This window comes from Sulfurisoma sediminicola, from assembly GCF_003865015.1.
Taxonomy (GTDB): domain Bacteria; phylum Pseudomonadota; class Gammaproteobacteria; order Burkholderiales; family Rhodocyclaceae; genus Sulfurisoma; species Sulfurisoma sediminicola.
In genome coordinates this window covers 339534-395472 of record NZ_BHVV01000003.1, presented here as the reverse complement: position 1 = coordinate 395472, position 55939 = coordinate 339534, and the positions used below count along the sequence as shown (strand labels likewise).

Below are 55939 nucleotides of genomic sequence, written 5' to 3'. Positions count from 1 at the left end.
AGAGCCTGTCGGGCCTGCAGGAAGGGGTGGTGAGGCTTGGCTAAGGCGATCGCGACGATGAAGGAGCGGCTCTTCGGCCTGACCGCACCGCGGGAGGATTTCTCGCCGGCCATCCTGCGCCTGCAGCGCGCGGCGCCTTCGCCGCTGCCGCGCCTGGTGCTGCGCGGGGTGCTGGGCTTGCTGACGGTGCTGCTGCTCTGGGCGGCCTTCGGCCGGCTCGACGTGGTGGCGGTGGCGCCGGGCAAGCTGGTGCCGGTGAGCTACCTGCAGGTGGTGCAACCGGCCGAGTCGGGCATCGTGCGGGAACTGCTGGTCCGCGAAGGCGACGCGGTGAAGGCCGGTCAGCCGCTGGTGCGCATGGACAGGCGGATGTCGGAAGCGGACAGCCGCAGCCTCGCCAACGAGCTGGCGGTCAAGGCGTTGCAGCTGCGCCGCATCGACGCCGAACTCGCCGGCAAGCCCTTGCAGCGGCAGGCGGACGACCCGTCGGCGCTCTTCGCCGAAGTGTCGTCGCAGTACGGCGCGCGGCGCCAGGCCTACCTCGACGCGGTGGCGGCCGAACAGGCCGCGTTGGCCAAGGCGGAGCAGGACTACCGCGCGGCGACCCAGCAGGAGACCAAGCTCGCGCGCACCCTGCCGCTGGTGCAACAGCAGGATGCCGGCTGGCAGCAGCTGGTGAAGGAAGGTTACGCCGGCAAGCTGCTGGCCCTGGACAAGGCGCGGGCGCACGTCGAGGTCGAGCAGGAACTCGCGGCGCAGCGGCATGCCGTGCAAAGCCTCAAGGCGACGATAGCCCAGTCGCAGAAGAAGCTCGCGCAGATCACCTCGACCTACCGCAGCCAGCTGATGAACGAGCGCGTCGAGGCTGCGGCGCAGCACCACAAGCTGAGCCAGGATGCCGACAAGCAGTCGCACCGCGAATCGCTGCTCGAGCTGAAGGCGCCGCAGGACGGAATCATCAAGGACCTGGCGACCCATACCCGCGGCACGGTGGTGCAACCCGGCACCATCCTGATGACGCTGGTGCCGCACGACGAGCCGATGCAGGCCGAGGTGGCGGTGGCGAACCTCGACGCCGGCTTCGTGCGCGCCGGACAGCCGGCGAAGATCAAGCTGGTGTCGTATCCGTTCCAGCAGTACGGCATGGTGGAGGGCAGCGTGGCCCAGATCAGTCCCGACGCGACCGAGGCGGCCCAACAGGAGAAGAACGGCGACCCGCTGGCCGGTGGTCCGAAGCCCGCCGGCTACCGCACGCTGGTGACGCTGAAGACGTCCTATCTGGAGAGCAATGACCAGCGCCACCGGCTCTCGCCGGGCATGCAGGTGGCGGCGGAAATCCACCTGGGCACGCGCACGGTGCTGGAGTACCTGCTGTCGCCGGTGCAGAAGGCCTGGCACGAGGCCGGACGGGAGCGCTGACCCGCCGCGCTATCCGCCGGTGTCGGCCGGCTGGATTTCGTTCGATCGGCGCGACGACAGGACGCGTTACGACTTGCCGCCTACCCCGTGCAGGGTACGAACGCGATGCTCCGCCTCGCTGGCTTCGTGATGGCGCTGCGGGTGTTCCTTCGGCAGCGCCGCCGCCAGCTCGAAATCGGTGACGAGCACGTGATGGTTGATGAAGTCCGTGAGGCAGGCCTGCAAGGCCTGGGCGGTGTGGACGGGATCGGACTCCATCTTCTTCTGCAGACGGCCGATTTCCGCGACGAACGCTTGATGCTCCTGCTGCAGCCGCTGCTGCAGGGCCGCATCGACGCGGTGGTGGGCGGCCAGCGTTTCCTCGGAAACCAGATGGTGGCAGATGTACCCCGCCAACTGCATGAACACCGATTGCAGGATATGGGGTTCCGGCTTTTCCAGCGAGGCGCTGAGCGAATTCGTCAGATCGACGAGATGGCGATGCTCGCGATCGATTTCGGTGATGCCGGTCTCGAACCTCTGGCCCCAATGGATTAGCACGATCAGACCTCTCGTCGGCGCAGTGCGCTGGCTGCGAACGCCAATTTTCCACTACGGCGCGCCTATGTCTATTGACATACGTCAACAGCGGGCGGCGCCCGCTGTTGCGTGGACGGCGGAACTCAGCGGCGGCTCTGGATTTCCTCGATGTAGCCGAGCATGCCGGTGCGGATGTTGGCGGCGTTGCCCTCGTCGGTATCGATGTGCATGGCGAGGCGGTAGTTGGGGTTGACCCGCACCACGACGTCGCCGTAGATCAGCTCGCGGTCGCCCTCGACGCGCACGCGCACGACGTACTTGTCGCGCAGCCGCAGCTTCATCGCGTCCTCGGGCGACATGTGGATGTGGCGTTGGGCGCAGATCACGCCGCGCTCGATGGCGGCCGTGCCATGGCTGCCCTTGAGGGTGATGCCCGGGGTGTTGGCGAGGTCGCCCGATTCGCGGATCGGCGGCTGGATGCCGAGCTTGAACTGCTCGGTCATGGCGATCTCGACCTGGGTTTCCTTGCGCGTCGGGCCGAGCACGCGCACGTTGGCGATGGTGCCCTTGGGGCCGACGAGATCGACCTTCTCCTTGCAGGCGAACTGGCCGGGCTGCGACAGCTCATGCTCCGGCGTGAGCTGGTGGCCGGGACCGAACAGCTTGTCGACATCACTCTGGGCAAGGTGAACGTGGTGGGCGGAGATCTCGATGGGGATCGGCGCCGCCTCCTCGTCCTGGATCGACAGCGTGATCTGGTTGCGCTCGACCGCGCGCAGCGCCTCCCAGGCCACCAGCCGCTCGTCGTCGTTGGCGATGACCATCACCTTGACCGGCGAATCGTCGGCGGAGATCATGCCGCAGCAGCCCTCGTGCTCGAGCTTGCGGTTCCTTTCCTCGTCGAGCTTGATGCCCATGTAGGCGAGGCCCTGGCAGGCGAGGCTGCGCACCGTCGGGCTGGTTTCGCCGATGTCGCCGGTGAAGGCGAGCACGTCCACCCCGCCCATCGCCGCGACGTAGGCGCCGATGTTCTTGCGCACCTGGTAGCAATACGCCTTGTGCGCGAGCAGAGCCCGGTGGTGGCCTTCGGCCGCGGCTTCCTCGATCTCGTGGATGTCGCCGGAAATCCCCGATATACCCTTGAGGCCACTCTCGGTGTTGATGAGCTTGCCCAGCGCCTCGGGCGACATGCCGAAGTGGTCCATCAGGTGGATCATCACCGCCGGGTCGATGCTGCCCGCGCGGCTGGCCATGATGAGGCCGTCGGAGGGTGTCATGCCCATGGTGGTGTCGACCGAGCGGCCGTGGTCGATGGCGCAGATCGAGGAGCCTATGCCGAGGTGGCAGGAGATGATCTCGAGCTCGCCCAGCGGGCGCTTCAAGACCTCGGCGGCCTTGAGCGAGATGTAGCGGTGCGAGGTGCCGTGGAAGCCGTAGCGGCGGATGCCCTCCTTCTTGTAGAGGTCGTAGGGCAGGCCGTAGAGGTAGGCGTAGGGCGCCAGCGTCTGGTGGAAGGCGGTGTCGAACACCGCGACGTGCGGCGCGGTGGGGAAGAACTTCATCGCCTGGCGGATGCCGACGAGGTTGTGCGGGTTGTGCAGCGGCGCGAAGCCCGACAGCGCCTCGATTTCGCCGATCACCTGCGGCGTGATCACCGCCGCGCTGGAGAACTTGGATCCACCGTGGACGACGCGGTGGCCGACGGCGACGACCTCGAAGGGGGTGAACAGGTAGGCATCCTCGAGCGACTGCATCGACTCGAAGACGATCTTGAGGAAGTCCTCGAGCGGGAAGGCCGGCCGCTCGCGCTTGGTGACCTTGCCGCCGGCGGTCAGCGTGATGCGGGCCGTCGTGGCGTCGCTGTTGTCGATGATGCCGTGGACGTCGTTGCGGTCGTCCTGGGTGTCGTAGACGCCGAAATGGATCTGGCTGACGCCGACGTTGAGCGAGAGGATCTTGCCCGGCACATCGGTCTGGAGGCTCAGCGCGTAGGGATCCGACGATTGCGCCAGGGCGCGGTCGTGCAGCTGGCGGCTGGTGATGTCGACGGCCTGGGCACGGGCGCGGTCGGCCAGCAGCTTGGCGAGGTAGGTGATGGCGCGGGGGTTGACGATGATGCGGCTGTTGAACACCGCCTGCGGGATCATCAGCACGAAGCAGCGGTTGCCGGCGATGACGTCGGCGACGGTGCGGTCGCCGGTCAGGAGAGACATCTCGCCGAAGACGTCGCCGTCTTCCAGCTTGGCTACCTGCACCCGCCCGCCATGGCTGTCGGTTACCGATATCTCGGCGTGGCCACTGACCAGCACGCCGAAGAAGCTGCCGGCCGCGCCGCATTCGAGGATGGCCTCGTTGCCTTCGAAGGTGCGCAACTCCGACAGGGCGGCGATCTCCTCGAGCCTGGCCGCGTCGAAGCCCTCGAACATCGGGACCTTCTCGGCGAGAAATTGTTTGAGTTCCTGTGGCGTCATATCGACCTCGCGACTTCGCACCCGCCTGCGCAGGCAGCGCGAACGGCTATTCCGCGGAAAGTATACTGCTGCACCGCACAATCCGGTGCATGAATCCCCGAAAATTTCCTGCGCGGTCGCCCTGCCGTATCGCGCCGGAGGGGGAAGCGAGGCGACGCTTAACCGGCGGAAATGCGCTCGTAATAGCGGGCGCGATAGAGCAGGCGGCGTTGCTCCGGCGTCTCGGTGAAGCCGCTGCGGTCGTGCAGCACGTTGTTGCAGACCAGCCCCATGCCCGGCTCGAGGCGGCCGTGAAGGGTCCATGGCGTCGGGGTGGCGAGGATGCGCTCGAGCGCGGCGACTGCCGCCCGGGTCGCGGCATCGCCCTGCCACAGGATGCTCTTGGTGCGCGCGGTGTAGCGCATGTGCAGAAATCCGTCGGCATCGACCGAGAACACCGGCCCGGGCTGATCGGGGCGGGCGATGCCGTCGTCGTCGGTGCGCGCCGGAATGGTCATGACGTCGGGCTGCGCCAGCGCCCGGATGTGCTCAGGGTTCTCGTCGCGCAGCAGCAGGTAGGCGAGCTCGTGATCGAGCAGCTGGTTGTCGCCGCCCGTGGCCGCGCTCTGCACGCAGTGCAGGATGAGGCCGCGGATGGTCCGCTCCGGCACGTTGTAGTAGCCGTCGGTGTGCCAGCGGATGGGCTTGTCGGTGTAGGGGATGAATTCCTTGCGCTCACCGCGCTCCTCGGCGCCCTTGACCGACAGCGGCGAGATGCCGTCGTTGTCGGTGAGCCAGTGGCCGTCGAGCGTCTTCATGCCGAGCTGCAGGCCCAGCTTGCGCGGGATTTCCTTGTCGGGATCGCCGCCGGTCTTGCCGACGTAGATCACCATGTTGGTGTTGGCGCAGACCTCGACGATGCGCTGCCGCTCGGCCGCGGAGAGCGCGCGCGGGTCGTCGATCTCGACGACGATGTCCTCGAGCCGCCGTGGCGCCAGCGCCGACTTTTTCTCGCGCCAGGCGGCGTAGCCGGCGGCGTTGTTCAGATCGAAAGGCGATGCGTTCATCATGTGCTCACTCGCCGCCCATGCCGCTGCTGGTCTGGGCCTTGGCCCGCTCGCCGGCACCGGGCTGCGCGGCTGCGGCGCCGCCGAAGAGGCCGGCCATGGTCTTTTCCAGCGCCTTGATGGCGTCGGGTGCCTCGATGTCCATGGCCTGGTCGATGACCCAGAGCTGATCCTTCTCGGGCAGGATCTCGCGCAGCGCGGAGGCGAACATGCGCTTGAAGCCGAAATCGGGACCGGCCGGGCCGTAGTCGTACTCGCCGTAGTCGGCACCGCGGCGGTTGAAGAGTGCTATGAAGTCGCGATGGCCGGCGCCCGGCTCGGCGTCGCCGAGCAGCTCGCTACGGCTTTCCTCCACCATCTCGGCCAGCCGGATCGCCAGCGCCGTGGTGAACTCGCTGCGCTTCTCGGCATCGAGCGAGCGATAGGCGATGCGGTCCGCCGCGTGGGCGAGGAAGACGAGGAATTCGCAGACGAAATCGAAATAGGGCTTGCCGGCATCGATGTCGTAATACGCCTTGCGCATGCGCTTGATCGATTCGATCGCCAGTTTCCAGGCGAGCATCGCCACCACCGAAGCGAGCATCTTCGGCGAGCGCGCGCCCGAAGTGTGGAACTTGTTGAAAACGCGAACTGCCATGATGGGGGGCTATTCTGTGCGAAAAGGTTGCAGCTTTGCCGAAGGGCCGCCCCGAGGCAAAGCGGCACGCGCCGAAGGCGCAAACCGCTCCGCCACTTGCATCGTCGATCCGCAATTTACGAGCGCGGCGAGCAAGCAGGCTCCCCCTTTCGTGAAAGGGGGCCGGGGGAACTTAATCAGTAGCCACCCTTGCCGAAAGGCTTGGGCAGGCCGGCGATCTTGACGCCCTGCTTGGCGGCACCGCCGTCCGGGAACAGGTCGAACAGCTTGGCACTGGAGACTTCGGTCAGCACGCCGTCTTCCTCGAGGCCCTTCATCAGGTTGCGCAGGTTGGGGGTGTGGCCGTCTTCCGTGTACTTCTGGCGCAGATAGTTGATGACGGCGCGGTGCTCGTCGGTCAGCGTCACGCCCTGGGCGGCGGCGATGTCGTTGATCGCCTCCTCGCTCAGGTCGGCTTCGACCAGGAAGCCATCGGCATCGGTCTCTTTTTCGACTCCGTTGATCACTAAGGACATAAGTGTTCTCCTTTGATGGGTTGTTGATGGATGAAAAACTGTTCTACATCGGTTTGCGGCGCCGGCGGCACTCGTCGTCGCCCCCTGCATTGAACTGGCTCTAACCGTCGCCGACGGCCGCGATCGACTTGTGCGGCACGAAAATGCCGCAGCCGCGCTGGCGCTCCACGCCCAGCCCGCCCGCCTGCAGTCGCAGCGACTCTTCGGCCGACAGGCTATGCACCATGAGGCTGAAGCCGAACACCTCGGTGGCGCCGCCGCCCGCGCGCCGCGCCTTGCCACAGATGAGGTACGCATTCCTGAAAGCCAAGCCCCCGACTTCACGGTGGCACTCGGCCATGAAGGCGGCCTCTTCCGCCGGCCCGTAGGCGACGAACGAAGAATACAACACCGCGGCGGGCATGAGTTCGCGCGGGGTGGCGCGCCCGACCTCGGCCGACCCGCCGAGGTCGAGACGCTGGCCGGACAGCGCCTGCGCCTGCTCGACCCGGCCCCGCGGCACGCGCAGGGTCAAGCGCGACCGCCCGGAAAGGTAATGCTCACCCTCGCCGTCCGACAAGCCACCGAGAGGGTGCACCCCCACCTGCGCTTCGTCGCCGAGCCAGGGCAGGCAGCGCAACAGCTCGTCGCGCAGGCGCTCGGCATAGTCGGCCATGATGGCGCGACCGCGCAGGGCGAAGACCAGGTCGACCGCGTCGGCCTTCGGTTCGTCGGTGGGATTGGACATTGCCTTGCCCCCGCCCGGCTAGCGCGGCTGGGCCGCAGCCCATTCCGCCATGCGCTTCGCCCAATGATCGGCAGTCACCGCATCGATGTCGAAAATCGTGAAGCGGGTGCGCTCGCGGATACGGATGCGCAGCATCGGCATGCCGCCGGCCGCGTACTCCATCTGCTGCAGCTCGATTTCCTGGTTGCCGATCGGCACGCGGAACTTGTCAAGGCTGGTAACTTTGTCCACAATCGCGGTCTCTCGTTGGGGGGTATTGTCGGGGGCGCACTATCGCATTGCTCGCATCCGGCAGGCCATCACCGGTTAGGCGTGGAAGGATATACTCCTTTCGGGTAGGTAAGACTACTCCCACGAGGACGTATGATTTACCTTCGTGGGGTATGGCCCGCTATCCGACCCCTCCGTAATATCGCGGCACCCAGCAACGCCGAATCTGACCGAACCTGAGTAGCGACGCGGAATGATGTATTCTTCGCCGCTACCTTAATAGTCCAAACAGAGGAGACAACTCGAATGGCCAAGAAACTGCATCCCACCCCCAACCTGGACGAACTCGAAAAAGGCCCGTGGCCGAGCTTCGTTACCGGTCTCAAGCGCCTTGCCAAGGATAAGGATTACATGGTCGACGTGCTCGGCCACCTCGAGCATTCCTACAAGACCCGCAAGGGCTACTGGAAGGGCGGCACGGTCGGCGTCATCGGCTACGGCGGCGGCGTGATTCCCCGCTTCACCGAGATCAAGGACGACAAAGGCGAAGCCGTCTTCAAGGACGCCGCCGAATTCCACACGCTGCGCATCATGCCCCCGCCCGGCATGCACTACGATACCGGCACCCTGCGCAAGTTCTGCGACATCTGGGACCAGTACGGATCCGGCCTCATCGCGCTGCACGGCCAGTCCGGCGACATCATGCTGCAAGGCTGCACCAGCGAAAACGTGCAACCGGCCTTCGATGCGATCAACGAAATGGGCTTCGACATGGGTGGCGCCGGCCCGGCCGTGCGCACCTCGATGTCCTGCGTCGGCGCGGCCCGCTGCGAACAGTCCTGCTACGACGAAGCCAAGGCGCAGAAGATGGTGGTCAACACCTTCCTCGACGACATCCATCGTCCGGCCCTGCCCTACAAGTTCAAGTTCAAGTTCTCCGGTTGCGGCAACGACTGCATGAACGCCATTCACCGCGCCGACATGGCCGTGATCGGCACCTGGCGCGACAACATGCGCACCGACAACGAGCTCGGCAAGAAGTGGTTCGCCAAGCACGGCATGAACGAGCTGGTCAACGACGTCGTCTCGCGCTGCCCGACCAAGGCCCTGCAGATCAAGGATGCCAAGGACGTCAACAAGGCCGCCCACATCTCCTCCGTCGCGCTCAACGATGCCCAGTGCCTCGAGATCGACAACAAGGACTGCGTGCGCTGCATGCACTGCGTCAACGTCATGACCGGCGCCCTGGCTCCGGGCAAGGACAAGGGCGCCTCGATCCTCGTCGGAGGCAAGAGCCACCTGAAGATCGGCAGCCTGATGGGCACCATGATCATCCCCTTCATGAAACTCGAGAAGGACGAGGATTACGAAGGCCTGGTCGAATTGGCCCAGTCCATCATCGACTTCTTCGCCGAGAACGCGCTGGAGCACGAGCGCACCGGCGAGATGATCGAGCGCATCGGCCTGGTGAACTTCCTGGAAGGCATCGGTCTCGACATCGACGCCAACATGGTCTCGCAGCCGCGCATGAATCCCTACGTCAACACGGGCGGCTGGGACGAGGAAGTGGCCAAGATCAAGGCCAAGAAGGCTGCCGCGTAAGCTAGTGTAAGCCGCACCTGGCGGGGTCAAACCCGCCGGGCGCAGTGGCGCATAAATACCCCTAATAGCAATACCGACATTTTCGGAGACAAATATGGCTCAAGCTCAGCGTCGAGCAGTCGAGAGTGGTGTACCCGATGCCACCCCGTTCATGCACCCCACCCTGGTCAAGAACAAGGGTAACTGGAAGTATCACGACCGTCCGCGTCCCGGCGTCCTGCACCACGTATCCCACTCCGGTGACCAGGTTTGGTCCGTGCGCGCCGGCACCCAGCGCCAGATGGATACCTACACCATCCGCACCCTGTGCGACATCGCCGACAAGTTCGGCGAAGGCTTCGTCCGCTTCACCATCCGCTCCAACATCGAGTACATCCTGGCCGACCAGAAGAAGGTCGATCCGCTGATCGCCGAACTCGAGAAGAACGGCTTCCCCGTCGGCGGTACCGGCAACTCCATGTCGATGGTCGCCCACACCCAGGGCTGGCTGCACTGCGACATCCCCGGCACCGATGCCTCCGGCGTGGTCAAGTCGATGATGGACGAGCTCTACCACGAGTTCAAGAACGAAGAGATGCCGAACCGCCTGCACCTCTCGACCTCCTGCTGCGAGATCAACTGCGGCGGCCAGGCCGACATCGCCGTGATCATCCAGCACACCAAGCCGCCGAAGATCAACCACGATCTCGTCGCCAACGTCTGCGAACGTCCGGCCGTCGTGGCCCGCTGCCCGGTCGCGGCCATCCGCCCCGCCCTGGTCAACGGCAAGCCCTCGCTGGAAGTCGACGAGAAGAAGTGCATCTGCTGCGGCGCCTGCTACCCGCCCTGCCCGCCCATGCAGATCAACGACCCCGAGCACTCCAAGCTGGCGATCTGGGTCGGCGGCAAGAACGCCAACGCCCGCGGCAAGCCGCAGATCATGAAAATGGTCGCCTCCGGCCTGCCCAACAACGCCCCGCGCTGGCCCGAGGTCAACAAGGTCGTCGGCGACATCATCAAGGCCTACAAGGCCGATGCCCGCCCGTGGGAGCGCCTGTCGGACTGGATCGACCGCATCGGCTGGCCGCGCTTCTTCGAGAAGACCGGCCTGACCTTCACCAAGTACCTGATCGACGACTGGCGCGGTTCGCGTGCGAACCTCAACGCGTCGGCTCACGTCCGCTTCTGAGGATAAGAGAGGGTATTGCACGATGAAATTTTCGATTGTGGTCAACGAGGGGCCTTACACGCATCAGGCCTCCGACAGCGCCTATCATTTCACCAAGGCGGTACTGGCGAAGGGGCACGAGGTTTTTCGCGTGTTCTTCTATCACGATGGCGTCAACAACGCGACCCGTCTGACGACGCCGCCGCAGGACGACCGCAACATCGTCAGTCGCTGGTCGAAACTGGCCCAGGGTAGCGAGCTTGACATGGTGGTCTGCGTCGCCGCCGCACAGCGTCGCGGCATCGTCGACGAGGGCGAAGCCAAGCGCAACGGCAAGGACGCCACCAACCTGGCGCCCGGCTTCCGCATCTCCGGCCTCGGTCAGTTGATCGAAGCCGGCATCCAGGCCGACCGCATCGTCGTGTTCGGCGACTAAGGGGCGAACCATGAGCGATATCAAGAAATTCATGTTCGTCAACCGCAAAGCGCCCTACGGCACCATCTACGCCCTGGAGTCGCTTGAAGTGGTGCTGATTGCCGCCGCCTTCGACCAGAACTGCTCGATGGCATTCCTCGACGACGGCGTCTATCAGCTCAAGAAGGGCCACCAGACCAAGGGCATCGAGGTCAAGGGTTTCGAGAAGACCTACGGCGCACTCGAGGACTACGACATCGAGAAGCTCTACGTCGATCAGGAATCCCTGGCCGCCCGTGGCCTCACCGCCGAGGACCTGTGCGTACCGGTGGAAGTCGTGAGTCGCGCCGAACTTGGCAAGCTGATGGAGGAGCAGGACGTCCTCCTGTCGTTCTGAGGGAAATAGCATGCTGCACATCATCAACAAGTCCCCGCTCGATCGCAATTCCCTGGACACCGTGCTTACCACGGCCGTCGGCGACGGCGCCATCCTCCTGATCGAGGACGGCGTCTACGCCGCCACCAAGGGCAACGCCTACGAGCCCAAACTCAAGGCCGCCATGGCCAAGTTCAAGGTCTACGCGCTGCAGGCCGATCTCGAAGCCCGCGGCATCGCCGATCGCGTCACCGACGGCGTCACCACCGTCGATTACGCCGGTTTCGTCGATCTCGTCGCGAACAACAAGACCAACCAGTCCTGGCTGTAATCCCCGCCCATCAAGTTACATAAATCAATCAAGGAGACACTGTAATGGCTATGATCGAAGTGAATGGCAAGTCCTACGAAGTTGACGAAGAAGGCTACCTGGTCAACCTGAACGACTGGAACGAGGACGTCGCCGTCTATCTGGCCCAGACCGAGAACGTCACGCTGACCGACCAGCACTGGGAAGTCCTCAACTTCCTGCGCGATTATTACAACGAGTTCCAGATCGCCCCGGCCGTTCGTGTGCTGACCAAGGCCATCGGCAAGAAACTCGGCGCAGAGAAGGGCAACAGCCAGTATCTGTACGAGCTGTTCCCCTACGGCCCGGCCAAGCAGGCGTGCAAGATCGCCGGCCTGGCGAAGCCCACCGGCTGCGTCTGAGCACTGCCAGTTGTCCGCCTTCGGCGGACCGCCAGCCGAAACAGCCTCCGCGCGCATTGGCGCCGGAATTTGATTTCGGGTGACGGCTCGCTGCGCACCTCGGAATGCCGCAAGGCATTCCGAGGAGCAAGCCGAAGTCGAAAAGTTGAGCGTCTTTTGCCGACGTAAATTGCCAAGCCAGGGCCGACCATGACTGCCGCGACCTACTTTTTCGCGATACTCTTTTACGCCGCGACCGCATTGCTCGTCGTCGGTCTGATCTACAAGATTGCCGATTTCGCGCGTACGCCGGCGCCGTTGCTGATTCCCACGACGCCCGCTCCGACGACGACTGGCGGCATGGTTTTTCGCATGTTTCGTGAAGTGGCCCTGTTCGAAAGCCTCTTCAAAGCCAACCTGTGGATTTGGATTTTTGGCTGGATGTTCCACATGGGCCTGTTTCTCGTGCTCGCCCGCCATCTGCGCTATTTCACCGAACCGGTGTGGTTCTGGGTCGCGTTGATCCAACCCTTCGGCCTCTATGCCGGTTTCGCCATGGCTGCCGGCCTCGGCGGCCTGTGGGCGCGCCGTTTCCTGGTCGAGCGCATCCGCTATATCTCGACCCCCTCCGATCACCTGATGCTGGCCCTGCTGCTCGGCATCGCCGTCACCGGCCTGATGATGAAGTTCGTCATGCATACCGACATCGTCGCCGTGAAGGCATTCTTCCTCGGCCTGATGCGCCTGGAAATCCAGCCGCTGCCCGAGCATCCCGGCCTCTACATTCACTTGGCGCTGGTGGCGTTGCTGATGATCGTTTTCCCGATCAGCAAGCTGCTGCACGCGCCGGGCATCTTCTTCAGCCCGACCCGCAACCAGGTGGACAACCCGCGCGAAGCACGTCACATCGCGGCCTGGGCGTCTGAGTTCGACGGCAAATAAGAAGGCCCAACAGGAGGAGACAAGAACGTGGCCGGCCCAGAAATCAAAGCACCTGCATTCCGCGAGTTCCCGACCATCCCGGCGCTGCAACCGGGGTCCATGGCCGGTTCCCAGGCATACGTCGCCAGCGAGAAGATCCAGGAGGCCATCGGCTTCCAGGGCAAGCTCGACGACGACTGGCAGGTAACCCACGACAAGGCCATCGCCAAGATGGGCGACCTGCTCGGCAAGTATCGCGGGCTCAAGGTCTTCATGGATTCCTGCGTCCATTGCGGCGCCTGTACCGACAAGTGCCACTACTTCATCGGCACCGCCGACCCCAAAAACATGCCGGTGGCGCGCCAGGAGCTGATGCGCAGCGTCTATCGCCGCTACTTCACGCTCCCCGGCAAGCTTTTCCCCAGCCTCGTCGGCGCCAAGGACCTGACCCGTGAAGTCCTCGACGACTGGTACACCTATTACTGGCAGTGTTCGGAGTGCCGGCGCTGCTCGGTTTTCTGCCCCTACGGCATCGACACTGCCGAAGTCACCATGGCCGGCCGCGCCATCCTCGATACGGTTGGCTACGGCCAGAAGTATTCGAACGAGATCATCGGCAAGGTCCACAAGATCGGCAACAACCTCGGCCTGCCCGGCCCGGCGCTGGAAAACACCCTGGAAGGACTGGAAGAGGACGTCAAGGACGCAACCGGCGTCGACGTCAAGTATCCGCTCGACGTACACGGTGCCGAGGTGCTGCTGGTCACCCCGTCGGCCGACTTCTTCGCCGAGCCGCACATCGAAAGCCTGATCGGCTACGGCAAGGTCTTCCATGCCGCCGGAATCTCCTGGACACTGTCGTCCAAGGCCTCCGAGGCCGGCAACTTCGGCATGTTCATCGGCAACTACGACCAGTTGCGCAAGATCGCGCTGCGCATCCGCGAGGCGGCGCTTGAACTCGGCGTCAAGCGCATCGTCGTCGGCGAGTGTGGTCACGCCTGGCGCGCCGCCTATGCCTTCTGGAACACGCTGACAGGCATTGGCGCCGGCGCCAACGACCCCTTCGCCATCGAACTGCAAAAGCAGCTCGATCCGAACTACAAGCAACCCTCGCACATCTGCGAAGTGACGTGGGACCTGATCCAGCAGGGCCGGCTCAAGTTCGACAAGTCCGCCAACGACGACCGCATCATCACCTTCCACGATTCCTGCAACGTGGCCCGCGCCTCGCGCATGGGCGATTACGCCGGCGGGCAGTTCGACATCCCGCGCAACATCATCAAGGCGGTGGCCAACAACTACGTTGAAATGGAGTCGTCGACCATCCGCGAGACGACCTTCTGCTGCGGCGGCGGCGGCGGCGTCCTCACCGACGAACTGATCGACCTGCGCATCAAGGGCGCCCTGCCGCGCATGGAAGCGCTAAAGCACGTCGCCGATCACGACGGGGTGAATTTCATGGCCACGATCTGCGCCATCTGCAAGGCGCAGTTCACCAAGGTCCTGCCTTATTACGGTTTCAACATGCGCCTGGTGGGCGGCGTGCATCAACTGGTAAGCACCGCCATCAAACTGGGCGACGAGCAGTAAAGAAGCACCGGATACACACAACGATTACTACGGAGACGAAGATGTCAGCCACGACCGAGACCCAAACCGAGAAGTTGACCTTCCGCAAATACAAGGACGGCGATACCAAGATCAAGCGTTGGCAGGAGCAGATTTTCCAGGCCAGCTGGTCGCACAAGTGCCCGACCTACGTCCAGTCGACCCCGCCGTGCCAGGGCTCCTGCCCGTCCGGCGAGGACATCCGCGGCTACCTCAACATCGTCCGCGGCGTCGAGAAGCCGCCGATGGGCGCCGACGGCAAGCCCGTCATGCCGTGGCAGGAATATGCCTGGCGCCGCCTGACCGAAGCCAACCCGCTGCCGGCCGTCATGGGCCGCGTCTGCCCGGCGCCGTGCGAGACCGGCTGCAACCGCAACATGGTCGAGGACCATGTCGGCATCAACTCCGTCGAGCACTTCCTCGGCGAATACGCGATTGCAAACAACCTGCAATTCAAGAAGCCCGAGAAGCTCACCGGCAAGAAGGTCGCCGTCCTCGGCGGCGGTCCCGCCGGCCTGTCCGTGGCCTACCAGCTCTCCCTCAAGGGCCACTCGGTCACCATTTTCGACGACCACGAGTTCCTCGGCGGCATGATGCGCTACGGCATTCCGGGCTATCGCACGCCGCGCGACGTCCTCGACGCCGAGATCCAGCGCATTCTCAACCTGGGTGTCGAAGTCAAGCTCAAGTGCCGGGTCGGCACCGACATCTCGATGGACCAGATCAACAAGGACTTCGACGCCGTGTTCCTCGGCATGGGCGCCCAGGGCGGCCGCCCGCTGCCCGTCGAAGGCACCGAGAACGTCAGCAACGTCGTGACCGCGACTTCGTTCCTCAAGGCCTTCAACGACGGCCGCCTCAAGCATGTCGGCAAGCGCGTCGTCGTCGTCGGCGGCGGCGACACCTCGATCGACGTCGCGACCGTGGCCCGTCGCCTCGGCCACATCACCACTTCCAAGCCGACCGACTGGGAAGGTGCGATCGCCGGCCAGATGGCCCAGGACGTCGCCGACATCTCCATGCGCCAGGGTGCCGAAGTCGTGCTGACCTCGGTCTTCCCGGTCGACAAAATGATGGCCAGCAAGCCGGAAATCGAGCACGCCCAGGCTGAAGGCATCGACATCATGGGCGGCTGGATGCCCGTTGCCGTGATCAAGGACGCCAACAACCGCGCCACCGCCCTGCGCGTCTGCCAGTGCGAGGCCAAGATGGTCGGCGGCCGCCTCGAGATCAAGAAGATCGAGGGCAGCGAAAAGGATCTGCCGGCCGACCTGATCGTTTCCGCCATCGGCCAGGCGATCGACTTCACCGGCCTGGAAGTGTTCAACAACGGCAAGGGCACCATCACTACCGACAAGGCCTACGCGGTGCAGGGCAAGCCGGGCGTCTACGCCGGCGGCGACGTCATCCGTCCCCACCTGCTGACCACCGCCATCGGCCACGGCGCCATTGCCGCCGACGGCATCGACCAGTTCCTGCTGGGCATCGAGCCCGGCCGTCGCCCCAAGATCGACGTGCATGTCTTCGACCTGATGCGCAAGCTGGCCGAAAAGGGCACGACGGTGGAAGAGGCGCGCGAACCGCTGCGCGGTACCGACAGCAGCAAGGTCGCGGTGCACAACTACGAAAACCGCTCCGACCGCTACGTCATCCCGCACGACGAACTGTTCCTCGGTCACTTCCAATACACGCCGCGCAACAAGCGCCACATCACGCATCTCAACAAGGAGTCCGCACTGGGCAACTTCGAGGAGCGTCTGGACCCGCTCGACGAGAAGCAGGCAATCAACGAGGCCAAGCGCTGCATGAGCTGCGGCCTCTGCTTCGAGTGCGACAACTGCGTCGTCTATTGCCCGCAGACCGCCGTCTATCGTGTCAAGAAGACCGAGGCCACCACGGGTCGCTACGTCGCCACCGACTACGACAAGTGCATCGGCTGCCACATCTGCCACGATGTCTGCCCCACCGGCTACATCCAGATGGGTCTGGGCGAGTAATCATCTAATCGAGCGAGCCATGCTGCGCACCTTCCGTCTTGCTGTTGGCGTGCTCTCCGCCGTCGCCGCCCTGGTCACCACCGGGGCCGTCGCCGGCGAGAGCCGCGTTCCGAAGCCCGCAATCACCATCGAGAATCCGGGCAAGTGTGTCGCGCCCGTCGAGGAGATGCGGCGCAATCACATGGACATGCTCAAGCACACGCGCGACAAGACGATGCGCGAGGGCGTCCGCGGCATGAAGACCAGCCTCAACGGCTGCATCGAGTGCCACGCCAGCAAGAAGACGGGTTCGGTGCTCGGCTCCAATGAGAATTTCTGCCAAAGCTGTCACGCCTATGCGGCGGTGAAGCTCGACTGCTGGGACTGCCACCAGCCCAAGGCCAACTACAAGGCCACGGGCACGGCCCCGGCGGATCACCCCGGCACTGCGGGAGCCAAGCCATGAGCGAGCACCACATTAACACCGAGAAGGATTCGGGCAACGGCGGTGCCTCGCGGCGCAATTTCATCGGCGCCGTCGCCGCAGCGGGTGGCCTGGCGGCGATCGCCCCCGGCATCCACCTCGTCCAGGTTTCCCAGGCCAACACCCCGCCGCGCCCCGCCGGGGAAGCGGCCAGCAAGGCGGTGCGCTGGGGCATGCTGATCGACACCACCAAGTGCGCCTCCGGCTGCACGGACTGCGTCAAGGCGTGTGCCACCGAAAACGGTATCAACGAGACCGTCAAGGACGCACGTCAGGGTTCGCAGTGGATCCGCAAGATCGACATCAAGGAAGTCAAGACCGGCCGCACCCACTCGCTGCCGATGTTGTGCCAGCATTGCGCCAATCCGCCCTGCGTCGATGTCTGCCCCACCGGCGCGTCGATGAAGCGCGCCGACGGCATCGTGCTGGTCGACCGCCACATCTGCATCGGCTGCCGCTACTGCATGATGGCCTGCCCCTACAAAGCCCGCTCCTTCGTGCACCAGCCGCTGACCGAGCAGAACCCGGAAGTGCCTCGCGGCCAGGGCTGTGTCGAGTCCTGCACCTTCTGCGTCCATCGCGTGGACAAGGGCCAGATCCCGGCCTGCGTCGAAACCTGCACCAAGGAAGGCCACAACGCCATGCTCTTCGGCGACCTCAACGACCCGAACAGCGAAATTTCGCGCCGCGTCGCGCAGGTCACCACCACCCAGGTCCGCGCCGACCTCAAGCTCGACCTCGGCGTGCGCTACCAAGGAATCTGACGGCCATGAAGATCGAGCAATACACCCCCGCGGAAGAACGCCTGTTCTACATCCTGCTGGCACTCGGCGGCCTGGTCAGCGCCCTCGGCCTGGCTGCTGCCTATTACATGGAGCATTCCGGCCACGTCGTCACCGGCATGACCAACCAGGTGTTCTGGGGCCTGCCCCACGTTTTCGGCATATTCCTGATCGTCGCCGCCTCGGGGGTGCTCAACGTCGCCTCGATCGGCTCGGTCTTCGGCAAGAAGGCCTACAAGCCCCGCGCACCGTTGTCCGGCCTGCTGGCGATCATCATGCTGGCCGCCGGCCTCGCCATCATCATGCTCGATCTGGGACGCGCCGACCGCGTTCTCATCGCCGCGACCCATGTCAATCTGACCTCTGTGTTCGGCTGGAACATGATCCTCTACCCCGTGTTCTTCGGCCTGGTCGGTCTCTATCTGTGGACCCTGATGGATCGCCGCATGAACGCCTACTACAAGGCCGCCGGCTTCTCTGCCTTCATTTGGCGTCTGGTCATGACCACCGGCACCGGTTCCATCTTCGGCTTCGTCGTCGCTCGCCAGGCCTACCAGTCGGCGATTCTCGCCCCGATGTTCATCATCATGTCCTTCGCATGGGGCCTGGCCGTGTTCCTGCTGGTGCAGCGATCGATGTACGCCTGGAACAACATGGAACTGAACCCGGCATTGCGGCAGCGGCTGAAGAACCTGCTCGGCACCTTCATCACCGCCGTGCTCTATTTCGTCATCGTCTACCACCTGACCAACATTTACTACGCCAAGGAAACTGCCTTCGAGCACTTCATCCTCGTCAGCGGCGGGGTGTATCCGCTGCTGTTCTGGGGCGGCTATGTGGTGGTCGGCACGCTGCTGCCGCTGTTCCTGCTCTACCATCCCGCGATCTGGCAAAAGTCCGGCGCCGTTTCCTTTGCCGCCGCACTGACCATCATCGGCGGACTTTGCCAGCTCTACGTCTTCATCATCGGTGGCCAGGCCTTCCCGCTGGAGATGTTCCCGGGCATGGAAGTCACCAGCACCTTCTTCGACGGCGCCATCGGCACCTACGTTCCGAGCGTGCCGGAAATCCTCCTCAGCCTCAGCGGCATCGGCATTGGCTTCACCCTGACCGTGATCGGTGTGCGCGTACTGCGCTTCCTGCCTCAGGACGATGTGGCCATGCTGAAGGACGCCGGCTACCTGCACGACTGAACGACCGTGGCGGCGGGGCGCTGCCCCGCCGCGCGCGCCGACGACACATGGGACACTCCATGCATCGCTTCCTCGTTTCGGCCGCGCACAAGTCCTCCGGAAAGACCACGCTCAGCATAGGGCTCGCCGCGGCGTTGCGCCAGCGCCGACTTTCCGTGCAGCCATTCAAGAAGGGACCGGACTATATCGACCCGTTGTGGCTCGGCCTGGCCGCCGGCCGCAGCTGCTGCAACCTCGACTTCTTCCTTTCCCCTGACGACGAGATCCGCGCCCAGTTCGCGCGCCACGGCTACGACGTCGATGTCTGCCTCGTCGAAGGCAACAAGGGCCTTTACGACGGCCTCGACCTGAAAGGCTCCAACAGCAACGCCGCCCTGGCGCGGCTGCTCGATCTGCCGGTCATTCTGGTCCTCGACGCCCGCGGCATGACGCGCGGCATCGCCCCGCTGATCCTCGGCTACCAGGCCTTCGACCGCGAAATCAACATCGCCGGCGTGATCCTCAACCGCCTCGGCGGCCATCGCCACGAATCCAAGTTGCGCGCGGTGATCGAGCATTACACCGACGTTCCCGTCATCGGCGCCGTGCAGGAAGATGCGCGACTGGCCCTGGTGGAGCGCCATCTCGGCCTGATGCCCGCCAACGAAACCGGTGCCGCCGAGCGGCATGTCGCCGAGATCGCACAAGTGGTGGCGCAGCAGGTCGACCTTGAGAAGCTGCTGGCGGCGACCGCCACGACGAACCCCCTGCCCCAGCCGCTGCCCCTGCGGGCATCGAGCGAGACACCGGTACACATCGCCATCGCCCGCGATGCCGCCTTCGGCTTCTACTACGCGGACGACCTCCTGGCGCTGCAGGCAGCCGGCGCCGAACTGGTATCGTTCGATGCCCGTCGCGACGCCCACTTGCCGGCCTGCGACGGAATTTTCATCGGTGGCGGCTTCCCCGAAAGTTTCATGGACGAACTCGAGGCGAATGCCACGCTGCGGGCCGAGATTCTCGACGCGATCGAGACCGGACTCCCCGCCTATGCCGAATGCGGGGGACTCATGTACCTGGCCCGGAGCATCGCCTGGAAGGGCCAGCGCCGCCGCATGGTCGGCGCCATCGCCGGCGATATCGTCATGCACGAGAAGCCGGTCGGCCGCGGCTACGTCGTGCTGCAGCCCGGTGCCGCGCACCCCTGGGGACAGCGCGATGCCGCGGCCGAGCAGCCGCCGTTGCGGGCCCACGAGTTCCACTATTCCAGCATCGAGAACCTGCCGGCCGACACCACCTTCGCCTACACCATGCTGCGAGGCCACGGGGTTGACGGCCGGCACGATGGCATCATTTACAAGAACCTGCTCGCTTCCTACACCCACCTGCGCGCCACCGCGGGCTGCGACTGGCCGACACGCTTCGTCCAGTTCGTCCGCTCGGCACGCAAGGGCAAGGACCAGCGGGCCCAACCGGAGAGCCACCCATGTTCAAGATAACCGACGCTGCCGCCGAGCAGATCCGCCGTGCCGCCGAGAGCCAGCAGCAGCCCGGCGAGGATGAGGTCATTGGCCTGCGCATCGCCGCCAAGGTCGACGAGGACGGCGAACTCGCCTACGGCATGGGTTTCGACGAGGAGCGCGAGAATGACGTCAAGGTCGAAAGCGCCGGCATTACCGTGCTGATCGCCCCACACAGCAAGGAACTGCTGGCAGGCGCCATGCTCGATTTCGTCGAGCTCAACCCGGGCGAGTTCCAGTTCGTCTTCTTCAACCCCAACGAGCCGGCACCGATGGCGACCGGCTGCGGCAGCGGCAGCGCGAATCGCGGTGGTGGCTGCGGCGGCTGCGGTGGCGGCAGCGGCGGTGGCTGCGGCTGACGACAACCCATCACCTACCCTATGACCTACGTTCCCCGTCCCCCCGCTCAACCCGGCACTGTCTATCTGGTCGGCGCCGGCCCCGGCGATCCAGAATTGCTGACCCAGCGTGCCGCCCGCCTCATCGGCGAAGTCGATGTGCTGGTCTATGACAATCTGGTCGCACCGGATATCCTCGAACTGGCCCGCCCCGACGCCGAGAAGATCTATGCCGGCAAGGAGCGCGGCCACCATTCCGTGCCGCAGGACGATCTCAACCTGCTGCTGGTCAAGCTGGCACAGGCGGGCAAGAGCGTGCTGCGTCTCAAGGGCGGTGATCCGTATACCTTCGGCCGTGGCGGCGAGGAAGTGGAGACGCTCTTCGCCCACGGCGTGCCGTTCGAGGTGGTGCCCGGCATCACCGCAGCGGCCGGCGTCGCCGCCTATGCCGGCATTCCGCTGACCCATCGCGACTATGCCCAGGCCTGCGTGTTCGTGACCGGCCATCTCAAGGACGGCACCATGAACCTCGACTGGGAGGGATTGGCGCGGCCGCGACAGACCGTGGTCATCTACATGGGGCTGCACGGCCTGCCCTACCTCTGCGAGCAGTTCATCAACCACGGCCTGCCCGCCGACTGGCCCGCTGCCATCGTCCAGCAGGGCACCACGCGCAACCACCGCGTCGTCACCGGCACGCTGGCCACCCTCCCCGACCTGGCCGTCAAGGCGCAGTTGAAGGCGCCGACGCTGATCATGATCGGCGAAGTGGTCAAGCTGCATCCCAAGCTGGTCTGGTTCAAGCCCAGCTGACCCGCCCTCTTCCGGCCCATCCAGGGCTCGCATTGCACTGCTCGCCCGTGTCGGCGGCGCAAGGCGATGCCTTGCGAAACCCCGCCTCAACCCCTAGCGGGCGGGGCGACAACGGGCCTGCGGTAGCAGGCAGTTTCTTCCTGCGAAGCCTGGTTCGTTGGACGCCCACAGGGCGGCACTTCTTACTGCTTCTTGGCCTGGGCCGACTTGTGTTCGATGGCGAAGACCGCGGCCTCGACGCGCGAGGTGAGGTTGAGCTTGGAGAGGATGTGGCGCACGTGCAACTTGACGGTGTCGTGGCTGATGTCGAGTATGCGGGCGATGGCCTTGTTCGACAGGCCCTGCGCCAGGTAGTCGAGGATCTCGCGCTCGCGGGCGGTGAGCTGCTTGAGCGCATCCGACTTGCCGTCCGTCGCGGCACCGCCACCCTGCAGCAGATGTACCAGCTTGAGCGTCATCGCCGGCGCCACGACGGTCTCGCCGCGTACCGCGCGCTGCACGGCGTCGACCACGTCGTCGGGTTCCATGTCCTTGAGCAGGTAGCCCTGCGCCCCTGCCCGCAGCGCCGCGGCGAGATCCTCCTCGGCATCCGACACGGTGAGGATAAGCACCGGCCCCGGCCACTGCTCGGTGCGGATCTGCCGCAGCAGCGCAAGTCCGCCGTTTGGGGGCATGTTGAGGTCGGTGATGACCACGTCGGGCTGGGTTTCGGCGAGCAGGCGCATGGCATCGGCGGCATTGCCGGCGATGCCGGCCACCTTGATGTCGCCGCGCTGTTCCAGCAGTTCGGCCAGGCCTTTGCGGAACAGGGTGTGGTCGTCGACGAGCAGGACGGACAGTTGCTTGGTTTCGCTCATTGGGGTCAGGCTCGGCCGGCGAGCACGGGGAAAGTCAGGCGCACGCGAAAGCCGCCGGCAGGAAGATTGGCCACCTCGACGCGGCCACCGATCTTGCGGGCGCGCTCGCGCATGATGGTGAGGCCGAAGTGGTCGCGCAGCTTGGGATGCTCCTCGAAGCCGCTGGTGCGGTTGGCGATGGCGAAGAAGCCCTGACCGCCGCGGCCGTTGTCCTCGACCGTGGCGACGTAGTAGTCGCCGGCCCCCTCGAACGCCAGTCGTGCCCGCGTCGCGCCCGAGTGGCGGGCGACATTGGCCAGTGCCTCCTGGATGATGAAGAAGACCTGCGCCTCCTGATCCACCGACAGGCGGAAATCGGCGACGCGGTTCTGGTAGTCGAGCTCGATGCCGGTGCGATCGCGGAAGTTGGCGACGAGGCCGGCGACGGCGGCCACCAGGCCCATCGGGTCCATGCGGTTGCGGAACTGCGACAGCAGCTCGCGCAGCTGGGCATAGGCCTCGTCGAGGGCCTGGCCGAGGTCGCCGGCGTACTTGTTGGCCTTGTCCGTCTCCGCATCGATCAGCGCATCCTGCAGCAGGGCGATGCGCATCTTCATGTAGGCCAGCGTCTGCGCCAGCGAGTCGTGCACCTCGGCGGCCATCATCTGCCGCTCGTTCATCAGCGTGATGCGCAGGTTCTCGCGCTTGAGGCGGGCGTTCTCCAGCGCCATGCCGAGGTGCTCGCCGATGGAGCGGAACAGCAGCGCGACTTCCTCGGGCAGTTCGAAACGGTCGGGCAGGAACAGGTTGTAGGTGCCGAGCAGGCGGCCCTGGTTCTGCAGCGGCACCACGACCATGGCCTGGCATTCGCGACCGAAGTAGGGGTGATGGGTGCGTTCGGCACAGACGGCGAGGTCGATCTCGTAGCGCGAGCGGTTGTCGCGCACCGCGCTGCCGCAGTGGCCGCAATCGACCGGCACCAGCCGCTCGTGCTCGACCACCTCGTGCGGCAGGCCGCGGGCCCCGACCAGCCGCAGGTGGCGGCCGTCCGAGGTCAGGACCCGCACTGCCCCCGCGCTGGCATTGGCCAGGCGGATCATGGTGCCGAGAAAGCGGCCAAGCAGTTCCTCGACATCGTCCTCGTCGGCGAGACTCGCCGACACCTCGGAGATGATGTGGAGGGCCTCGAGATGGTAGTTGCCGCTCGCGTCGAGTTCCGTGCCCTCGGCCGGGACCGGCCGTGCCACCGCCGGGTTCATGCGTCCATCCGCATCGAAGCGTTCTTCATGGCGCTATGGTAGCCGAAACGCACGCCGCCGGCTCAGGCCGGCAGCGGCCACGCGTTGGAGAAGATCTTTTCCGCCCAGAGCAGACCGGCGACGGTCTTGCCATCGGTGATGTCGCCGTCACGGATGGCGGCGATGGCGTCGGCCAGCGACAGTTCGATCACCTCGAGAAACTCCTCGTGGTCGCGCTCATGGCCGACATAGGAGAGACCGTGGGCAAGAAAGATCTCGATGCGTTCATCGGAGTAGCCGATGCAGGGGTGGATGGTCGCGATATGGCGCCAGGTCCTGGCCTTGTAGCCGGTTTCCTCGCGCAGCTCACGCCGTGCCGTGTCGAGAATGTGCTCGCCGGCATCGATCTTTCCCGCCGGCAGTTCGAGGAACACGCGCTGCAGCGGATGACGGTACTGGCGTTCGAACAGCAGCCTGCCATTGTCGAGGCTGGCGATGACCATCACCGCACCCGGATGCATCACCACCTCGCGCACGCTCTCGCCGCCGCCGGGCAGGCGGACGCGGTCGGAGCGGATGTGCAGCAGCTTGCCCTTGAATACCTCTGCGCTGGCGATCGTCTCTTCGCTCAGGTGCTCGTCCACGGGCCTTCCGTCACATCGAGCGCACGAGGGCGTAGGCACACAGGGACATGATGGCCTGCGGGAAGATGCCGAACAGCGCCACGGCGATGCCGTTGGCGGAGAGCAGCACGCGCATGTCGAGCGGTGCGACGATCGGCGCGGCATCGGTCGGCGCGTCGAAGTACATCAGCTTGACCACGCGCAGGTAGTAGAAGGCACCGACCAGCGAGAACATCACCGCGATCACGGCGACGACGATGTAACCGGCATTGACGGCCATCAGCAGCACCGAGAACTTGGCGAAAAAGCCGATGAAGAACGGAATGCCGGCCATGGAGAACATTAGCACCATCATCACCGCGGCGAACCAGGGGCTGCGGCGGTTAAGGCCCTTGAAGTCCTCGAGATTCTCGGCCTCATAGCCGGCACGCGACAGCAGGAGAACCATGCCGAAGGAACCGAGCGACATCAGCACGTAGGCGACGACGTAGTACATCGCGGCGCTATAGGCCGGAATCATGTAACTCGGATCGCCACCGACGATGCCACTCATCAGCGCCAGCAGCATGAAGCCCATGTGCGAGATCGCCGAATAGGCCAGCATGCGCTTGATGTTGGTCTGGGCGATGGCGGCGAGGTTGCCCAGGCCGATCGACAAGACCGCCATGATCATCAGCATGACCTGCCAGTGATGCGCCAGCGGGAACAGGCCATAGACCAGCAGACGCAAGGCCATGGCGAAGGCGGCGATCTTCGGTGCCGAACCGATGAACAGGGTTATCGCCGTGGGCGCGCCGTGATAGACGTCGGGAATCCACATGTGGAAAGGCACGGCGCCGAGCTTGAAGGCGATGCCCGAGACGAGGAAGACCAGACCGAACACCAGCACCGTCTTGTTGGCGCTGCCAGCGACGATGGCCTGGGCGATGCCGCCGATCTGCAGTGTGGCGGTGGCGCCGTAGATCATCGACATGCCGTAGAGCAGCAGGCCGGAGGCGAGTGCGCCGAGGACGAAATATTTCATCGCCGCCTCGGTGGCCCGCGGGGAGTCACGGTCGATCGCCACCAGCGCGTAGAGCGACAGCGACAGCAGTTCGAGGCCGATATAGACGGAGAGCAGGTGCGCCGCCGAGATCATCACCATCATGCCCAGCGTCGCACACAGCAGCAGCACGTAGTACTCGCCACGATCGAGGCCGCGCGCCTTCAGGTAGTCGCGGCTGTAGACCAGTACCGCGATCACCGAAACATAGAGCATCAGTTTGAGGAAGTCCGCCAACAGGTCGTCGATGAACATGTCGCTGAAGGTCAGCACCGACTGTCCATCCATGGTGTTGTAGGTGATGGCGGCGCAGCCGAGCAGGGTCGTCACCGTCAACAGTGCCGTGATCCAGCGCTGCGCCTGGCCGAGGAACAGGTCCACCAGCAGGATGACGCAGATCATCAGCGCCAGGAACAGTTCGGGCGCAGCGGGGTAGAGATCGGGGACGACGAAATTCGCGAGCATCTTGTTCTCGTGCGCCTTAGAGCTTGCTCACCGCGACGTGCTTGAGCAGATTATCCACCGAGGCATGCATGACGTCGGTGAAGGGGAAGGGATAGATGCCCATGGCCAGCACGGCCAGCGCCAGCAGGCCGAGCACCAGCAATTCGCGGCTGTTGATGTCGGAAAGCTGCCGGACGTGGTCGTTGCCGACGGTGCCGAAGGCGACGCGCTTGACCATCCACAGCGTATAGGCGGCGCCGAGGATCAGCGTGGTGGCGGCGGCGAAGCCAACCCAGAAATTGAACTTGATGGCGCCGAGGATGACCATGAATTCGCCGACGAAGCCGGAAGTGGCTGGCAGGCCGGAGTTGGCCATGGCGAAGAAGAGGAACAGCGCGGCGAACTTCGGCATGGTGTTGATCACGCCACCGTAGTCGGCGATGTTGCGCGAGTGCATGCGGTCGTACATGACGCCGATGCAGAGGAACATCGCGCCGGAGACGAAGCCGTGGGAGATCATCTGCACCAGCGCGCCCTCGACGCCGAGCTGGTTGAAGATGAAGAAGCCGAGGGTGACGAAGCCCATGTGCGAGATCGAGGAGTAGGCCACCAGCTTCTTCATGTCGGTCTGCACCAGCGCGACGAAGCCGATATAGACGACCGCGATCAGCGACAGCGTGATCATCAGCGGCGCCAGGTACTGGCTGGCATCGGGCGCTATCGGCAGCGAGAAACGGACGAAGCCGTAGGCGCCGAGCTTCAGCATGATCGCCGCCAGAACCACCGAGCCGCCGGTCGGCGCCTCGACGTGGGCGTCGGGCAGCCACGTATGCACCGGCCACATCGGCACCTTGACGGCGAAGGCGACGAGGAAGGCGACGAACAGCAGGATCTGCGGCGTCATCTCCAGGCGCACCTGGTGCCACTCGAGCAGGTTGAAACTGCCGCCCGAGGCGAGGTAGAGGTAGATCAGCGCGATCAGCATCAGCAGCGAGCCGAGCAGCGTATAGAGGAAGAACTTGAATGCCGCGTAGACGCGTTTGGGGCCGCCCCAGACGCCGATGATGAGGTACATCGGAATCAGCGAGGCCTCGAAGAAGACGTAGAAGAGCATGGCATCGAGGGCGCAGAAGATGCCGTTCATCAGGCCCGACATGATGAGGAAGGCGCCCATGTACTGCGCCTGCTTCTCCTCGATCACCGTCCAGCCGGCCAGCACCACCAGCACGGTGATGAAGCTGTTGAGCAGGATGAACAGCACCGAAATGCCGTCGACGCCGAGCAGGTAATGAATGTTGAGGCCGGGGATCCACGGCGCCTGCTCGACGAACTGCATGCCGGCCTGCGTCCGGTCGAAACCGGCGTAGAGCGGGAGGGTGACGAGGAAACCGGCCACGGCGACGACCAGGGCAAGCCAGCGCATGGCATCGCGGCGCTCGCTGCCCGTGGCGAGGACGGCGAAGGCGCCGAAAATCGGCAGCCAGATGGCAAGGCTCAGCAGTTGGGAACTCATCTCTCTGTATTCTTCCTGGCGTCGATCAGGTGCGGTTCAGCCAAAGGGTCAGCAGGACGAAGACGCCGATGATCATGGAGAAGGCGTACTGGTAGATGTGGCCGGATTGCAGGCGCCGCACGACGAAGGCGAAGCGTCCGACCAGGCTGGCCGAGCCATTCACCGCGACGCCGTCGATCAGCACCTCGTCGCCGCCCCTCCACAGGCCGCGACCGAGAAGGCGGGCACCACCGGCGAAGAACCAGTCGTTGAAGTCGTCGAAGCCGTACTTCTTCTCCAGCACCCAGGCGAACGGCGCCAGGCGCGCCTTGATCACCGCCGGCAGGTCTGGGCGCACGATGTAAAGGAACCAGGCTGTCGCCGCACCGGAAACGGCGAACCAGAACGGCAGGGTGCCGAGGGCGTGGATCATCATGGCGATGACGCCGTGGAAGGATTCCTTCATGTGCGCCAGCGCGCCGTGCTCGGGAGCGATGACGATGGCGTCGCCGAAGTAGCCGCCGAACAGCATCGGGCCGATGAACCAGCCGGCCGCGATGGAGGGGATCGCCAGCAGGATCAGCGGCACGGTGACGACCTTGGGCGACTCGTGCGGTTCGGCGTGGTGGCCGTGGCCATGCTCGCCATGATCACCGTGGTGAGCGCCGGCGTGGCGGAAGCGCTCCTCGCCGTGGAAGGCGAAGAACACCAGGCGGAAGGAATAGAGGCCGCCGATGAAGACGCCGGCAAGGAGCGCGGCGTAGGCGAAGCCGGCACCCGGAATGTGGGACAGGTGCACCGCCTCGATGATCGAGTCCTTGGAGAAGAAGCCGGCGAAGGGCGGCAGGCCGGCGTTGGCGATGGCGCCGATCAGCACCGTGGCGTAGGTGATCGGCATGTACTTGCGGAGGCCGCCCATGCGCCGCATGTCCTGCTCGTGGTGCATGGCGATGATCACCGAACCGGCACCGAGGAACAGCACCGCCTTGAAGAAGGCGTGGGTCATCAGGTGGAAGATCGCCACAGAGTAGGCAGAGGCACCCAGCGCCACGGTCATGTAACCGAGCTGCGACAGCGTCGAGTAGGCGACGACGCGCTTGATGTCGGTCTGGACGATGGCGATCAGTGCCATGAAGAAGGCGGTGATGGCGCCGATGACGATGACGAAGGACAGCGCCGCCTCGGACAGTTCGAACAGCGGCGACATGCGCGAGACCATGAAGATGCCGGCGGTCACCATGGTGGCGGCGTGGATCAGCGCCGAGATCGGGGTCGGGCCTTCCATCGAGTCGGGCAGCCAGACGTGCAGCGGGAACTGCGCCGACTTGCCCATGGCGCCGATGAACAGCCCGATGCAGATGACCGAGATCAGGGCCCAGCTGCTGCCGGGAATCAGTTCGACCGTGGCCGCCGCCAGTTCCTTGCCCTTGGCGAACACCGTGAAATAGTCGAGCGAGCCGGCGTAGGCGGCGATGAGGCCGATGCCGAGCAGGAAGCCGAAGTCGCCGACGCGGTTGACGAGGAAGGCTTTGAGGTTGGCGTAGATCGCCGTCGGCCGGTTGCACCAGAAGCCGATCAGCAGGTAGGAAACCAGGCCCACCGCCTCCCAGCCGAAGAAGAGCTGGACGAAGTTGTTGCTCATCACCAGCATCAGCATCGAGAAGGTGAACAGCGAGATGTAACTGAAGAAACGCTGGTAGCTGTAGGTGCGCGCCAGACTGTCGACGGGCCAGTTTTCCTCGTCGTGCGCCATGTAGCCGATGGTGTAGATATGCACCATCAGCGAAACGAAAGTGACGACGATCATCATGATCGCGGTAAGTCGATCGATGAGGAAGCCGATCTCGAACTTGAGGCCGCCCGATTCGAGCCAGGAATACAGCGTGCCGTTGAAAGTATGGCCGGCCATCACGTCCTGGAACACCAGCAGCGAGCAGGCGAAGGAAATGGCGACGCCGAGGCTGGTCACCCAGTGCGAACCGGCGCGGCCGATGGCGCGGCCGAAGAAGCCGGCAACGATGGCGCCGACGAGCGGTGCGAAGGGGATGATGAGATAGAGCGATTTCATCCCGTTATCCCTTCAGGCTGTCGAGGTCATCGACATGGATGGTCGAGAGGTTGCGGAAAAGCACGACCAGGATGGCCAGGCCGATCGCCGACTCGGCGGCGGCCACCGTCAGGATGAAGAAGACGAAGATCTGGCCGGCGGGGTCGTTGAGGTAATAGGAGAAGGCGACGAAATTCATGTTCACCGCGAGCAGGATCAGCTCGATCGCCATCAGCAGCACGATCAGGTTCTTGCGGTTGAGGAAGACGCCGACGATGCCGATGGCGAAGAGGATCGCGCCGAGGATCAGGTAGTGGGACAGCGACAGCATCACTCGCCCCCTTCCTTCTCCGCCGGCATGGAGACCATGCGCACGCGATCGTTGCGGCGGACCTTGACCTGGTCGGACGGGTGCATGAACTTGGTGTCCTTGCGTTTGCGCAGCGTCAGCATGACGGCGGCGACGATGCCGACGAGCAGCACGATGGAGGCCAGTTCGAAGGGGTAGGCGTAGTCGGTGAACAACAGGCGTCCGAGGATCCTGGTATTGCTGTGGTCGGCCGGAATCGCCGGCGGCGCCATTTCGGCCAGGCTGAAGTAGTGGCCGCCGAGCACCACCGACATCTCGAAGATCATCAGCGCGCCGACCAGCCCGCCCAGCGGCAGGTAGTGCCAGAAGCCCTGGCGCAGACGATCGATGTTGATGTCGAGCATCATCACCACGAACAGGAACAACACCATCACCGCGCCGACATAGACCATGATCAGGGCGATGGCGAGGAACTCGGCATGCAGCAGCAGCCAGATGCCGGCGGCGTTGAAGAAGGCCAGCACCAGCGCCAGCGCGGCATGCACCGGGTTGCGCGCGGTGATCACCCGCAGGCTGGCCAGCACCATGATGGTTGCCAGCATGTAGAAGACGAAGGTCTTGAATTCCATCATGCCTCCGCTGGGCCGCCCGGACCGAAGGAAATCTTCGCGGGACAAGGCGGCATGCGCCCCCCCGTGGGGGGCAGCGAGATGATTTTTCGAGCGTGGGGGGCCATTATCGGTACTTGGCGTCGAGGGCGCGGTCGGCGGCGATCTGCGCCTCGTAGCGATCGCCGTTGGCCAGCAGCATCTGCTTGGTGTAATAGAGGTCGCCGCGCGTCTCGCCGTGATACTCGAAGATGCGCGTCTCGACGATGGCGTCGACCGGGCAGGCTTCCTCGCAGAAGCCGCAGAAGATGCACTTGGTCAGGTCGATGTCGTAGCGCGTGGTGCGGCGGCTGCCGTCCTCGCGCTCGGCGCCCTCGATGGTGATCGCCATCGCCGGACACACCGCCTCGCACAGCTTGCACGAAATGCAGCGCTCTTCCCCGTTCGGGTAGCGACGCAAGGCGTGGAGACCGCGGAAGCGGAAGCCTTGCGGCGTCTTCTCGTCCGGATACTGCACGGTGATCTTGCGGGCGAAGAAATAGCGCCCGGTCACCATCATGCCCTGCAGCAGCTCGGTGAGGAACAGGCCTTTGACGAAGTCCTTCATGGCACCCATGGTTATCTCCTGCCTCCCGTCATTTCCAGATGTTGAGCGGCGACATCATCCAGACGCCGACGACGACGATCCAGACGAAGCACAGCGGGAGGAACACCTTCCAGCCCAGACGCATGATCTGGTCATAGCGGTAGCGCGGGAAGGTGGCACGGAACCAGAGGAACAGGAACAGGATGAAGGAGATCTTGGCCATCAGCCACCAGACGCTGTCCGGCAGGAATCCCACCGGCGACAGCCAGCCGCCGAGGAAGAAGATCGAGACCATCGCCGAAATCAGGATCATGTTGGCGTATTCGGCGAGGAAGAACAGCGCGAAGGCCATGCCCGAGTATTCGATCATGTGGCCGGCAACGATCTCGGATTCGCCTTCCACCACGTCGAACGGCGCGCGGTTGGTCTCGGCCACGCCGGAAATCAGGTACACCAGGAACATCGGCAGCAGCGGCAACCAGTTCCACGACAGCAGGCCGATGCCCATGCCGGCGAAGGTGCCCTTGCCCTGCGCCGCGACGATGGCGGTGAGATTGAGGCTGTTCGACACCATCAGCACCACGATCAGCGCCATGCCCATCGAGATTTCGTAGGACACCATCTGCGCCGCCGAGCGCAAGGCGCCGATGAAGGCGTACTTCGAGTTCGAGGCCCAGCCGGAGATGATGATGCCGTACACGCCGATCGAGCTGACGGCCAGCAGATAGAGGACGCCGGCGTCGATGTTGGCCAGCACCAGACCGGTATCGAAGGGAATGACCGCCCACGCCACCAGCGCCGGGGCCAGACCCATGATAGGACCGAGGATGAACAGCGCCTTGCTCGCCTTGGTCGGAACGATGATTTCCTTGAACACCAGTTTGAGCGCGTCGGCGATCGGCTGCAGCAGGCCGAACGGCCCGACGCGGTTGGGGCCGATGCGCACGTGCATGTAGGCGATGACCTTGCGCTCGAAGTACGGCAGGTAGGCCACCGCGGCCACCACCGGTGCGAGGATCGCCACGATTTTCATCATCGTCCACAGCAGCGGCCACAAGGGCTGGACCCAAGCCCACAGGGGGCCGAGGAGAGGCTGAATGAAGTGCAGGACCTGGGCTTCCATCACGCACGCTCCACGGTCACGTTGGCGAACATGGCACCGAGGCCAGCCGTCGCCGAATGGGCTGCGGCAATGCGCACGCAGTTGTCGGGAACACCGGCATCGAGTTGCGCGACCAGAGACACCGTACCGCCAGCGCCGATATTTACCATATCGCCTGCGACCACGCCGGTCCTGGCCAGGGTCGCAGCATTCATGCGCGCCGTCGGAGCCGCCGCGTCGGCTGTTGCCTGCAGACTCGGTGCGCGGCGCGCAAGGGCATCGGCGAAATGGATCGGCACGTCGGCGACACGTTCAATGCCGGATACGGCCGGCAGTTCGACGGCAACGCCGTCGACGCCATTGTCGAGACCGGAGACGAATTCGGCTTTGCCGCCGAGCACCTCGTCGCGCACCTGTTCCGAGCTGTCGTAGCCGAAGCCGTCGAGTTCGAGCAGGTTGCCGAGGACACGCAGCACCTTCCACGCCGGCCGGGCCTCGCCCTGCGGCTTGGCCACGGCGTAGAAGCTCTGCACGCGGCCTTCGGTATTGATGAACGTGCCCGAGGTCTCGCTGAAGGGCGACACCGGCAGCAGCACATCGGCGTAGTCGAGGGCCGCCTGCGACTTGAACGGCGAGACCACGATCACGCTCTTGGCCTGCTTCATCGCCGCCAACGCGGCGGCGCCGTCGGCGCAGTCGAACTCGGGTTCAGTGCCCAGCAGCAGATAGGCCGTGCGCGGTTCGGCCAGCATGCGCGCCGCGTTGAGGCCCTCGCCCTTTGGCACGGCATTGGCGACGTAGCCGCCGACGCTGTTGGCCGCCTCGCCGAGAAAGCCGAATTTCGCGCCGAGCAGGCCGGCCAGTTGCTGGGCCAGTGCGTTGAGCACGGCGGCCTGCGGATGGTGCTGGACGAAATTGCCGAGCAGGACGCCGGCGCTGGCGCCGGAAACCAGGCTGTCGGCGATCCGTTTGGCTTCGGCCGACACCGTAACATCGACACCGGCATTTGCGCCCTTGGCGTCGGCGACGGCCTTGAGCACCTGGGCCAGCATCGCCGGCAGCTGCGACGGCGCGGCGACGGCCTTGGCGAACAGCTTGATCAGCAGGTCGTCATCGGCCGAGTGGATCACGCTGACTTGCGTGCCCTTCTTCGCCACCTGCCGCAGGCGCTGGGCGAGCAGCGGGTGATCCTTGCGCAGGAAGCTGCCGACCACCAGCACGCGGTCGAGCGTGTTGATCTCGGCGATCTTCATGCCCAGCCAGGGCGCGCCCTGGCGCTTGCCGTCGGCCGAGAAGTCGGACTGGCGCAGACGGAAATCGATGTTCTCGCTGCCCAGACCGCGCATCAACTTGGCGACGAGCGCCATTTCCTCGAGCGTGGCATGCGGGCTGACCAGCGCACCGATGGACTCGGCCCCGTGGTTCTTCGCCACGTCGCGCAGGGCGTGCGCCGTATAGTCGAGGGCGACGTTCCAGTCGACCTCCTGCCACTGGCCGTCCTGCTTGACCATGGGCTTCGTCAGGCGTTCGGCGGAATTTAATGCCTCATAGGAGAAGCGGTCCTTGTCCGACAGCCAGCACTCGTTGACCTGCTCGTTCTCGAGCGGCAGCACGCGCATCACGCGGTCGTGCTTGACCTGGACGATGAGGTTGCTGCCGAGGCCGTCGTGCGGGCTCACCGACTTGCGCCGCGCCAGTTCCCAGGTGCGGGCGGAGAAGCGGAAGGGCTTGGAAGTCAGCGCACCGACCGGGCAGAGGTCGATGATGTTGCCCGAAAGCTCCGAATCGACGGTCTTGCCGACGAAGGACATGATTTCGGCACGGTCGCCGCGGAAGGCCTGTCCGAGTTCCATCAGGCCGGCGATTTCCTGGGTGAAGCGCACGCAGCGGGTGCAGTTGATGCACCGGGTCATGTCGGTGCTGACCAGCGGGCCGAGATCCTTGTTCGGCACCACGCGCTTGTCTTCCTCGTAGCGCGAGGCGCCGTCGCCGTAGCCGACGGCGAGATCCTGCAGCTGGCACTCGCCGCCCTGGTCGCAGATCGGGCAGTCGAGCGGATGGTTGATCAGCAGGAATTCCATCACGCCCTTTTGCGCCGTGACGGCCATCTCGGAATGCGTGAACACCTTCATGCCGTTGGTCACCGGCGTGGCGCAGGCCGGCAGCGGCTTGGGCGCCTTCTCCACCTGCACCAGGCACATGCGGCAGTTGGCCGCGATCGACAGTTTCTTGTGGTAGCAGAAGTGCGGGATGTAGACGCCAGCCTGATGCGCGGCCTCGATCACCGTGCTGCCCTCGGGTACCGAAAGCTGTTTGCCGTCGAGTTCGAGTTCCAGCATTACGCCTGTCCCATTTTGCGCGTGTAGAACGTGCTGCCCGTGCGCTGCACGTCCGGCGGCACCAGACACTTCTTGTGTTCGATGTGGTACTCGAATTCGCTGCGGAAGTGCTTGATGAAACTTTGCACCGGCATCGAGGCGGCGTCACCGAGGGCGCAGATAGTGCGGCCCATGATGTTCACCGTCAGGCGGTCAAGCAGCGCAAGATCCTCGGGCTTTCCCTGGCCATGCTCGATGCGGTGGATCACCTTGTAGAGCCAGCCGGTGCCTTCGCGGCAGGGGGTACATTGGCCGCAGGACTCTTCGTAGTAGAACCAGGCGAGGCGCTCCAGCGCCTTGACCATGCAGGTGGTTTCGTCCATGACGATGACCGCGCCCGAACCGAGCATGGAGCCGGCCTTGGCGATGGAATCGTAGTCGAGCGTGCAGTCCATCATGATGTCGCCGGGGAGCACCGGCGCCGAGGAGCCCCCGGGGATGACGGCCTTGAGCTTGCGGCCGCCGCGCATGCCGCCGGCCATTTCGAGCAGCTTGGCGAATGGCGTGCCCATCGGCACTTCGAAGTTTCCCGGGCGATTGACGTGGCCGGAGACGGAGAAGAGCTTGGTGCCGCCGTTGTTGGGCTTGCCGAGATTGAGGAAGCCCTCGCCGCCGATGCGGAAGATGAAGGGGATCGAGGCGAAGCTCTCGGTGTTGTTGATGGTGGTCGGCTTGCCGTAGAGACCGACATTGGCCGGGAACGGCGGCTTGAAGCGCGGCTGGCCCTTCTTGCCCTCGATCGACTCGAGCAGCGCCGATTCCTCGCCGCAGATGTAAGCGCCCCAGCCGTGGTGGGCGAACAGGTCGAAATTGAAGCCCGAGCCGAGGATGTTCTGGCCCAGATAGCCGGCGGCGCGCGCCTCGTCGAGCGCATCCTCGAAGCGCTGGTAGAGTTCGTAGATCTCGCCGTGGATGTAGTTGTAGCCGCGACCGGCACCGACCGCGTAGGCGGCGATGATCATGCCTTCGATGATGACATGCGGATCGTAGCGCTGGATGTCGCGATCCTTGAAGGTGCCGGGCTCGCCCTCGTCGGTGTTGCAGACGATGTACTTCTCCGGCGCCGCCTTGGGCATGAAGCTCCACTTGAGGCCGGTGGGGAAGCCGGCGCCGCCGCGGCCGCGCAGCACCGACTTCTTCACCTCGGCGATGACGTCGTCGGGCGACATACTCGTCTCTATGATCTTCCGCAGCGACTGGTAGCCGCCGCGCGCCTCGTAGTCCTTGAGGCGCCAGCCCGCATCGTTCTCCAGGCGCCACTCGTGGCCGCCCTGCTGCCAGCCGGCGGAGAGCAGTGGGTTGATCGCTTCGAGCAGGGCCATTATTTGCACTCCTCGAGCAGCTTGTCGATTTCTTCCGGCGTCATGAAACAGTGCATGCGCTTGTTGTTCGACAGGATCACCGGCGCGTCGCCGCAGGCACCCATGCACTCGCCTTCCTTCAGCGTGAACCTGCCGTCGGCCGTGGTCTCGTTGAAGTCGATGCCGAGCTTCTGCTTGAGGTAGTCGGCGGCATGCACGCCGCCCGACAGCGCGCAGGGCAGGTTGGTGCACACCGTCAGCTTGTACCTGCCGACCGGCTGCAGGTCGTACATGTTGTAGAAGCTGGCCACCTCGTAGGCGGCGATGGCCGGCATGTCGAGGTAGGCTGCGACGGCGGCGATGGCATCCTGCGACAGCCAGCCCAGTTCATCCTGGGCAAAGGCCAGCGCCGCCATCACCGCCGACTGCTTCTGCGCGGCGGGATACTTGGCGACCTCGCGGTCGATCTTCCTGAGGGTGGCTTCGCTGAACATAGCCTTATCTATCAACTTCGCCGAAGACAATATCAAGGGTACCGATAATGGTCACCACGTCAGCCAGCATGTGCCCCCTTGCCATCTCGTCCAATGCGGCAATATTCTGAAAGGCAACCGAACGCAGCTTGACGCGGTAGGGCTTGTTGGCGCCATCCGAAATCATATAAACGCCAAACTCGCCCTTGGCGTGCTCGATTCCGGCATAGACCTCACCGGGCGGAACATGCATACCCTCGGTGGCAAGCTTGAAATGATGGATCAACTCTTCCATGCTGCCCTTCATCTTCTCGCGCGACGGCGGGGCGACCTTGTGGTTGTCGCTGATGACGGGCCCGGGATTATTGCGCAGCCAGTCGATGCACTGCTTGACGATGCGATTGGACTGGCGCATCTCCTCCATCCGCACAAGATAGCGGTCATAACAGTCGCCATTGACGCCGACCGGGATGTCGAAATCGAGTCGATCATAGACCTCGTACGGCTGCTTCTTGCGCAGGTCCCACTCGACGCCGGAGCCACGCAGCATCGGGCCGGAAAGACCAAGTTGCAGGGCACGCTCCGGTGGAATGACGCCGATGCCGACCAGACGCTGCTTCCAGATTCGATTGTCGGTCAGCAACGTTTCGTATTCGTCGCAGTAGGCGGGGAAGCGGTTGGCGAAGTCCTCGATGAAGTCGAGCACCGAGCCTTCGCGCGCGGCGTTGAGTTCCTTCACCGTCTGCGCGTTCTTGAACTTGTTCACCTCGTACTTCGGCATTCGGTCCGGCAGGTCGCGGTAGACGCCACCCGGGCGGTAGTAGGCCTGATGCATGCGCGCACCGGTGACAGCCTCGAGAATGTCGCAGATATCCTCGCGTTCGCGGAAGGTGTACAGCACCATCGCCATCGCGCCGACGTCCAAGGCATGCGCACCGAGATTGAACAGATGATGGTGGATGCGCGTGATCTCGTCGAACAGCACGCGGATGTACTGCGCCCGCAGCGGCACATCGATGCCCAGCAGGCGCTCGATCGCCATGCAGTACGGATGCCCGTTGATGATCATCGACGTGTAGTCGAGCCGATCCATGTAGGGCACCGATTGGATCCAGGAACGCGTCTCCATCAGCTTCTCGGTACCGCGATGGAGCAGGCCGATATGCGGGTCGGCGCGGACGACGACCTCGCCATCGAGTTCCAGCACCAGGCGCAGCACACCGTGCGCCGCCGGGTGCTGCGGGCCGAAGTTCAGGGTGTAGTTCTTGATCTCAGCCACGGTCGTCCACCTTGCCGTAGTTGTCCTCGCGCACGATGCGCGGCGTGACCTCGCGCGGCTCGATGGTCACCGGCTGATAGACCACGCGCTGCTGCGCCGGGTCGTAGCGCATCTCGACGTGGCCGAAAACCGGGAAGTCCTTGCGGAACGGGTGGCCGACGAAGCCGTAGTCGGTGAGGATGCGGCGCAGGTCGGGGTGGCCGCTGAACATGATGCCGTAGAGGTCGAAGGCCTCGCGCTCGAACCAGTTGACGCCGTTCCAGACGTCGACCAGCGAATCCACTACCGGGAAGCCGTCGTCGGGCGCGAACACGCGCAGGCGCAACCGCCAGTTGTGGGTCAGCGAAAGCAGGTGGCTGACTGCGGCGAAGCGCGGCGTCCCCGCCGGGTTCGTAGCGGAATATGCCACCTCGCCATAGGCACCGTAATCGACACCGCAGAGGTCCATCAATTGCTCGAAACACAGGTCGGGGTGATCGCGCAGCGTGGTCGCCACCTCGAGGTAGTCGGCGGCGGCGACCACCAGCGTCACCTCGCCGCGGTCGACGCCGAGGCTGCCGATACGCTGGCCCAGTACGTCCCGCAGGTTCTGACAAAGCTTGTCCAGCTTGGCGCTCATTGGCTCAGTTGAATACGAATGCGTTCGAGGATTTGGCGAGGCGAATCAGCGGGCGATGGTGAAGGTACGGGTGATCTTGTTCTGCAGCTGGATGATGCCGTAGAGCAGCGCCTCGGCCGTCGGCGGGCAGCCCGGCACGTAGATATCGACCGGGACGATGCGGTCGCAACCGCGCACCACCGAATACGAATAGTGATAGTAGCCGCCGCCGTTGGCGCACGACCCCATCGAGATCACCCAGCGCGGCTCCGCCATCTGGTCATAGACCTTGCGCAGCGCCGGCGCCATCTTGTTGGTCAGGGTTCCGGCGATGATCATCACGTCCGACTGCCGCGGACTGGGGCGGAACACCACGCCGAAACGGTCGAGGTCGTAACGCGACACGCCGGTGTGGATCATCTCGATCGCGCAGCACGCCAGGCCGAAGGTCACGGGCCAGAGCGAACCGGTGCGCGTCCAGTTGATGAGCTTGTCCAGCGAAGTGGTGACGAAGCCTTCCTGCAGTACGCCTTCGATGCTCACGCCTTGGTCTCCACGATCAGTCCCAGTCCAGCGCGCCCTTGGCCCAGGCGTAGACGTAGCCCACGACGAGGATGGCGATGAAGACGAGCATTTCGATGAAGCCGAACAGCTTCACGGATTCGGTATTGACGATCTCCTTGAAGATCGTCGCCCAGGGGAAGAGGAAGGCGATTTCGAGATCGAACAGGATGAAGATGATGGCGACGAGGTAGTAGCGCACATCGAACTTCATGCGCGCATCCTCGAAGGCCTCGAAGCCGCACTCGAAGGCGGAGAGCTTTTCCGGATCGGGGCGGTGGGGGCCGACCACGCGACCGACAATGATCGGGACGCAGCCGAAGATCAGGGCAACGAATATGAAAACGAGGACGGGAAAATAGTTTTCCAGCATTTTGGTGGCTTGTGCCGCGTAACGTTGCGCTGCTTGACCCCGAAAAACGAACCGCAAAAAACTTGGTGCCGTCGGCGAGACTCGAACTCGCACAGCTTTCGCCACTACCCCCTCAAGATAGCGTGTCTACCAATTTCACCACGACGGCCCGGACATTGTCTTACCGTACTGCCTGACGCCCGTTGCACGTCCGGCGGCCGTTGCCGTGCGCCGGACATTAGGCGCTGATTATATAGCAAGGCTTTTACTGCGACGCAAAAAAATGCGTTCGTGGCAACGAATCCATCGCGCTCGAGACCACCGCGCGAGTCCGATTGCCGCAATCAGTTTCTTTCCGGACGGTACACGGTTGCCGTCAATTCCCGCGCCAGGCGAATCGCCGCCGCATTCATGATCTGGTAGAGGTTGCGCGCAATGCCCTCGCGCAACGGAACCAGCAGCGCCGGCAGGCGCAGCGAGCGGCTCAGCGCCTGCGTTTCCTGCGCATACAGGCGCAGCAGTTCGTGCAGCCGCTGCTCGAGTTCCCCGCGCGGATAAGCTGCCCGCAGTGCCGCCCGCCAATTTTTGTGCTGCGGCCAGTGGCCGAGAATGGCATAGGCCGCACCGAGCAGACGTTCGATGCGGCGCATGCGGATCGGCTCGATTTCCTCGTAGCGAATCACGATGCCGATGGGCAGGCCGCTGACCCGCGCCAGGAAGGCACGATCGATCTCCTGAGTCGCATGGAACAGTTGCCGCACGATGGCGTGATCGGGCGTCGCGCCGTGGCGCAGCGCCTCGCCGGCGCGCCGGATCACCAGCGTGTCCTTTTGCACTTCCTTGGCGACGTTGAGGGCGAGGAACGGCTCGATGCGCGGCAGCGCGACGCGCAGCGGCAGCACGCCGCGCAAGGCATCGGTGGTGCGATGGGCGTAGGTCTCGAGGATCCTGCGATCGAACGCAGCCAGAGCATCCACGGGGGTCATGACTACTGGACCTTCCCCGGACAGGTGTTGCGGAAAGCCGGGGCGCCGTTCCCCGGCCGCTCAGTCGGCCAGAGGCTTGGCCGCGCGATGCAGCCCGATCATGCCGGCAAGCAGCGACTTGGAGATCACGTCGCGATACCCCAGCTCCCGCAGGACCTGGGACAACTCGTCGGCGGAATAGAACATCTCGAGCGCCTCGATGAAATACTTCTTGGCGCCGAGCGCCGCGCTGCCGCTGCCGAAGAGCAGGCCGGTGATGGCGAGACTGCCGCGCAGATAGGCGTAGTAGAGCTTCTCGACGGTCGGATTGCCCGGACGCAGCATGTCGCAGTGATGGAAGCGGCCGCCCGGCTTGAGCACGCGGTGGATCTCGGTGAACAGGTCGCGTACCCGCAGGTGCCGAGACGCCCATTGCAGCGTGACCACGTCGAAATGGTTGTCGGGGAAGGGCAGCACATGCACGTCGCCGATGGTGCTGCTGGCCAGTTTCAGGCCGCGGTCCTCGGCGCGCTGGCGGCCGACTTCCTGCATCGCCGCGCTGCGATCCATGGCATGGAGCTCGAGACTGGGTTCGCGCTGGAGCAGCGCAATGCCGACGGCGTTGGTGCCGGCGCAGACGTCCAGCACCCGCTGCCCGGGGCGCAGTTCGATGATGGACATGAAATTGCGCAGGAACCAGTTCCACAGACCGAAGCTGGCGATGTGGTTGGCTCGGTCGTAATAGGGAGCGACATCGACGAAGACATCGTGCAACTCCTCCTTCCATACCGTGTTGAAGCGCTGCTCGCGCAGCTGTTCGCGAATGGCAAGGGGCGGCGGGCTCATGGCGATCGGTCCAGTCGGGGTGGTTGCGATTACTTCGGGATGTCCTGCGCCTTCGAACCGTCTTTGGCCGGCGCCGGAACTTCTGCCGGCGCGGCGGCCGGGGCCTTTTGCACGGCGGCATCCATGACGCTGCCGGAAACCGTCGGCTTGGCGTTGGCCATGTAGGCGAGCCCCAGGCTGGTCATGAAGAAAATTGCGGCCAGGACACCCGTCGTGCGCGACAGGAAGTTGGCCGAGCCCGAGGCGCCGAAGAGGCTGCCCGAGGCGCCGCTGCCGAAAGCGGCACCCATGTCGGCGCCTTTGCCGTGCTGAATCAGCACCAGGCCGATGACAGACACGCCGACCAGGATATGGACCGTCAGCACCAGGGGAAACAGGAAAGTCATCGCATCACTCCAGTTCAGGCCGCGGCGCCTATCGCCAGGAAGTCGGCAGGTACCAGCGCGGCACCGCCGATGAGGCCGCCATCGATGTCGGGCTGCGCCATCAGTTCCTTGGCATTGTTGGGTTTCATGCTGCCGCCGTAGAGAATCTGCAGGCCGGCGGCGACATTGGCATCGACCGCGGCAACGCGGGCACGGATCAGCGCATGCACTTCCTGCGCCTGCTCAGGGCTGGCAGTCTTGCCGGTACCGATGGCCCACACCGGTTCGTAGGCGACAACCGACTTGGCCAGGCCGGCAGCGCCGATGCAGGCGATCACCGCGTCCAGTTGACGCGTAATCACCTGGCCGGTGATGTTGCCTTCGCGTTCGGCCAAGGTCTCGCCGACGCAGATGATCGGAATCAGGCCGGCCTTGATCGCGGCATCGGACTTGGCGGCGACGACCTCGTCGGTCTCGCCGTGGTAGCTGCGACGCTCGGAATGGCCGACGATGGCATAGCGGCAGCCGAAATCGTTGAGCATGGCGGCGCCGACCTCGCCGGTGTAGGCGCCCTGGGCATGGCGGGAGACATCCTGGGCGCCCCAGGCGATCGTCGTACCGCTCAGGGCGGCACGGGCCTGCGCCAGATAGGGGAAAGGCACGCAGACCGCGAGGGTCGCCTTGGAGGCGGCGGCGCCGGCCTTGATGCCATCGAGCAGGGCCTGGTTGGCGGCGCTATCGCCGTGCATTTTCCAGTTGCCGGCGACGAGTTTGGTTCGAGCCATGTCTCTTGGGTCTTCTAGGATTCGGAAGGGGCTGGATTATACCGGTCACAGCCGCCGCCGGTCAATTTGAGCCATTCGACGGACGCCCCCCGCAATGGCGCTGTAACATTGCCGCAGCAAGATTGCGGGTTTCAGTGGAGGAACGAACCCATGGACCTGATTCTCTGGCGCCATGCAGAGGCCGAGGAGCCCAAGCCCGGGATGAGCGACATGAAGCGCCGTCTGACGCCGCGCGGCGAGAAGCAGGCGCGCGTGGTCGGCCGCTGGCTGCGGCAGCAATTGCCCAAGGGTACGCGCATTCTCGTCAGCCCCGCCATGCGCACCCAGCAGACGGTGCTGCCGCTGGAACTGCCCTACGACACCGATGAACGCATCGGCCCGCAGGCCACGCCCACCGACCTGCTCACGGCTGCCGGCTGGCCGAACCTGCCCAAGGCGGTACTCGTCGTCGGCCACCAGCCGACCTTGGGCGCGCTGGCCTCCCTGCTGGTCTGCGGCAAGGAAGGCGTCCCAATGGATACCGCTTCGCATAGCTTCAGCATCCGCAAGGGCGCGGTATGGTGGATCAGCCGCAAGGACAAGCCCGGCGACGACAAGACCTTCCTGCGCGCCGTGATCGGGCCGGAGCTGCTGTAGAAGAATGTCGGCGCCAGCGGGACGCCGATGTAGTGGCTACGGCCGCGCCTCTCCGGCGCTTAACTCTCGCTGCGCGAGGTTAGCCTGCGCCGTTGCATTACTGGGCGCTTAGCCAAAGCGTCCGGTAATGTAATCTTCGGTCTGTTTCTTCTGCGGCTTGATGAAGACCTGATCGGTGACGCCGAACTCGATCATCTCGCCGAGGTACATGTAGGCGGTGAAGTCGGAGATCCGCGCCGCCTGCTGCATGTTGTGGGTGACGATCGCGATGGTGAACTCCTCCTTGAGTTCCGTGATCAGCTCCTCGATGCGCATGGTCGAGATCGGATCGAGCGCGGAGGTCGGCTCGTCGAGCAACAGCACTTCCGGCTTGACCGCGATGCCGCGGGCGATGCACAGCCGCTGCTGCTGGCCGCCCGAGAGGCTCATGCCGCTCTGGCCGAGCTTGTCCTTGACCTCGTCCCACAGCGCCGCCTTGCGCAGCGCCCATTCGACGCGCTCCGTCACCAGCCCCTTGTTCAGACGCTCATGCAGGCGCACGCCGAAGGCGATGTTCTCGTAGATCGACATCGGGAACGGCGTCGGCTTCTGGAACACCATGCCGACCTTGGCGCGCAGCACGTTGACGTCGACGTTGCGGTCGAGCACGTTTTCGCCGTCGAGCAGCAATTCGCCGGTGGCACGCTGCTCGGGGTAAAGGTCGTACATGCGGTTCATGGTGCGCAGCAGCGTCGACTTGCCGCAACCGGAGGGACCGATGAAGGCGGTCACCTGGCGCTTGTAGATCTCCAGGTTGATGCGCTTGAGCGCATGGAACTTGCCGTAATAGAAGTCGAAATCGCGGAACGCCATCTGCGTTTCCAGCGCGACCTGGGGTTCGATCATCATGGCGTCACTCATTTCTTTCAAGCCTTGGTTCGGTCAGTTCTTGTGCTTCTGGCGGAACAGCACGCGGGTGATGATGTTGAGGCCGAGCACGCTGGCCGTGATCAGGAACACGCCGGCCCAGGCGATGCGCTGCCAGTCCGCGAAGGGGCTCATGGCGAACTTGAAGATCGTCACCGGCAGGTTGGCCATCGGCTCGTTGAGGTCGAGGCTCCAGAACTGGTTGGACAGCGCGGTGAACAGCAGCGGCGCCGTCTCGCCGGAGATGCGCGCCACCGCCAGCAGCACGCCGGTGATCACGCCGGCCCGCGCCGCGCGCAGCGTCACGCTCAGTATCACGGCGCGCTTCGGCGCACCCAGCGCGAAGGCCGCCTCGCGCAGGGTGGCTGGAATCAGTTTGAGCATGTTCTCGGTGGTGGCGACCACGACCGGGATCACGATCAGCGCCAGCGCCAGCACGCCCGAGATCGCCGAGAACTTGCCGACGCGCGCGACATAGACCGCGTAGATGAACAGGCCGATGACGATCGACGGTGCCGACAGCAGGATGTCGTTGACGAAGCGGGTGGTCTTGCCGAGCCAGGTGTGCTGGCCGTACTCGGCGATGTAGATGCCGGAGAGGACGCCGATCGGGGTGCCCAGCAGCGTGGCAAGCCCGACCAGCACGATGCTGCCGACGATTGCATTGAGCAGCCCGCCGGATTCCCCCGGCGGCGGCGTCATCTTGGTGAACAGCTCCCAGGAAAGCCCGACCAGGCCGAGATCCAGCGTCGTCCACAGGATCCACACCAGCCAGACGAGGCCGAAGCTCATCGCCAGCAGCGACAGCGTGAGGGCGAAGCGATTGACGAGCTTGCGTTGCGTCAGCAGCTGCACGGCGCGGCCCTCAGGTCTTGGTGCCTTCCTGGCGAGCCAGGCGCAGCAGGAGGAGTTTGGAGAACACCAGCACCGCGAGGGTGATGACGAAGAGGATCAGGCCCAGTTCCATCAGCGCCGCGGTATAGAGGCCCGGCGTCGCCTCGGCGAACTCGTTGGCGAGCGTGGCGGTGATGCTGGTGCCCGGCGCGTAGAGCGAGATGCCGCTGATCAGGTTGGTGTTGCCGATGACGAAGGTCACGGCCATGGTTTCGCCGAGCGCGCGGCCGAGGCCGAGCATGATGCCGCCGATGACGCCGACCTTGGTGTAGGGCAGCACCACGTTCCAGACCACCTCCCAAGTGGTCGAGCCTACCCCGTAGGCGGATTCCTTGAGCATCGCCGGCGTGACGTCGAAGACGTCGCGCATCACCGAGGCGATGAAGGGAATGATCATGATGGCGAGGATGATGCCCGCCGCGAGGATGCCGATGCCCAGCGGCGGACCGGCGAACAGGGCCCCGAGGAAGGGAATGTGTCCCAGCGTGGCCGTCAGGAAAGGCTGGCCGTACTGGGCGAAGATCGGCGCGAAGATCAGCAGCCCCCACATGCCGTAGACGATGGACGGGATCGCGGCGAGCAGTTCGATGGCGATGCCCAGCGGGCGGCGCAGCCACACCGGCGACAGTTCCGTGAGAAACAGGGCGATGCCGAACGAGACCGGCACCGCGATGATCAATGCGACCAGCGAGGTGACGATGGTGCCGTAGATCGGCACCAGGGCGCCGAATTGCTCGGCCGGCGGATTCCACTCCTGCGTGACGAGAAAGCGCGTGCCGAACTTGAGGATCGCCGGCCATGCACCGATGGCCAGCGCGACGATGATGCCCGCCATGAGCAGCAGCGACAGCAACGCGAACAGGCGCGTCACGTTGAAGAAGATGATGTCGCCGATGTCACGGCGACCGCCGATCAGGCTGCGCGAACTCATGTCGAAGTCTGGTTCCAGTTGACGCACCCGCGCCAGGGATGGCGCGGGTGCGTCGTCAGGCAACTATTCTAGTGTGCCTTGGCTTACTTGCCAGTCCAAACCGACTTGCCGGCGCCATCCTTGATCTGGGTCCAGGCGTTGTGGATCAGCTTGACGGTGGACTCGGGCAGCGGCACGTAATCGAGGTCCTCGGCCATCTTGGCGCCGTTCTTGTAGCTCCACTCGAAGAACTTGAGTACTTCGGCGCCCTGCTCGGGCTTGGCCTGCACCTTGTGCATCAGGATGAAGGTCGCGCCGGTGATCGGCCACGAATCCTTGCCGGCCTGGTTGGTCAGGATCTCGCCGAAGGCCGACTTGTTCCAGTCGGCGCCGGCGGCAGCGGCCTTGAAGGTCGCGTCGTCCGGGGCGACGAAATTGCCGGCCGCGTTCTTCATGACGGCGTGGGCCAGCTTGTTCTGCTTGGCGTAGGCATACTCGACATAGCCGATCGCACCGGCGACGCGCTGGACGAAGGCCGAAACGCCCTCGTTGCCCTTGCCGCCGAGGCCCTGCGGCCACTGCACGGCCGTGCCTTCGCCGACCTTGCTCTTCCACTCCTCGCTGACTTTGGAGAGATAGTTGGTGAAGATGAAGGTCGTGCCCGAGCCGTCGGCGCGGCGCACCACCGCGATGGCCTGATCCGGAAGCGCCAGTTTCGGGTTCAGCTCGGCGATGACCTTGTCGTTCCACTTGGCGATCTTGCCGAGGTAGATGTCGGCCAGCACCGGACCAGTCAGGCGCAGGTCGCCCGGCTTGATGCCGGCGACGTTGACCACGGGCACCACGCCGCCGATCACCGTCGGGAACTGCATCAGGCCGTCCTTGTCGAGGTCCGCCTGCTTGAGCGGCATGTCGGACGCGCCGAAATCGACGGTCTTGGCAGTGATCTGCTTGATGCCGCCGCCGGAGCCGATCGACTGATAGTTGATTCTGTTGCCGGTGGCCTTCTGATAGCCGTCGGCCCATTTGGCGTAGATGGGGGCCGGGAAGGAAGCGCCGGCGCCGGTGATTTCCGCCGCCTGAGCGGCGGAAGCAAAGGCGAAGGTCGCGGCGACGAGGGGCAGAGCGAACCGCTGAACCGTTTTCAACATCTTGATCTCCTTGGAGAATTTCATGAATTTTGCAGAGCACAAATTATGACTTTTTGCGGAGCGCAACTTTAGCAACGGCGTGTGACAGCTTTGTGACAACGGCCCGAATTTCCCGCCCGGGCCACGAGATCGCCAAGCCGGCGCCTGTCATATGCACGAAACATGGCGCAGGCAAGGTGGGCGCCATGTATCGACGCCACCCCAACCGCTTCCTGCGCGTCCTCATGATTTCGGACGTGTATTTTCCCCGCATCAACGGCGTCTCGACCTCGATCGAGACCTTCCGCGCCGACCTCGCCGCCGAGGGCATCCATGTCCGCCTGATCGCGCCGGCCTATCCGCAGCGCCACGACGCGCCGGCCACCTGGCGCATTCCCTCGCGGCGCGTGCCTTTCGACCCCGAGGACCGCCTGATGCACTGGCAGCCATTGCGCCACACCGCCCACCACCTCGCCGCCGATGGCGTCGACCTGATCCATGTGCAGACGCCCTTCGCCGCGCACTACGCCGGCACGCGCACCGCACGCACCCACAGAATTCCGGTGCTCGCCACCTACCATACCCATTTCGAGGAATACATCGCCCACTACCTGCCGGCGCTGCCGCGGCCATGGCTCAAGGCCGCGGCGCGACGACTCGCCCGGGGCCAATGCAACGACCTCGATGCCGTCGTCGTGCCCTCGCGCGCCATGCACGACACCCTCACCGGCTACGGCGTGACCGCACCGCTGCACGTCCTGCCCACCGGCATCCCGGTGCACAGCTTCGCCACCGGCGATGGCGCGGCATTCCGCAGCCGCCATGACATTCCCGCCGAGCGCCCCGTCGCGCTCTTCGTCGGTCGCGTCGCCTTTGAAAAGAACATCGCCTTCCTCATCGACGCCATGGCCACGGCCGTCAAGATTCATCCCGACCTGCTGCTGGTCATTGCCGGCGAGGGCCCCGCCCTGCCCGCCCTGCGGCGCCAGGCGACTGGTGCCGGACTCGACGGCAATGTCCGCTTCGTCGGCTACCTCGATCGACAGACCGAACTGCCGGACTGCTACGCCGCCGCCGACGTCTTCGCCTTCGCCTCGCGCACCGAAACCCAGGGCCTGGTGCTGCTCGAAGCCATGGCCGCCGGACTGCCGGTCTACGCCCTGGCCGAGATGGGCACCCGCGACATCCTGGATCCCCGGCGCGGCGCCGTCATCGCACCGGACGACCCGGTCGCCTTCGGCAACGGCCTGGCAACCCTCATCGGCAATCGCTACCAGCTCGATACCCTGGCGGCCGAGGCCCGCGACTACGCGCTGGAATGGGCCGCGCCGGCGCGCGCGCGCCAGCTCGCCGGCCTCTATCGCTCGCTGGTAACATCGGCCGCATGACCCCGCCCGAGCCCCAGGCCAGCCACGCCCACGAGAGTCCGTTCAAGGGCAAGACCGGCCTCGCCCGCGTCTGGAACGCGCTGTTCTACTCGATCGCCGGCCTCGAGGCGGCCTACCGCCACGAGGATGCCTTCCGCCAGGAAGTCTGGCTGGCGCTGCTGCTGATCCCGCTCGCATTGTGGCTGCCCGCCAACGGCATCGGCCACGCATTGATGATCGGAGCCGTGCTGCTGGTGCTAATCGTCGAACTCGTCAATTCCGCTATCGAGGCCGCCGTCGACCGCATCTCGCTCGATCGTCACCGCCTCGCCAAGCGCGCCAAGGACATCGGCAGCGCGGCGGTGCTGCTCGCCCTGCTCAACGTCTGCGCGGTCTGGACGCTGGTGCTGTTCGGCTAGAGTCCGCACCCGGCACCGCCCCGCCATCCGCTACGGCGAGGATCCGCAGCGGCGAGGAGAGCGTACTCTGCTCGACCGCCTTGCTGCGCAGGGGATTCACCAGAGCGTTTCTTGCTCGACCGCCTTGTAGCGCATCCACAGCGAAGCGGGCAGGGTTTTGTCCTGCCCCTTCTTGCTGTGCAGGTGTTTCATCAGTTGCCTTACCAGCGCCGACTTTTTTCAGCGACTGCTGACGGGAAGTTTGGTTGGCGGTTGACGCCCCTGAGCCGTCGCTAGCGGTTACAGAAAGCTGACGTTCGCTGCAGTCAGCGTACTTCCTCCTTTGCTAGGATGCGTATCATGTCGTCGGCGGCATCCGGATCGATGCCGCATTTTTCGGACGCCGCACCTTCCCGAGGCACCTCGTTACCAAGAAAGATGGATATGAAGAAGAATTCCATATTTCAGTGCGCGACCTGCGCCCTGCTCAGTGCGACCGCGCTGCTCGCGCCTCTAGGGGCTTCGGCCCAATCCTCAAAGTCCGGGGCCGACGACTGGAAGTTCCGTGCATCGATCTATGCCTGGTTACCGTCGCTCGAAGTCAAGTCGAACTTCTCCGTGCCACCAGCGATCGTTAACGCCGGTCTGACCACCGGCGGCAACGCCGAGGTCGACGGCGGCGACATCCTCAAGGCCATGGAGAGCGTCTTCATGGGGACCTTCGAGGCCCGCAAGGGACGCTGGGGCGGCTTCACCGATCTCATTACCCTCAACCTCGGACAGACTAAGACCGGCAGCAAGCACTTCACCATCGGTGGCCGACTCCTGCCCACCGTGCCGGGTGATGCCGCCCTCACCGCCGACTTCAGCCTCAAGGGAGCCGTCTGGACGTTGGCGGGCCAGTATGCTGCCATCGACGAGCCGGGTCACAACCTAAACATCGTCGCCGGCGCCCGCTACCTGACCCTTGACCAGAAACTCAACTGGAGCTTCTCGGGCAACGTCGGCCCGATCGCCCTGCCATTGCGTACGGGCACGATGACCTCTGACGGCAGCGTCACCGACTTCGTCGTCGGCGTACGCGGCCAAGCCAAGCTCGGCGACGGTCGCTGGTTTGTCCCCTACTACCTCGACGTCGGCACCGGCCAGTCCAACTCGACGTATCAGGGATTGATCGGCCTTGGCTATGCCTTCGACTGGGGCGAGATCACTGCGGCCTACCGCGTGCTGGATTACAACCTTCCCGACTCCAAATTCGTCTCCGACCTGCGCTTCAACGGCGGGATGATCGGGCTCGGCTTCCGCTGGTAGGCCGACTCACCGTCAGGGCGTGTACCAGATCGGCGAGGTGTAGGCGCGCTCCTGCAGCACCATGGTCGTGCCGGGCAGCGGCTTCACGCCGAAGCGCTTGGCATCGTAGGCGGTCCAGCGCGGCGTCGGAATCTCCAGCACCCGCGCGTAGTAGAAGGCGCGCTGCGCCGGATCGAACTGCGAGTCCTTCCACACGGTGATGAGTTCCGGATCGCCGATGGTGTTGGTCCAGGTGGCATTTTCGACATCGACGGTGGAACCCACGGGCGGCAGCTTGCCGTCCTTGCCCGGCTTGCGCGTCGCGGCATCACCCCAGACCACGTCGTAGACCTTCTCATGCACCTCGCCCTTGGCGTCGAGCCAGCCCTTGACGATCTGGATGCGGTCGAGGTTGGCGCCTATCGGGTCCTTGAGCGCGGCAACAAGGAAAGTGGGGGCCTTGCCCTTCGGCGCATCGCGCAGGTCGCCGCCCATGGGTACGCCCTTCGTATAGCCGAGCTGCGCCGGCATGCGGTGCTTGGCGTCCTTCGCCTCGAATTCCCAGCCGCCGAAGAAGCGCACCGCCATGCGCGGGCCGGTGGTGGCGTAGGTCTCGCGCCGTGACATCGCATCGAAGATCGCCTCGCGGGTGTTCTCCGCCGCCCAGACGGCGGCGTAGCCGGAAGAAGACACTTCCCAGTCCATGATCTTGATGCCGCTCTTCGGATCGGAGACGAAGACCTTGTGCATGCGCTCAGGGCTGGGTTCCTGCGGCGTGGTCTTGCCGAAGAAGTTCTCCTCTTCCATCGCCGCCAGGCCGGTATGCGCGTCGCTGCTACCAACAAGGCCGAACTTGTAGGGGTTGGTCCCGAGCTTCTGCTCGAGGATCAGGCCGTTCTTGAACGCGGAGCGGGCATACTCGAACTGCAGCATGTCCTTGCTCTTGGCCACGCTGCCATCGAGATTGCCCTTGTCCCACTTCTCGAAATTCGCGAATTCGTCGTTGGGCGACAGGAAGGGATGCGCCTCGCCATCGCCCTTGGTCTGGGTGGCCTCGTAGAGCCGCTCCCACTTGATGCGTTCCTCCGCGTACTTGCGGTCGATCCTCTTGCCGAAGTCCTCGACCGTGGGAAACATGCGGCCGTTGGAGAGATTGCCGTTGTGGGCGATGGCGAGCACGTTGCCGCCGGTCTTGTCTTCGTACGCGGCCATCCACTTCCACAGGTCCGCCGGGTTGTCGCTGCCCAGGGGCTTGAGGGTGGTGTAGGGCTCGACGCGGCTGGCCTTGTCGCCGTTGTCTCGGAAGATGATGTTGCGGTGCAGGTTGTTGCCGCCCGTGTTCGCGGTCCACTCGTAGCCGATGAAGGCAGTAAAGCGGCCGGGGTCGTTGGCTTCCTCGGCGGCCTTGATAGTTTCCTGCCAGGCACCGCGGTAGGCTTTGGTCCCCGGCACCGGGAAGATCGCCTTCGGCATCTTGCCGGCACTGAAGCTGCGGATGATGTCCATGGCCGCATCCGCCCCCTTGCCAGAATGGATCATTTCATTCCATTTCCGTCCCTGTGGATCGGCCATGATTTCGGGGCCGCCACCGACGAGCTGGGGGAAGAAACCCATGCCGTCCGAGTGGTCGGCGACCACCAGGAAGTCCAGCGGCCGCGACAACTTCACCGGCTGCCCGCTGGAAGCCATGATCTCGTTGCCCTTGGCGAAACGATAGGCCTCGCGCGGACCGAGGCGCGCGCCGAAGGCCCCGGCATCCATGGAGTAGGAGGTATGCAGATGGGTATCGCCGAAAAGCGGTCGGGTGGGATAGCTGCGGCCGGCGTAGGGCGAATAGCCCGGCTTGGCTGGGTGCACCTTGTCCAGACCGGCCTGCTCGGCCTGGCCAGCGTCGTGAGCCATCGCGGGCAGGGAGAACATGAAGGCCAGCAGGCTCGCCAAGGTGGTCTTGCACAACATCGTGTTCTTCATGGCTTCATCTCCTCTATGGAATTTCCTGCCCGTCAGAATGCTACTACACGCTGGATGACCCAGAACATCGCGACGCTGCCGATCGCATAAGGCATGACCAGCCCGCCCCAGCGCGGCGGCGACCATTGCCCCCGCCCGTAACGCCTGATACCGGCGATGGCGGCAATGACCGTCGCGATGAACAGCAGCTGGCCGACTTCGACGCCGGCGTTGAAGAAGGCCAGCGCCACCGGGATCTGCCCCTGCGGCAGACCGATCTCGCGCAAGGCGCCGGCGAAACCGAAACCGTGCACCAGGCCGAAGGCAAAGGCCACCAGCCACGGAGCGCGCAAGGTGATGCCTTCGCGGCCTTCGCGCGCGTGGAGAATCTCCGCCGCGACGAAGACGATGGACAGCGCGATGACTGCCTCCACCGGCGCCTGCGGGACGCGCACCAGATTCAGAGCCGCAAGCCCCAGCGTGATGCTGTGCGCGACGGTGAAAGCCGTCACGGTCTTGACCAGTTTCCAGCCGCCGCTGGTGATGAGCAGCAGCGCCAGCACGAACAGCAGGTGGTCTATGCCGAGCAGGATGTGCTCGACGCCGAGCTTGAAATAGACACCGGCGACGGCGATGGCCGATTCGCGCTGCGATACGGTCGCCGCCGGTTGCGTCGGCGTCAGGCGCTGCGTCCAGGTGGTGCCGTCGGCGAAGGCCATGTGGACAAGCACGTCGGTCATGGTGCGTTCGAGGCCGGCGATGCGCAGCGTCTGCCCGCGCAGGGGATCGAGCGGACGCATGCGCCAGCTCTGGATCGCCGCCCCCCCGCCTGCCGCGATATGACCGGCGACAGCGCCTCGCTGTGCCCGGAGAATTCGGGCACCAGCGAGAGTCGCATGTCGCCGCGCATCGGCGTTTTCCACAACACGGCGATAGCGCCGTCGCTGCCTTCGCGCAACTCGAGATAACCCGGGCGCACCTCGTGGGCGAAAGACGAGTTCAGACACAACGCCAGCAGGGCGAACGCCAGCCACTTCATGGCTGCCCCTTCGCTAAGGAACCGAGCAGGGGGCGCACGCTGTCGTCAGCGACGATGGCGTATTTCTTCAGCAGTTCGGCGAAGTACTTCTCGCTTGCCTGGGCCTGTTGCCTGCGTTGCCATTCGGCGCGGAGCTGCGGCCGCAGTTCCGCGAAAGGTCGTGCCTGAGGCGGCTGGCGGGCGGTGACGAAGACCAGGTGAAAGCCGTAGCCGGAAGCGAGCGGCCCCTGCCAGCCACCCGTATCGACGGCGAAAAGGCGCTCGGCGAACTTCGGCCCGAAGACGCTCGTCACCGCCGCCGCATCGAGGCCGGCGTAATCGCGCTCAAGCAGCGTGTTCTCGCCGAGTCTGCCGGTATCGCCCGCAGACTTCTGCGCGAGTCGCTTCAACGCCGCCTGCGCATCGGCCCCGGTCTTGAAGTAGAGCTGGCTGAAGTTGATACGCGCCGGCGCCTGGTAAGCAGCGGCATCGACGGCGAGGAGCCGGCGCAGTTCGTCGTCCGTCGGCTCCGCCAGCGTGGCCGTGTCCTCGATGACGAAGCGCATCTTCTGCGCCAGGCGGCGGCGCACGATGGTGTCGTTCTCGTCGAGCTTGAGCTCACGGGCCTCGCGCGCCAGCAGGTCTTCCTTGAGAAAATCGGCGACGAGGCCACGCAGCTCTTCCTCGGTCGGCGGGCGCTGCCACTGCCGCGTCCAGGTTTCCTTGAGCCAGTTGATCTCGGCCGCGCCGATGCGCACTTCGCGCGGCCCGCTCTCCCGCTCGCGATTGAGCCAGGCGTATGCCGCGAATAGCAGCGCGCCGGCGAGGAGAAAATGCAACAGGGGTTCGTGGAGCCAGCGCTTCATCGGTCAACGCATTCTAGCGGTGACCGCCACCGCTCAACCCGGAAACTTGAGGACGCGCCCGCCGCCGGCCCACTCGATCACGACGCTGCCGCGCTGGTGCTGGGAATGCGACGTGCTGAACGCCTGCTGGGGCGGCTGCCCGAAGCACCGTTTTCCCACCTCGCCGCACGGTGCCCGGGCTACATTACCTCTGCGCCGGCTACAAGAAGTTCTTCCGCCACATCCGCAAATACCTGCGCACTATGGCGACCCTGCTCGAAAACGACCTGCCAGTCTCCTACGTGATGGAAGCCGTGAAGGGGTCGTTGATCATCAAGAAGTCCTGACCCCGGGACGCCCGGGTCCGCACCTCGGGAAATTCAAGAGTCGGCCCCCCCCGGCGGCCAGCGAGCCGGCCCTGATGGCGCTTCCCGATGAATCAGCGGGGACCGACGCGGTTGACCGGACCGCCACGGTTGCCGGGTACGCCGACATTCCCCGCGGCACCCGGCTGATTGATGCCGGGGTCGACGACACCTGCACCGGGGGCGCCCACCCCAGCACGCGGGGCACCGACGTTGCCAGCGGCACCTGGCTGGTTGATGCCAGGGTCCCTGACGCCAGCACCCGGAGCGCCAACGCCCACGCCGGGTGCCACACCCACGCCGGGAGCGCCCACACCGGGGGTCGCTGCCGGGCGAGCAACACAGCCCTTCGGTACGCCCACGCTCTTGCAATAAACGACCGCGTTCGCTGACGGGACGGCAAATGCGAAGCTGAGCAATCCACATGCAATAAGTCGGTTCATCATATTCTCCAACCTGTAATTTGCTGCACAAAAAGTGGCTGGAACACCCCATAGGGGCAGTAGAAGCCTACGGTCCAGCGTAGCCGCGTGAAGCACCATTGAGCCCCACTATGCTCGCGTACTGGCAGGTTGACAGCATATGCAATTGATAGGCTTTTGTCACAGCACATCGGAGCCAGGCATCTCTTCTGATTGCGGTAACCACGAAGCTAACTCTACCGTTGCATCTCGGGATCGTCGATCGGAATTCCGAAGAGAACAAGCAGGTCGAACCACCCGGCGCCATCGACTACCTTCGGGTCAATGACTACTTTAGAACAATACTCCACCTGAACGTCGGCAATGGAGAATAATCTCCACTGACCGGTTATGGCTGGTTACAGACACACCCGTCTGCGTGGAATCCACAGCCCATTCCGAGTTACGGAACGAGAAGAATGCGTACTTCTTCACCCGCCGATGGCCGACCAGAAATCGCCCTGACGGTCGAGAAACTGGTCCCAGGCCACGTAGTGCGAGCCGTCGCAGGAGAAGGTCAGGCTGACCATGCCGTTGAAGATGTTGATCGAGGCCGAGCGCAGGTAGATGTTCTGGTCGGTGATGCGCAGTTCGCGCATGGCGTCGAGGATGGGCTTCACGGCCTCGGGCCGCATGGCCGCGTCGGCGGGCCACGGCTGCGGCGGGTAAAGCATGCAGACATCGGGGTCGGCCAGCGCCTCGTGGTCGATGATGCGGTAGCGGAAGGGATCGTCGACGAACCAGCCCGTGGCGCGGCTGCTGGAGAAATGGATGACCACCTGGAACATGCCGCGCTCGGTGATCAGTTCCTCGAGTATCGACATCGCCTGCCCGATGTGGCGGTCCATCGGGCTCTCGACGCGCTTCTGCAGGAACACCGTGCCGCGGATCGAGGGATCGCCCTTGATCTGCCGCCAATCGCTGTGCTCCTCCGGCGCGGCGGCAGGGGCGGCGGGCAGATCGCGCAGGTCGAAGTCGGCACCGAGATAGCCCCGCAGGGCGTCGCCGTCGCGCACCACGTGCAGCGCGGTCAGCGACGGCCGTCCCGACAGGCTGACATAGGCGTCCGACAGCAGGAATCCCCACGCCGGCACCGGCTCCCGCATGTAGGGCCGCTGCGAGCGGTCGCGATCGAAATAGCCGAGCGCGACGCGGCCCGCACCGACGTTGTCGCTGACCTGCACGCTCTTGTCGTCGAGCACGTAGAGATAGGTCGCATGCGGAATGGCGTCGAAACCCGCCGCCAGCACATCGTTGAGTTGCGCGCGGCCACCCCAGTTCCCGGCGCAGAGCGCCGCCAGCCGCGCCATCGGCTCGTGCAGGCGCTGCGCCAGTTCCGCGCGCTTGCGATAGACATCGTCCTTCCACTTTTCATCCATGGTCGGGCAGCTTCAGGCAATTGATTGGTGCATTGCATCATTGTAGCGTTCATCGTCGCCCCCGTCCCGGCCATACGGGCATGTCATGATGCCCTGCGCTGTAATAATTAATCGGGCAGCGGCGACGTAGAATCGCCCCATGCCCACCCAGATCGCCCTGAAACTCGGCCTGCCCGAGTCGGCCCACGCGCTGTTCATGCGTCACCCCCTGCTGCGCCGCGCCTCGAGCCGCCGCAGCGAGGCGCTCGTCAGCATCTACTACGACACGCGCCGCCTCGACCTGCACAGGCATGCCGTCACGCTGCGCCTGCGCAAGCGCGGCAGCGGCTGGGTGCAGACCGTCAAGCACAATCCGGATTCGAATGTCGGGCTGACGACGCGGCCGGAGTGGGAAGCCTCCTACGCCAATGGCTTCGACTTCGCGGGCATCGATGAAGAATCGGTGCGTCGGCTTTTCGAGAAGCCCAGGGTGGCGCAGGGCCTGACCTCCCTGTTCGAAACCAGCTTCCGCCGGGTGATCTGGCAACTGCATCCGACGCCGGCCAGCACGGTGCTGGTGATGCTCGACCGCGGCTGGATCGCCGCCAATGGCCGGCGTGCGCCGATTTCCGAGATCGAGATCGAACTGGTCAAGGGCACGCCGACACAGCTCTACCAGATCGCCTTCGAGCTGGCCGCACGCGTGCCCTTGACCCCGGAACTGGTCTCGAAACCCGAGCGCGGCTACCGCCTCGCCGGCGACATCCGCCCTACCCCGGCGCGCGCCACCGA

At 64.7% G+C, this 55939-nt stretch carries 59 protein-coding genes, 1 tRNA gene and 1 pseudogene (2 of these 61 only partly in view); 23 read left to right on the top strand and 38 right to left on the bottom strand.

Annotation, left to right across the window (positions count from 1 at the left end; all coding sequences use genetic code 11):
- Positions 1–44: the 3' portion of a calcium-binding protein gene (locus EJE94_RS08280; RefSeq protein WP_207855820.1), read on the top strand. The gene continues 7987 nt to the left of window position 1, outside the view; only the last 44 of its 8031 coding nucleotides appear in the window; its start codon lies beyond the left edge, outside the window; the stop codon is at positions 42–44.
- Positions 37–1419 (top strand): HlyD family type I secretion periplasmic adaptor subunit, encoded by a 1383-nt coding sequence (locus tag EJE94_RS08275; protein WP_243642561.1) that lies wholly within the window; start codon positions 37–39, stop codon positions 1417–1419. Before EJE94_RS08280 ends, EJE94_RS08275 begins: the two co-directional genes overlap by 8 nt.
- Before the next feature lie 66 nt (positions 1420–1485).
- Here EJE94_RS08275 and EJE94_RS08270 read toward each other — a convergent pair whose 3' ends face one another.
- The 7 genes from EJE94_RS08270 to EJE94_RS08240 form a co-directional block, all read right to left on the bottom strand.
- Entirely contained in the window at positions 1486–1959 is a 474-nt protein-coding gene (locus tag EJE94_RS08270; RefSeq protein WP_165904786.1) for a bacteriohemerythrin, read from the bottom strand.
- A 122-nt stretch (positions 1960–2081) separates the two neighbouring features.
- Positions 2082–4409: an acetate/propionate family kinase gene (locus tag EJE94_RS08265; protein ID WP_121242786.1), complete on the bottom strand. Its 2328-nt coding sequence runs from the start codon at positions 4407–4409 to the stop codon at positions 2082–2084.
- Between the two features lie 158 nt (positions 4410–4567).
- Positions 4568–5455: a TauD/TfdA family dioxygenase gene (locus EJE94_RS08260; RefSeq protein ID WP_121242788.1), complete on the bottom strand. Its 888-nt coding sequence runs from the start codon at positions 5453–5455 to the stop codon at positions 4568–4570.
- A 7-nt stretch (positions 5456–5462) separates the two neighbouring features.
- Positions 5463–6092, bottom strand: a complete 630-nt coding sequence (locus EJE94_RS08255) for a hypothetical protein (RefSeq protein WP_121242267.1) — start codon at positions 6090–6092, stop codon at positions 5463–5465.
- Positions 6093–6268: 176 nt separating this feature from the next.
- Entirely contained in the window at positions 6269–6607 is a 339-nt protein-coding gene (locus EJE94_RS08250; RefSeq protein ID WP_121242268.1) for a TusE/DsrC/DsvC family sulfur relay protein, read from the bottom strand.
- Positions 6608–6707: 100 nt separating this feature from the next.
- Positions 6708–7334, bottom strand: a complete 627-nt coding sequence (cas6, locus tag EJE94_RS08245; RefSeq protein WP_121242269.1) for a type I-MYXAN CRISPR-associated protein Cas6/Cmx6 — start codon at positions 7332–7334, stop codon at positions 6708–6710.
- Positions 7335–7352: 18 nt separating this feature from the next.
- Complete coding sequence (locus EJE94_RS08240; RefSeq protein ID WP_121242270.1) at positions 7353–7565, bottom strand: DUF6967 family protein; 213 nt, start codon at positions 7563–7565, stop codon at positions 7353–7355.
- Between the two features lie 285 nt (positions 7566–7850).
- Here EJE94_RS08240 and dsrA point away from each other — a divergent pair, with 285 nt between their 5' ends.
- The 15 genes and pseudogenes from dsrA to cobA form a co-directional block, all read left to right on the top strand.
- Positions 7851–9146, top strand: a complete 1296-nt coding sequence (dsrA, locus tag EJE94_RS08235; RefSeq protein ID WP_121242271.1) for a dissimilatory-type sulfite reductase subunit alpha — start codon at positions 7851–7853, stop codon at positions 9144–9146.
- Positions 9147–9240: 94 nt separating this feature from the next.
- Complete coding sequence (dsrB, locus tag EJE94_RS08230; RefSeq protein WP_121242272.1) at positions 9241–10314, top strand: dissimilatory-type sulfite reductase subunit beta; 1074 nt, start codon at positions 9241–9243, stop codon at positions 10312–10314.
- 22 nt (positions 10315–10336) lie between these two features.
- Complete coding sequence (gene tusD / locus EJE94_RS08225; RefSeq protein ID WP_121242273.1) at positions 10337–10729, top strand: sulfurtransferase complex subunit TusD; 393 nt, start codon at positions 10337–10339, stop codon at positions 10727–10729.
- Between the two features lie 10 nt (positions 10730–10739).
- Positions 10740–11105 carry a sulfurtransferase complex subunit TusC gene (gene tusC, locus EJE94_RS08220; protein WP_121242274.1) on the top strand — a complete coding sequence of 122 codons (366 nt, stop codon included), beginning with the start codon at positions 10740–10742 and terminating at the stop codon, positions 11103–11105.
- 10 nt (positions 11106–11115) lie between these two features.
- Positions 11116–11415, top strand: coding sequence for a sulfurtransferase complex subunit TusB (gene tusB / locus EJE94_RS08215; RefSeq protein ID WP_121242275.1), 300 nt, complete (start codon positions 11116–11118; stop codon positions 11413–11415).
- 44 nt (positions 11416–11459) lie between these two features.
- A complete protein-coding gene (locus EJE94_RS08210) occupies positions 11460–11795 on the top strand; it encodes a TusE/DsrC/DsvC family sulfur relay protein (RefSeq protein ID WP_121242276.1) in 336 nt (111 codons plus the stop codon).
- A 189-nt stretch (positions 11796–11984) separates the two neighbouring features.
- The gene (locus tag EJE94_RS08205) at positions 11985–12716 is read left to right on the top strand and encodes a respiratory nitrate reductase subunit gamma (protein WP_121242277.1); all 732 of its coding nucleotides are present in this window, start codon (positions 11985–11987) and stop codon (positions 12714–12716) included.
- Between the two features lie 27 nt (positions 12717–12743).
- The gene (gene dsrK, locus EJE94_RS08200) at positions 12744–14285 is read left to right on the top strand and encodes a sulfate reduction electron transfer complex DsrMKJOP subunit DsrK (RefSeq protein WP_243642560.1); all 1542 of its coding nucleotides are present in this window, start codon (positions 12744–12746) and stop codon (positions 14283–14285) included.
- 41 nt (positions 14286–14326) lie between these two features.
- Complete coding sequence (locus EJE94_RS08195) at positions 14327–16300, top strand: NAD(P)-binding protein (protein WP_121242279.1); 1974 nt, start codon at positions 14327–14329, stop codon at positions 16298–16300.
- Positions 16301–16319: 19 nt separating this feature from the next.
- Positions 16320–16745 (top strand): Hdr-like menaquinol oxidoreductase cytochrome c subunit, encoded by a 426-nt coding sequence (locus EJE94_RS08190; RefSeq protein WP_121242280.1) that lies wholly within the window; start codon positions 16320–16322, stop codon positions 16743–16745.
- Positions 16742–17527, top strand: coding sequence for a sulfate reduction electron transfer complex DsrMKJOP subunit DsrO (gene dsrO / locus EJE94_RS08185; RefSeq protein WP_121242281.1), 786 nt, complete (start codon positions 16742–16744; stop codon positions 17525–17527). The genes EJE94_RS08190 and dsrO overlap by 4 nt, the downstream gene beginning before the upstream one ends.
- A 5-nt stretch (positions 17528–17532) precedes the next feature.
- Entirely contained in the window at positions 17533–18738 is a 1206-nt protein-coding gene (nrfD, locus tag EJE94_RS08180) for an NrfD/PsrC family molybdoenzyme membrane anchor subunit (protein ID WP_121242282.1), read from the top strand.
- A 59-nt stretch (positions 18739–18797) separates the two neighbouring features.
- Positions 18798–20216 (top strand): cobyrinic acid a,c-diamide synthase CobB, encoded by a 1419-nt coding sequence (locus EJE94_RS08175; protein ID WP_121242283.1) that lies wholly within the window; start codon positions 18798–18800, stop codon positions 20214–20216.
- Positions 20204–20596 carry a HesB/IscA family protein gene (locus tag EJE94_RS08170; protein ID WP_121242284.1) on the top strand — a complete coding sequence of 131 codons (393 nt, stop codon included), beginning with the start codon at positions 20204–20206 and terminating at the stop codon, positions 20594–20596. The genes EJE94_RS08175 and EJE94_RS08170 overlap by 13 nt, the downstream gene beginning before the upstream one ends.
- Before the next feature lie 54 nt (positions 20597–20650).
- Positions 20651–21388: pseudogene (cobA, locus tag EJE94_RS08165) on the top strand (uroporphyrinogen-III C-methyltransferase); the annotation flags it as partial.
- Between the two features lie 182 nt (positions 21389–21570).
- Here the strand turns inward: cobA and EJE94_RS08160 are convergent.
- The 22 genes from EJE94_RS08160 to tpiA form a co-directional block, all read right to left on the bottom strand.
- Entirely contained in the window at positions 21571–22245 is a 675-nt protein-coding gene (locus EJE94_RS08160) for a response regulator (RefSeq protein WP_121242286.1), read from the bottom strand.
- 5 nt (positions 22246–22250) lie between these two features.
- Positions 22251–23483, bottom strand: a complete 1233-nt coding sequence (locus EJE94_RS08155; protein WP_121242287.1) for a GAF domain-containing sensor histidine kinase — start codon at positions 23481–23483, stop codon at positions 22251–22253.
- Positions 23484–23545: 62 nt separating this feature from the next.
- Entirely contained in the window at positions 23546–24106 is a 561-nt protein-coding gene (locus tag EJE94_RS08150) for an NUDIX domain-containing protein (RefSeq protein ID WP_121242288.1), read from the bottom strand.
- 10 nt (positions 24107–24116) lie between these two features.
- Positions 24117–25592 (bottom strand): NADH-quinone oxidoreductase subunit NuoN, encoded by a 1476-nt coding sequence (gene nuoN / locus EJE94_RS08145; protein WP_121242289.1) that lies wholly within the window; start codon positions 25590–25592, stop codon positions 24117–24119.
- 16 nt (positions 25593–25608) lie between these two features.
- Complete coding sequence (locus EJE94_RS08140) at positions 25609–27084, bottom strand: NADH-quinone oxidoreductase subunit M (protein WP_121242290.1); 1476 nt, start codon at positions 27082–27084, stop codon at positions 25609–25611.
- A 25-nt stretch (positions 27085–27109) separates the two neighbouring features.
- Complete coding sequence (gene nuoL, locus EJE94_RS08135; protein WP_121242291.1) at positions 27110–29131, bottom strand: NADH-quinone oxidoreductase subunit L; 2022 nt, start codon at positions 29129–29131, stop codon at positions 27110–27112.
- A gap of 4 nt (positions 29132–29135) precedes the next feature.
- Positions 29136–29441: an NADH-quinone oxidoreductase subunit NuoK gene (gene nuoK, locus EJE94_RS08130; protein ID WP_121242292.1), complete on the bottom strand. Its 306-nt coding sequence runs from the start codon at positions 29439–29441 to the stop codon at positions 29136–29138.
- Positions 29441–30049 (bottom strand): NADH-quinone oxidoreductase subunit J, encoded by a 609-nt coding sequence (locus tag EJE94_RS08125; protein WP_121242790.1) that lies wholly within the window; start codon positions 30047–30049, stop codon positions 29441–29443. Before EJE94_RS08125 ends, nuoK begins: the two co-directional genes overlap by 1 nt.
- 106 nt (positions 30050–30155) lie before the next feature.
- The gene (gene nuoI / locus EJE94_RS08120) at positions 30156–30644 is read right to left on the bottom strand and encodes an NADH-quinone oxidoreductase subunit NuoI (protein ID WP_121242293.1); all 489 of its coding nucleotides are present in this window, start codon (positions 30642–30644) and stop codon (positions 30156–30158) included.
- A 19-nt stretch (positions 30645–30663) separates the two neighbouring features.
- Positions 30664–31737 carry an NADH-quinone oxidoreductase subunit NuoH gene (nuoH, locus tag EJE94_RS08115; RefSeq protein ID WP_121242294.1) on the bottom strand — a complete coding sequence of 358 codons (1074 nt, stop codon included), beginning with the start codon at positions 31735–31737 and terminating at the stop codon, positions 30664–30666.
- The gene (gene nuoG, locus EJE94_RS08110) at positions 31737–34055 is read right to left on the bottom strand and encodes an NADH-quinone oxidoreductase subunit NuoG (RefSeq protein WP_121242295.1); all 2319 of its coding nucleotides are present in this window, start codon (positions 34053–34055) and stop codon (positions 31737–31739) included. The genes nuoH and nuoG overlap by 1 nt, the downstream gene beginning before the upstream one ends.
- Positions 34055–35416, bottom strand: coding sequence for an NADH-quinone oxidoreductase subunit NuoF (gene nuoF, locus EJE94_RS08105; RefSeq protein ID WP_121242296.1), 1362 nt, complete (start codon positions 35414–35416; stop codon positions 34055–34057). The genes nuoG and nuoF overlap by 1 nt, the downstream gene beginning before the upstream one ends.
- Complete coding sequence (gene nuoE, locus EJE94_RS08100; protein WP_121242297.1) at positions 35416–35889, bottom strand: NADH-quinone oxidoreductase subunit NuoE; 474 nt, start codon at positions 35887–35889, stop codon at positions 35416–35418. Before nuoE ends, nuoF begins: the two co-directional genes overlap by 1 nt.
- 4 nt (positions 35890–35893) lie before the next feature.
- A complete protein-coding gene (locus tag EJE94_RS08095; RefSeq protein ID WP_121242298.1) occupies positions 35894–37147 on the bottom strand; it encodes an NADH-quinone oxidoreductase subunit D in 1254 nt (417 codons plus the stop codon).
- Positions 37140–37766 carry an NADH-quinone oxidoreductase subunit C gene (locus tag EJE94_RS08090; protein WP_121242299.1) on the bottom strand — a complete coding sequence of 209 codons (627 nt, stop codon included), beginning with the start codon at positions 37764–37766 and terminating at the stop codon, positions 37140–37142. Before EJE94_RS08090 ends, EJE94_RS08095 begins: the two co-directional genes overlap by 8 nt.
- A gap of 45 nt (positions 37767–37811) precedes the next feature.
- The gene (locus tag EJE94_RS08085; RefSeq protein WP_121242300.1) at positions 37812–38288 is read right to left on the bottom strand and encodes a NuoB/complex I 20 kDa subunit family protein; all 477 of its coding nucleotides are present in this window, start codon (positions 38286–38288) and stop codon (positions 37812–37814) included.
- Between the two features lie 16 nt (positions 38289–38304).
- Positions 38305–38679 carry an NADH-quinone oxidoreductase subunit A gene (locus tag EJE94_RS08080; protein ID WP_121242301.1) on the bottom strand — a complete coding sequence of 125 codons (375 nt, stop codon included), beginning with the start codon at positions 38677–38679 and terminating at the stop codon, positions 38305–38307.
- A gap of 63 nt (positions 38680–38742) precedes the next feature.
- Positions 38743–38827 (bottom strand) — tRNA-Leu (locus EJE94_RS08075).
- A 175-nt stretch (positions 38828–39002) separates the two neighbouring features.
- On the bottom strand, positions 39003–39635 hold the full coding sequence (locus EJE94_RS08070; protein ID WP_165904785.1) for a hypothetical protein: 633 nt from the start codon (positions 39633–39635) through the stop codon (positions 39003–39005).
- A 69-nt stretch (positions 39636–39704) separates the two neighbouring features.
- A complete protein-coding gene (locus tag EJE94_RS08065; RefSeq protein ID WP_121242303.1) occupies positions 39705–40469 on the bottom strand; it encodes a class I SAM-dependent methyltransferase in 765 nt (254 codons plus the stop codon).
- Between the two features lie 29 nt (positions 40470–40498).
- Positions 40499–40855: a preprotein translocase subunit SecG gene (secG, locus tag EJE94_RS08060; protein ID WP_121242304.1), complete on the bottom strand. Its 357-nt coding sequence runs from the start codon at positions 40853–40855 to the stop codon at positions 40499–40501.
- 14 nt (positions 40856–40869) lie between these two features.
- Positions 40870–41619 carry a triose-phosphate isomerase gene (gene tpiA / locus EJE94_RS08055; RefSeq protein WP_121242305.1) on the bottom strand — a complete coding sequence of 250 codons (750 nt, stop codon included), beginning with the start codon at positions 41617–41619 and terminating at the stop codon, positions 40870–40872.
- A gap of 150 nt (positions 41620–41769) precedes the next feature.
- On the opposite strand from tpiA, the gene EJE94_RS08050 reads away from it, so the two are divergent.
- Complete coding sequence (locus EJE94_RS08050; RefSeq protein ID WP_121242306.1) at positions 41770–42255, top strand: SixA phosphatase family protein; 486 nt, start codon at positions 41770–41772, stop codon at positions 42253–42255.
- A gap of 108 nt (positions 42256–42363) precedes the next feature.
- Here EJE94_RS08050 and pstB read toward each other — a convergent pair whose 3' ends face one another.
- From pstB to pstS, 4 genes are all read right to left on the bottom strand, one after another.
- Positions 42364–43143, bottom strand: coding sequence for a phosphate ABC transporter ATP-binding protein PstB (pstB, locus tag EJE94_RS08045; protein ID WP_243642559.1), 780 nt, complete (start codon positions 43141–43143; stop codon positions 42364–42366).
- A gap of 33 nt (positions 43144–43176) precedes the next feature.
- Positions 43177–44016 (bottom strand): phosphate ABC transporter permease PstA, encoded by an 840-nt coding sequence (gene pstA, locus EJE94_RS08040; protein ID WP_121242307.1) that lies wholly within the window; start codon positions 44014–44016, stop codon positions 43177–43179.
- 10 nt (positions 44017–44026) lie between these two features.
- Positions 44027–44986, bottom strand: coding sequence for a phosphate ABC transporter permease PstC (gene pstC, locus EJE94_RS08035; RefSeq protein WP_121242308.1), 960 nt, complete (start codon positions 44984–44986; stop codon positions 44027–44029).
- Between the two features lie 83 nt (positions 44987–45069).
- Positions 45070–46116, bottom strand: a complete 1047-nt coding sequence (pstS, locus tag EJE94_RS08030; RefSeq protein WP_207855816.1) for a phosphate ABC transporter substrate-binding protein PstS — start codon at positions 46114–46116, stop codon at positions 45070–45072.
- 185 nt (positions 46117–46301) lie between these two features.
- Here pstS and EJE94_RS08025 point away from each other — a divergent pair, with 185 nt between their 5' ends.
- The 3 genes from EJE94_RS08025 (at position 46302) to EJE94_RS08015 (ending at position 49171) form a co-directional block, all read left to right on the top strand.
- On the top strand, positions 46302–47483 hold the full coding sequence (locus tag EJE94_RS08025) for a glycosyltransferase (protein ID WP_121242309.1): 1182 nt from the start codon (positions 46302–46304) through the stop codon (positions 47481–47483).
- Entirely contained in the window at positions 47480–47881 is a 402-nt protein-coding gene (locus tag EJE94_RS08020) for a diacylglycerol kinase (RefSeq protein WP_121242310.1), read from the top strand. The genes EJE94_RS08025 and EJE94_RS08020 overlap by 4 nt, the downstream gene beginning before the upstream one ends.
- A gap of 423 nt (positions 47882–48304) precedes the next feature.
- On the top strand, positions 48305–49171 hold the full coding sequence (locus EJE94_RS08015) for a hypothetical protein (protein ID WP_121242311.1): 867 nt from the start codon (positions 48305–48307) through the stop codon (positions 49169–49171).
- A gap of 12 nt (positions 49172–49183) precedes the next feature.
- On the opposite strand, the gene EJE94_RS08010 is transcribed toward EJE94_RS08015, so the two are convergent.
- From EJE94_RS08010 to EJE94_RS08000, 4 genes are read right to left on the bottom strand one after another with little or no spacing between them, the layout of a single operon-like run.
- A complete protein-coding gene (locus tag EJE94_RS08010; RefSeq protein WP_121242312.1) occupies positions 49184–51121 on the bottom strand; it encodes a DUF3604 domain-containing protein in 1938 nt (645 codons plus the stop codon).
- Between the two features lie 32 nt (positions 51122–51153).
- The gene (locus EJE94_RS08005) at positions 51154–51900 is read right to left on the bottom strand and encodes a HupE/UreJ family protein (RefSeq protein WP_207855814.1); all 747 of its coding nucleotides are present in this window, start codon (positions 51898–51900) and stop codon (positions 51154–51156) included.
- Positions 51837–52139: a hypothetical protein gene (locus tag EJE94_RS14720; RefSeq protein ID WP_207855812.1), complete on the bottom strand. Its 303-nt coding sequence runs from the start codon at positions 52137–52139 to the stop codon at positions 51837–51839. Before EJE94_RS14720 ends, EJE94_RS08005 begins: the two co-directional genes overlap by 64 nt.
- Positions 52136–52984, bottom strand: a complete 849-nt coding sequence (locus tag EJE94_RS08000; RefSeq protein ID WP_165904784.1) for a peptidylprolyl isomerase — start codon at positions 52982–52984, stop codon at positions 52136–52138. Before EJE94_RS08000 ends, EJE94_RS14720 begins: the two co-directional genes overlap by 4 nt.
- 170 nt (positions 52985–53154) lie before the next feature.
- Between EJE94_RS08000 and EJE94_RS07995 the strand changes: the two genes are divergently transcribed.
- Positions 53155–53310, top strand: coding sequence for an arylsulfatase-activating aslB domain protein (locus EJE94_RS07995; RefSeq protein ID WP_165904783.1), 156 nt, complete (start codon positions 53155–53157; stop codon positions 53308–53310).
- Between the two features lie 910 nt (positions 53311–54220).
- Here EJE94_RS07995 and EJE94_RS07985 read toward each other — a convergent pair.
- The gene (locus EJE94_RS07985; RefSeq protein ID WP_121242316.1) at positions 54221–55168 is read right to left on the bottom strand and encodes a PDC sensor domain-containing protein; all 948 of its coding nucleotides are present in this window, start codon (positions 55166–55168) and stop codon (positions 54221–54223) included.
- Between the two features lie 139 nt (positions 55169–55307).
- Between EJE94_RS07985 and EJE94_RS07980 the strand changes: the two genes are divergently transcribed.
- Positions 55308–55939 carry the start of a CYTH and CHAD domain-containing protein gene (locus EJE94_RS07980; RefSeq protein WP_121242317.1) on the top strand. 916 nt of this gene lie beyond the right edge of the window, so the window shows 632 of its 1548 coding nt (coding positions 1–632); its start codon is at positions 55308–55310; its stop codon lies beyond the right edge, outside the window.

Coding starts and splice junctions, on each gene's coding strand:
- EJE94_RS08260 (WP_121242788.1), bottom strand. CDS start 5,455: ATGAACGCATCGCCTTTCGATCTGAACAACGCCGCCGGCTACGCCGCC.
- nuoG (WP_121242295.1), bottom strand. CDS start 34,055: ATGCTGGAACTCGAACTCGACGGCAAACAGCTTTCGGTACCCGAGGGC.
- EJE94_RS08065 (WP_121242303.1), bottom strand. CDS start 40,469: ATGAGCCCGCCGCCCCTTGCCATTCGCGAACAGCTGCGCGAGCAGCGC.
- EJE94_RS08010 (WP_121242312.1), bottom strand. CDS start 51,121: ATGAAGAACACGATGTTGTGCAAGACCACCTTGGCGAGCCTGCTGGCC.
- EJE94_RS08140 (WP_121242290.1), bottom strand. CDS start 27,084: ATGAGTTCCCAACTGCTGAGCCTTGCCATCTGGCTGCCGATTTTCGGC.
- EJE94_RS08255 (WP_121242267.1), bottom strand. CDS start 6,092: ATGGCAGTTCGCGTTTTCAACAAGTTCCACACTTCGGGCGCGCGCTCG.
- dsrB (WP_121242272.1), top strand. CDS start 9,241: ATGGCTCAAGCTCAGCGTCGAGCAGTCGAGAGTGGTGTACCCGATGCC.
- nuoE (WP_121242297.1), bottom strand. CDS start 35,889: ATGTTCAGCGAAGCCACCCTCAGGAAGATCGACCGCGAGGTCGCCAAG.
- EJE94_RS08205 (WP_121242277.1), top strand. CDS start 11,985: ATGACTGCCGCGACCTACTTTTTCGCGATACTCTTTTACGCCGCGACC.
- secG (WP_121242304.1), bottom strand. CDS start 40,855: ATGACTTTCCTGTTTCCCCTGGTGCTGACGGTCCATATCCTGGTCGGC.
- tusC (WP_121242274.1), top strand. CDS start 10,740: ATGAGCGATATCAAGAAATTCATGTTCGTCAACCGCAAAGCGCCCTAC.
- nuoI (WP_121242293.1), bottom strand. CDS start 30,644: ATGGGTGCCATGAAGGACTTCGTCAAAGGCCTGTTCCTCACCGAGCTG.
- EJE94_RS08160 (WP_121242286.1), bottom strand. CDS start 22,245: ATGAGCGAAACCAAGCAACTGTCCGTCCTGCTCGTCGACGACCACACC.
- cas6 (WP_121242269.1), bottom strand. CDS start 7,334: ATGTCCAATCCCACCGACGAACCGAAGGCCGACGCGGTCGACCTGGTC.
- EJE94_RS08210 (WP_121242276.1), top strand. CDS start 11,460: ATGGCTATGATCGAAGTGAATGGCAAGTCCTACGAAGTTGACGAAGAA.
- EJE94_RS08090 (WP_121242299.1), bottom strand. CDS start 37,766: ATGAGCGCCAAGCTGGACAAGCTTTGTCAGAACCTGCGGGACGTACTG.
- EJE94_RS07985 (WP_121242316.1), bottom strand. CDS start 55,168: ATGGATGAAAAGTGGAAGGACGATGTCTATCGCAAGCGCGCGGAACTG.
- nuoL (WP_121242291.1), bottom strand. CDS start 29,131: ATGAAATCGCTCTATCTCATCATCCCCTTCGCACCGCTCGTCGGCGCC.
- EJE94_RS08005 (WP_207855814.1), bottom strand. CDS start 51,900: ATGCGTCCGCTCGATCCCCTGCGCGGGCAGACGCTGCGCATCGCCGGC.
- EJE94_RS08080 (WP_121242301.1), bottom strand. CDS start 38,679: ATGCTGGAAAACTATTTTCCCGTCCTCGTTTTCATATTCGTTGCCCTG.
- nuoH (WP_121242294.1), bottom strand. CDS start 31,737: ATGGAAGCCCAGGTCCTGCACTTCATTCAGCCTCTCCTCGGCCCCCTG.
- EJE94_RS08125 (WP_121242790.1), bottom strand. CDS start 30,049: ATGGAATTCAAGACCTTCGTCTTCTACATGCTGGCAACCATCATGGTG.
- EJE94_RS08195 (WP_121242279.1), top strand. CDS start 14,327: ATGTCAGCCACGACCGAGACCCAAACCGAGAAGTTGACCTTCCGCAAA.
- tpiA (WP_121242305.1), bottom strand. CDS start 41,619: ATGGCTCGAACCAAACTCGTCGCCGGCAACTGGAAAATGCACGGCGAT.
- EJE94_RS08265 (WP_121242786.1), bottom strand. CDS start 4,409: ATGACGCCACAGGAACTCAAACAATTTCTCGCCGAGAAGGTCCCGATG.
- tusB (WP_121242275.1), top strand. CDS start 11,116: ATGCTGCACATCATCAACAAGTCCCCGCTCGATCGCAATTCCCTGGAC.
- dsrA (WP_121242271.1), top strand. CDS start 7,851: ATGGCCAAGAAACTGCATCCCACCCCCAACCTGGACGAACTCGAAAAA.
- EJE94_RS08155 (WP_121242287.1), bottom strand. CDS start 23,483: ATGAACCCGGCGGTGGCACGGCCGGTCCCGGCCGAGGGCACGGAACTC.
- EJE94_RS08015 (WP_121242311.1), top strand. CDS start 48,305: ATGAAGAAGAATTCCATATTTCAGTGCGCGACCTGCGCCCTGCTCAGT.
- EJE94_RS08190 (WP_121242280.1), top strand. CDS start 16,320: ATGCTGCGCACCTTCCGTCTTGCTGTTGGCGTGCTCTCCGCCGTCGCC.
- EJE94_RS08250 (WP_121242268.1), bottom strand. CDS start 6,607: ATGTCCTTAGTGATCAACGGAGTCGAAAAAGAGACCGATGCCGATGGC.
- EJE94_RS14720 (WP_207855812.1), bottom strand. CDS start 52,139: ATGAAGTGGCTGGCGTTCGCCCTGCTGGCGTTGTGTCTGAACTCGTCT.
- tusD (WP_121242273.1), top strand. CDS start 10,337: ATGAAATTTTCGATTGTGGTCAACGAGGGGCCTTACACGCATCAGGCC.
- EJE94_RS08170 (WP_121242284.1), top strand. CDS start 20,204: ATGTTCAAGATAACCGACGCTGCCGCCGAGCAGATCCGCCGTGCCGCC.
- nuoN (WP_121242289.1), bottom strand. CDS start 25,592: ATGCTCGCGAATTTCGTCGTCCCCGATCTCTACCCCGCTGCGCCCGAA.
- pstS (WP_207855816.1), bottom strand. CDS start 46,116: ATGTTGAAAACGGTTCAGCGGTTCGCTCTGCCCCTCGTCGCCGCGACC.
- EJE94_RS08050 (WP_121242306.1), top strand. CDS start 41,770: ATGGACCTGATTCTCTGGCGCCATGCAGAGGCCGAGGAGCCCAAGCCC.
- pstB (WP_243642559.1), bottom strand. CDS start 43,143: ATGATGATCGAACCCCAGGTCGCGCTGGAAACGCAGATGGCGTTCCGC.
- nuoF (WP_121242296.1), bottom strand. CDS start 35,416: ATGGCCCTGCTCGAAGCGATCAACCCACTGCTCTCCGCCGGCTGGCAG.
- EJE94_RS08020 (WP_121242310.1), top strand. CDS start 47,480: ATGACCCCGCCCGAGCCCCAGGCCAGCCACGCCCACGAGAGTCCGTTC.
- dsrO (WP_121242281.1), top strand. CDS start 16,742: ATGAGCGAGCACCACATTAACACCGAGAAGGATTCGGGCAACGGCGGT.
- EJE94_RS08000 (WP_165904784.1), bottom strand. CDS start 52,984: ATGAAGCGCTGGCTCCACGAACCCCTGTTGCATTTTCTCCTCGCCGGC.
- nrfD (WP_121242282.1), top strand. CDS start 17,533: ATGAAGATCGAGCAATACACCCCCGCGGAAGAACGCCTGTTCTACATC.
- EJE94_RS08175 (WP_121242283.1), top strand. CDS start 18,798: ATGCATCGCTTCCTCGTTTCGGCCGCGCACAAGTCCTCCGGAAAGACC.
- nuoK (WP_121242292.1), bottom strand. CDS start 29,441: ATGCTGTCGCTGTCCCACTACCTGATCCTCGGCGCGATCCTCTTCGCC.
- EJE94_RS08025 (WP_121242309.1), top strand. CDS start 46,302: ATGTATCGACGCCACCCCAACCGCTTCCTGCGCGTCCTCATGATTTCG.
- pstC (WP_121242308.1), bottom strand. CDS start 44,986: ATGAGTTCGCGCAGCCTGATCGGCGGTCGCCGTGACATCGGCGACATC.